Below are 56,294 nucleotides of genomic sequence, written 5' to 3'. Positions count from 1 at the left end.
GCATCCCAAAGTTCATATTCACCGGCGCAGTGTGGTGATAAACCCTGTCGCTTCCCCAATACTGATTAAGCAGCGAAACGTCTAGATACCAATTGGGCACCTTGCCACTACGGGCCGCAAGCTTCTCTTCGGCACGGGGCCCCATGGTGAAAGGACCAAGACCAGGAGGGCAGCTGAGCCCCTTCTGGCTGCAGCTGTAAGACAGATCGACCTTCCATTGATCCAGAAAAACCGGCACAGCCCCTAAGGAGGTGACCGTATCTAGCAGTAAAAGGCAATCGTGCTTATGGCAAAGATCGCCGACACCATCCATTGGCTGACAAACGCCAGTGGATGTTTCTGCATGCACTAGAGCCAGAATTGCTGGGCGATGCTCGATCAAAGCTGCTTCTAGCTCTGCAAGGGAAAAGGCTTCTCCCCAAGGTTTTTCAATCAACTGAACATTGGCTCGATATCGACCAGCCATATCGGCAAGGCGATTGCCGAAATAACCGTTTACCGCAACCAATACCGTGTCACCAGGTTCAACGGTATTGGTCAAGGTCGCCTCCATGGCAGCACTACCAGTACCGCTCATCGGCAGTGTGAATCGGTTGTCGGTCTGCCAGGTGTAGCGGAGCAACTCCTGAACCTCACCCATTAATTCCAGATAAAGGGGATCAAGGTGGCCAATCGGAGAGCGCGCAAGTGCCTGAAGCACCTTGGGATCGGCATTTGAGGGTCCAGGCCCAAACAGCAAGCGGGTAGGCGTGGCAATCGGTTCGAGAACCGTCTTATGAGATTGGTCAACCTGGGGAAGGGTTTGCGTCGTCGCCAAGGCCCTTGGTTAGTTCAATTGTTTAGAGCCTAAGCAGTCAACCTTCATCCCCGGGACTTTTTTTGAGGGATTGCAACGGCAAGCAAGCAGGTCAATCAATAACGACAGCAATGAAAAAATACTGATTTTTTTTTTTCGAATCTCTTGGCAGCAGAAGGGTAGTAAGTCAAAAACACTAGCTCGTTTGGTAAAGCCCCTTTGATGCCTGATCCGTCATTGGCTCAATACTGATCCCCATTGACTGAAAGCAGGCTTCAAAATCGTTGATGCAGATCGAGCGAAGGCTGAAAGAAGATTGTCTTAGCAACCAATCAACCCTGTGATGAGATCAGCCATTGAGGACGACTGGACGACTTGGACGAGTTGAGGGATATCGAAGCTAACCAATCAAAATCAGTGATCCAGCCATAAAGCTCTCCCAGGCTTAGATCAGCTCAAGCTGACAGAAACGGTTACGGAATCCACCCAGAAAGAAAACAAGGCTTCAGCAGAAGGTACCTGTTGCTACAAAAAGAAGGCCATGCGGCTGATTACGGTCGCTCTCTTATCGCCGACTCGGCCTCATCTTCGCCATGGGCAAATCACCCCAAGACGTCCTCCGCCAGATTAAGGACGAGGGCATTGAACTGATCGACCTCAAGTTCACTGATCTGCACGGCAAGTGGCAGCACCTCACCGTTTGTTCGGACTTGATTGATGAGGAAGCCTTCACTAATGGCTTGGCTTTCGATGGATCTTCCATTCGTGGATGGAAGGCCATCAACGAATCAGATATGGATATGGTTCCCGACGCCAGTACGGCCTGGATCGACCCCTTCTATCGCCACAAGACTCTTAGCTTGATCTGTTCCATTCGGGAACCTCGTAGCGGCGAGCCCTATGCCAGATGCCCCAGGGCGCTTGCCCAAAAAGCCCTCGGTTACTTAGCCGGCACCGGCCTAGCCGATACAGCCTTTTTCGGCCCTGAGCCAGAGTTTTTCATCTTTGACGACGTCCGCTACAACTCCGGTGAAGGTGGTTGCTTCTACAGCGTTGACACGATTGAGGCCCCTTGGAATAGCGGTCGCATCGAAGAAGGCGGCAACCTTGCCTACAAGATCCAACTGAAGGAGGGCTACTTTCCGGTCCCACCCAACGACACCGCTCAGGACATCCGTTCCGAAATGCTGCTGTTGATGGGGCAATTAGGAATCCCGATGGAGAAGCACCACCATGAAGTTGCTGGTGCTGGCCAACATGAATTGGGGATGAAGTTCGCTGAGCTGATTGAAGCTGCGGACAACGTGATGATTTACAAGTACATCGTTAGGAATGTTGCACGTAAGTACGGCAAAACGGCAACGTTTATGCCCAAGCCGGTTTTCAACGACAACGGCACCGGGATGCATGTTCACCAGAGCCTCTTTAAAGGAGGCCAGCCCCTCTTCTTTGGAGAAGGCACCTACGCCAACTTGTCACAGACGGCTCGCTGGTATATCGGTGGCATCCTTAAGCATGCTCCCTCCTTCCTAGCTTTTACCAACCCCACAACCAATAGCTACAAGCGTTTGGTGCCAGGTTTTGAAGCTCCTGTAAACCTTGTTTATTCCCAGGGCAACAGGTCTGCAGCTGTTCGCATTCCGCTCACTGGCCCAAACCCGAAAGCCAAGCGTCTTGAATTCCGCCCAGGCGATGCCTTGGCCAATCCTTATCTAGCTTTCAGCGCAATGATGATGGCGGGGGTTGACGGCATTAAAAACCAAATTGACCCTGGCGATGGTTTCGATGAGGATCTATTTGAACTACCAGCAGAACGCCTTGCCAGCATCCCCACAGTGCCAGCTTCACTTAATGGTGCGCTCGAAGCGTTAAATTCAGACAAGAACTACCTCATGGAAGGGGGAGTCTTCACTGAAGACTTCATTAATAACTGGATTGACATCAAATACGAAGAGGTGCAGCAATTGCGCCAAAGGCCCCATCCCCATGAGTTCACCATGTATTACGACGCATGAGGTTGGGTAAAAAGACCACCAGCTGTTTGAAATAAATAGGGAAAGTTATTCGTTTCAACTAATTTCAAGTCCCCGCAGCCAAGCGGGGACTTTTTCATGGCCTAGCATACAGGGAGTCGTGATTTGTTCCATGAAAAGTTTTCTCCGAGGCGTTTTGACAATGAAAAGAGATTAGAGGTTAATGGCTAAAAAGTATGAAACCAAACATGCATGAAATCAAATGTGAACATAAAAAGAGAAGGCGTGATTTAAAGCAATAGCATCTCAATAGGAAACCTTCTAGATGTAATGGCAAGTGCTCAGTAAAATAGACTTTTAGATGGATTTAATTTCATGAGTTTGCACTGATTAATGAAGGGCAATCCGGTAAGCTCTTATTCTTAAATTCAAGCGATTCTCATTATTAAGAATAAGAGTCATTTTAATCACTGGCAAAAGACGCTAGTGAATCCTCAGCTTAGTTCACAAGAGCGCTATTTCGCATTTGAGAAAGGATAGATCTTGCCGATTGGGTTGACGTTATTCAAATTGCTTTTAATTCTGATTTCTGTCTATGAATGGCGGCCTAATATCAAACGAACATAGTTGGATGATTATGACCAACGATCCATGATCTGTTTAACAACCACCTGCTCCATTCCCACTTGCAAAACCACCACAAGTGGCAGAGCCAACAACACCCCTGGTAAACCCAATAAGGCGCCCAAGCTCAGTTGAGCCATTAATGCCACGGTGGGAAGCAGGTTGACCGTACGCCGCAATAACAGCGGGGTGAGCAAAAACGCCTCAAGATTCTGCAAAATCAGCCGCAATACCAGCACTTGCAGCATTAGTAGGGGTGAAACAAGCAGGGCCATGGCCAATGGCAGCAGGGAGGCGGCCGTTGGCCCAATGGTGGGGACGAAGGTTAGTAAGCCACAGACCAATGCACTCAATAGGGCCAGAGGAACCTTGAGCAGTGCAAGCCCTGCCCAAGTGAGCACAAACACGCTGCTGGCTGAGATTGTCATCCCAGCCAGCCAGCCACCAAGAGCCAAACGGCATTGATCAAGCAATTCAGCCATCTCCTGTCGCGCAGGCCGAGGCGTTGCAGCAATCACCATTTGACGATGGGATAGAGGGTCTAGCGCTAGCAAGACAGCCAGCAGGCTCATCAACAACAACTGAATCAGGCTGTTGGCGGCCCCGCCTGCAACACCAAGCAATTGCGAGCCCAAGGGTTGGATCCGATCCCAGCTGAACTGTTCGGCAAAAGACTCTTCCAGATTCATCAGTCGCGGGTTGCTGACCAGCATCGATTTCAGCTTGGTCATCAGGGTGGGCACGAGGTTGCCCAACTCTTGAACCTGGGTGATCAACTCAGGCACCAGCAGCTGGAAAACCAAGGCACCACCAAGCAGCAGCACTACCAGCACCACTGCTAGCGAAAGGGGACGAGGCCAGGAGAGGTGGTCCTGAAGTTTCTCAATTAGGACATCAAGTGCTACTGCTAATACCACTGCTCCAAACAGCACCAACAACACCCAACGCAACTGCCAGGTGAGCAAAGCCAGCACCACCAGAGTGAGTGCGACAAGAAGGGTGCGGGCATTCATGGCGCCAATCGCTTTTTCTTCCAGGGATCAAGCAAATCGTGGATGACCACCTCGCGAATCAACACTTGCAGCACTACAGCGAGTGGCAGCGCCAACAGCAGGCCGAGAGGACCAAACACCACTGTGAATACAAACTGGGCTGTGAGAGTCAGCCCAGGCAACAATTTCACTTGGTGATGCATCACTGATGGAGTGATCACATAACTTTCCAGGTTCTGAATCACCACATACAGCCCAAGCACAGCGACTGCTTTCCAGGGTGCATCAAGTAGCGCTACCGACATCGGAAAGATCGTGCTCAAGGTAGGCCCCACATTTGGGATCACGTTGAGCATCCCAGCAAGCAAGGCATTCGCCATCACCAGCTTGATCCCAAGTAGTGAAAGGCCGACTGCTGCAAGCAGGGCCACGCAAAAGGAACTGATCAGTACACCCACCATCCAGCTGCTCAGCGCATCTCCGCATTGGCTCAGGATCGAGCGGGCTCGTCGCCTATAAAACGAAGGCAATAACGAGATGGCTACATCTCTGTATGCCGTCGGTTGCACCGCCACCATCAAGCTCATCGCCAACACAAACAGGAGTTGCACCAAGCCGCTGCCGAGGTTGCCTGCAAGGCCCAGAAGGCCTTGCAGGCCTTCCCTCACTCCTGAGGCCAAGCTTGCACCATCTGGTAATGCGTTTAACCCATTTGCAAACAGCTGTTCTTCCCAGCCACCCTTGCTGTTGTTAACTCCGTAGACCATTGCAGAGGTTTGGTTGATGGCGCCGATAGCCAGCTTCCAGAGTTCCTTAGCTGCTGAAGGTAGTTGTAAAAGCAATTGGTGGAATTGCTCTGTAAAGGGGGGCACCACAATGGCGGTCGCCATACTCACAACAAGCACAAGCGCGACTAAGCAGATCAGGAGGGCCATGCTGCGAGGCATGGGTTTCCTTGAGCGCAGCTCACCCACCAGAGTGCAGAGAGCCATGGCAAGAACAACGCCTGCAAAGAGGTGGATCAGCACCTCTCTAAGGCTCCAAAACAGCACACCCGCAGCCATCAGTGCAGCCAGAGCAAGCCATTGGGAGAATTTCACCCGTCTTCAGGCGGCAGCCTTTGCATTCTCGCCTTAGTTTTGGGAGTAGCCCAGACCGTTGCAAGCTGCATAGCGTTTGGCAAAACGCATGAAGCGTTCAAAATCCTCTTCTGATTTCCAGATATAGGTGACTTCAAGTGCGCTTGGTTGGCCATTCACAAAACGTGCATTCACCTCACGCGTGACGAGTTCGCCTTCTTCGTCGAGCATGAACATGCCGGTGATACCTGCCCACGTTTCCGGAGCCATGATTTCTGGCTGATCAAAGACAAAAAGAGCTCTGCCGGTACGGCCGTCACTACTGCGTGTGAGTTTGATGTCGGGAACGACAGGTTCATCAACACCACGTATGAACTGAATTGCCGCAGTTTTGTTCGCTTTAGCCATTGATCTCTACGACACGATATGGATCTTACGTTGAGCTCATAACCAGCTGTGGCTTGGGGCTTGATCTGACAAGCTCTCGTTCAATCAACATCTCAGCGGCTTTGGTTGTGTTCAGTCCGCAAAGATCCACGCTTTGTCTTTGAGGGGTCCTGCTTAGTTCGTAGTCATAGCAACGGTCGTAGTAATCCAACATGGCGCGACAGGCTTGGTCCCAGTTCTCAAGAGCGATTGCATCCAAGGCCTGTCGTGTGCGCTGTGGGCCTAAACGGCGGCTGATGCGTTGGGTTGCTTCCTGCAAAGACTCACGGCCATGCTGGCCATAGACATCAACCAGTTGAGCAACCCGTTCATCAAGTGAACGGTTGATCTCCAGCACTGGTGCCATTTGCATCTGATGGAAAAGTGCTCGGGGGATTCTGCAGCGACCCACCTGTGAACTTTCCGCTTCCAACCAGATTTCATCAGCAGAACTGTTTTGACAGCGCTGTAAATCTTCGGCAAGGAGATTTTCGTAATGTTCAGTGCTTGGTTGTGGGGGTAAGCCCAACCCACCAAAGCTGCTGCCCCGATGGTTCGCCAAACCTTCAAGATTGACTACCGCGACCCCCCGTTGTGCCATGGCAATGAGCAGATCAGTCTTGCCCGTGCCTGTTCGTCCACCGAGTAATCGCAAAGGCCAGGTTTGCTCAAATTGTTGCAGCACCCATCGCCGATAGCTCTTGTATCCACCCTCCAGAAGCACAGGCTTGAGATCCAGAAGACCCGCTAGCCAAGCAACACTCGCGGAGCGCATGCCTCCTCGCCAGCAGTAAATGCGTAGATCAGAGGCAGAGGCCTCTTCTGATTCAGTGGTTGGATCTCTGCTGAGTTTCGCCAGGGCTTCAGCAAGACCTGACAGCTTTGGACCTGTGAACTCAAGACCTAGCTTGATCGCTTGCTGACGACCTTTTTTTTTGTAAGTGATGCCGACCGCCGCCCGTTGCTCATCGCTGAAGAGAGCAAGGTTGATCGCACCTGGCCAATGCCCCTTATTGAATTCAGCTGGACTGCGAACGTCCACAACCGGACCATTGGCCTGACGGAATCTTTCGATCGAGTAAGGAGTATGGGTACCCATTCCTGACATAGTGGGCCAGCGGCGAGCCAGAAGAGCCGGTTTCGATCCATGATCTCCGGTCCCCCCCCCTCCACCAACCAGAGCGTTGAAGAACTACTGGAACGATTCACCAGTGGTTCAAAGCGTCAACGGCTCAGCTTGGTTAAAACGATTGAAGAACGGGCAGAAGAGCTGGCTGCATTAGCTCAAGCAGCTCTTGCCTCTTTTGACCCAGAGGGAGACGACTGGGCTGCAGGATGGATTCTGCAGGTTTTTCAGCGTCATCAGCCGCAGGTTTTGCCCAGCCTGTTGAGTAGTGAGTCGAGTGGCTGGTTCTCGACCCCATCAGCTGTGGGTATCGACTATGAGCCTTTGCAGCGTGACCTACTAGCCGAAAACTTTGAGGAGGCTGATCGCTTCACCAGTGCAACGCTGCGCAAGCTCGCAGGACCTGGAGCCGAGCAGCGCGGTTACGTGTACTTCAGTGAGGTGCATGCGATCAATGGCCTCGACCTGGTCACAATCGATCGTCTCTGGACTGCATATTCACAAGGAAGGTTTGGGTTTACGACCCAAGCGCGCTTGCTGAACGCTCTCGATGGCAGATATCACAGTCTCTGGACTCGTATTGGTTGGAAACATGAGGGAACATGGACACGTTATCCAGGCTCCTTTACCTGGTCTCTCTCTGCCCCTGAGGGGCATATGCCGTTAATTAATCAGCTACGGGGTGTGCGCTTAATGGATGCGGTGTTGCATCATCCATCACTTGCAGCCCGCCGTTAGAGCAGATTTCAGTTTGAGTCACCGGCCTAGAGCACGCGAACGGTTATGGTCAAAACAGGTCTGAATGGTCCTGATGCCTTCCTGGTCACGGGCAGCTTCTAGGCTTCTATTCAGCGTTAGCCCCCAGGGGGTTGCCCCGCTGTTTCGTTGGGCTGATTTCATTCTTCCTTCAACCCTGCAGCTCACTCCTTTGCTGGAGATCCTGCTTGAACCTGTTGCTTGTCAGGACACCAGCTATCGCCTACAGCTGGGATTGCAGGAGGCCTTGGTGAATGCAGTGCAACATGGCAATTGCGGAGATCCATGCAAATCTCTGCGAGTTCGTCGAATCTTTACGCCTAACTGGATGATTTGGCAGATCCAGGATGAAGGGATCGGTGTACCGCTCAATGCTCGAGTTGGTTGCCTTCCAGCTCAACTCGAAGCCAATAGTGGACGTGGAATGTTTCTGATTCATCAGTGTTTTGATGATGTGCGCTGGAGCCAGCGCGGCAATCGCTTACAGCTAGCGTGTCGACGTCCTAAAGCACTTAACACTGCTGACAGCGTACAAACTTGAATGTTATCAATCATATGAACTAATAATTAGAAGCGAAGCTGAGATGTATTCACCATCTAATTAACAATCAAGCAAGAACGTGTATCCATTCATTGTTTCAATTGACAACGTAAGTAGTGTCGACATGATTCTCACTTTTTAATTAGCATTTCAGCGCTTGAACAGCTTCATTCATCGATAGACCACTTCTACTTGAAGCAGGCCTTGCCTCCAGCCAATCGGTATTTGCTGTAATGCTCTAGCCGACTGAAAGCTTTTCTTCATAGAGACCAAGCATGGACTTAGTGGACTTCTTGAAAGTAAGCTTGACGTCGACAAGTGATCTGTCAATATTTTCAAACAGAGAACTATTTTTTCTATCCAAGCCTTGCTTTTGTTAATCCTCATCGTCAAAAAGTAAAGCAATCATCTCTTCTATGATCATTTCCATAGAGTTGTATGAATTCAAAAAGAGTCTAAGTAAAATTTTGGTCATTCAGCATGAAATAGCGCCTTCATGATTTAATCCGCCAAGGTTTTTTACAATGATGCCCTCTATATCATGAGCAAATTGATCCAACGTTGTTTCATCTTATTTTCTGCTCTTTATAAGCGATAAAGTCATAACGCCTGCTGTTTTGTCAAGGTGCTCACTTCTCACTAACACATGCATTTTGTTGATGTTGAGAGCTAACTGATCGGACCACCTTTGTGACTTGATCAGCATTGACTGTTTTGATTACACCAGTATCAATACAAGCGACCTGAAATAGGGACGGGTCAGGGCCTCTAGCTCCAGAGACAATATGAATCACTTCTCCCATCCACCAACTCTCAGGCGCATGCCGTTGATTGTCTTGAACAATCACCACATCTCCACAAGTAACAGCAAGGAAGATTGATTCCTCTGGCAAAAAGCCTGGACCTACTTCTGTGGCCCTCGCTAGCGACGCCAACCTGCACTATGCTAGTACGCCTGTCCTAGCATAGTTGTAGCGCTTTGCCTGGTTGAGTGATTGTGGGTTGCTTCGATCGCTGCAGGCCCAGCCAGCGGCATGAATGGGAAGTTCTGATGCAGGTTTGCGTGAGCATTAGGGCGATTGCTGCAAAGGCCATTCCTGTTGCAACAACCGTCTTAATCCCTGCCGCAACCAGGAGCTTTCAGTTCGCGCCTTAGCCAGCGCAGGCTTTGATCGGTAAGGGCCTCAACATCAGAGCGTTCTCCACCTTGAAGCAGCTGGACTAAGGCTCCAGCAAGAAGCTCTGCAGCTCTGCGGTCGGCATCTCCTTTTTGTTGATGCCAGTTGTGATCATTGAGGCTTAACCGAGCATGAAGCTCCATGGCCTGGCGTTGGACCTCAATTGGCCACTCAGCTTGTTTGATTCCCATCTTTATCAGCGGATCACTTGGTCTATTTTGCTTGTGATAGCAAAAGCCATCTGAATGGTGATACGGCCACGTCAGGTTCGACTCCGTTGGCTGCATGGGCTGTCAAGGCTGATGCTTTTGGGGCAGCGCCAGGACAGACTGAAAAGATCTCCCAAGATGCTTGCAGCAAGACGGAGCAAACAGAGGAGGCAGCTCGCGCTTCAGATACTGGAAATACCTTCAGCGCAATGGTTGCGGCCTAAGTCGTCTGGCGAGTGGATTTGGCGGGCCCTGCGTTGGGGTGGACCTGGAGTTGCCCTTGGCTGGTGGCTCAGCCAGAGCGGGTAATTGCGTTTGAATTCAGATCAAACGGCTGTTAGTAGATCCTGCTCGACTATTACAAGTGACTTAGAGATATCTGGAATGGCATGCTCCAGAGGAGGCAGTGGCATCTCGCTAGGGTTTGACGTCTGTTGACCGCGCATCCAAGCATTACGAAGAGATTGCCGTCGTTGATCTTCTGCAAGGACCAGTCGGTCTGCAGCGGCTGATGGGCTTTCACCGTGAAGTAATGCCGTTCGCAGGCAAATTCCAAACCCTTGAGCCTCGACTTGCACTTTGCCTTCCATTAAGACAATTTGGAAGGTCCAGCCCTGTAACCACCGCAGTTGAAAGGGATTACTCATGTTGTCCCTTCAGGAAAAAATACACCGGATTTTGCATCTAACAAGAGCACCCTATTTGTGAGACTCGATTGAACTACCGAGTGTCAGGAAACCCGCTTAAGCGTTGTTTTGGAGCGGTTTGAAAGCAGTCCAAACTCGTGTCATGAAGTGAGACTCGGCAGCAATGCCCTCAAAACCGCTTGCTTGGAAACGTGCCTCAATGTTGTCGGAGATGTAATCGCGGTAGTACGGCTCATGAAATATCCGCCGGAAGTTCTCCATGGCAGGGATGAACTTGGGCGAGTCTTCCATTTGTACAGAATCTGCTAGGACCAAAACTCCGCCTGGTTCGAGCACGCGCCAGCATTCGTCAAGAACATTTTGCCGGGCCGAGCTCGGTAATTCGTGAAACAGGAAAACGCAGGTGATGCCTTGCACACTTTGATCAGCAAACGGCAGCTGTTCAGCATTACCGCGCACCAGTTGCGCGAGTTCTCCATTGCGGCTATTGAGCGAGCGGCTGGCCTCACGTAAATAAGCTGCTGATAGATCCAACCCCAGCAGTTCAACTTTGGGTAGGGCGCTGCGAATCTGTTGCAGGGTTCGACCGGTTCCAGTTGCGACATCCAACACCCGAAGACTGGCGGAGCTGCGGCTTTGGAAGCGTTTCAGCCCGCGCTTGAGAGGCGCTAAAACCCTGCGCCGCATGGAGTCTGCAGTGCCGTTAAAGAGAATCTCTACCTGCAGGTCATAAAGTTCTGCAGAGTGGTCGCTTAGATAGCCATCGGTTTGATGATGAAAGTTTTGCAGGTAGTAATCGGGATAGATCTCTGAATCGACATCGTTTGGCAGATCATGAATATTGCGTGCCTTGCGCCGCTGCCATGTCGAGGGAAGATCTAACCAGACCAAGGGGTAACGGCTCGCCCATTCCAACCACGGAGCTTCAAAGAGCTGCGTTTTTGGATAAATGCCTTGTTCAGCTTCATGCCAGTCAAGTTGCTCGAGAGCTGACATTGAGCTGCGCAGCTCCATCAGCAATTCTCGCGGAATCGGTTCAATGCTTGGCATCGCATCAGGTGCCAGCAATTCCATCAGCTTTGTGCTCAATTCCTTATGGGCCAGGCCCGCAAGAGTCTTGCTCTGCTGCAGGGTTTGATAAGCGAACTTGGTGAGGCTTGGCTGCGCCATGAACCTGATTTGGGTGTGCTCTATGTCAGCGGATCAGCCTTGCAATTGCTGAGATCTCAGATTATAAGCCTTGCCTATTCAATTAAGGATCTATGACAATGCATATGAAATGCTTCGCGAAGCTTTCGCTTGTGATTGCTTTGAGCCTAATTTCTTGTTGATTAATCCAACAGATCAGGATCAAGTTACGAAGAATGACCAATGGCTAAAGGCCTAATCATAAGGATATTTCGTATTAATCATTGGAAGCATCTATTGATTTGTTGCTAATCAATTGGCCTTTGTGATTGATGCTATTAGAAAGAAGATTGGCGATCTAAATGCATCTTAAAGGCACAGGCCTTGATATTAAAGAATAATGCAAATGAAAGGCCATATCAACAATGTCTTTGATGCTTTGCAATGAATGCCTTTGCAAACTTATACAGAGAGTATTCAGTTGATATTAGAAGCAATGAAGAGAGGAATCATCTCACGAAAGGTTCTTTGGCCAGATCAGTTTAAATTGCTACTCGTCCACAATTTTATAGCCAGGGACGCTCATCTGTAGTTTGATTATTCAGCACTCCATCAGCTTGCTGAGGGTCCTTACTTTCTAAAGCCTGAGCTTGTTTTTTGAGGTTGTCCACTGTGATAGAGAATCCAGCTTCTTTGGCAAGCACCACAAACCAATGAGTGTCAACACGTTGTGCTTCAAGCTTCTGCTGAAGCACCGGATCTGATGCAACTTTGGAAAGCAACGCTTTCAGATCCTCCTCTGGCATGTCGATCAAAGAATGAAGAAGAAAATTATTTTACTATAAATGGGAAATAATCTCGAAGAGAATCATATAAGTCATTCATGTTTACAGAGAATTTTGCTATCGATAGCCTGTTTGGCTGGCCGATGTGCTTAGAAATAGTGCAAACCTGGTTTGTTTAGCTTCCTGCAAAGCCCTGTAGTTGAGCTTCTGTGGAGTTCATCCCTTTTTCAATGCTGAATGCTGTCCTGAAATAGGTCGCCTTGAATGAAAGAACACCATTGGGGCTGATTTCCTATTCTTGTGGTTGCAGGAGAAACGTTTGCAGTTAGGCGCTTGTGGATCTTGTCCTTAACCATTCTCGCGCACTGAGAAATTGGCTGAGGTGATGCATCCAACCAATCCTCAGCTATGAAGGTGGCATATGGAGACGAAACAGGCGACATGAATTGGAAGCAGTACAGACGTACTAGCGCGCCAGTATCGCCTTGTCAACTCCATTCATCACTTTGCTTTCAAGCCAGATCTGAATGGCTACACAAGCCCATCAGTGCAGAAGCCGCCCTTGCTGATTTCATGAGAGAGGCCATCTCTTGCAGAGGTGCATCCCACGGGCCCCATGGATCAAGCTGGCAAGTCAGATCGGCAGTTGACTGGCTAACACCTTTGGGGATCAAAACCTACTTGAGCAGCTAAGCCGAAATAGAAATCATCGAAGGGAACCTTTTAGCTGCCTTGCACAACGATGAATACAGCGGCATAGGCTGAAACTGCCATTGCTATCTATGCCTTCTTCCTGCTCAACTTAATGATCTCAACCCGAACTAATCACCGCGATTTCAGATAACATTAGTTTCTCTTCATTGAGGATCGGTAAAGTGCACTCTGCAGCGATAACGAGTGTTGCCAAGCCCGGCTTCGATTGTGGTGTACTTCTCCCCACTGACCGTTGCATCTGCATGTATTTGCAGCCAGGCTCGCTCGATGGCGTTGTTCTGACTCCAATTGATTCAGCGGTAATACTGCCGGCCCAACTCAATGGGGCAACGAGCATAATGATTGGAAAACAGTTGCCAACAGTGGAGCCTTCATAGTGAGATGAAAGGTCGCAAAATCAGTCTTTTGATTGAGGACATTATTCCTTTTCTTAACTCGCTAACACGAATTCTAAGTCGTATCAATAACCTTGCGAATAGATCATCCAAGCCTTAATCTTTGCATCATTCAATTGGCCCTTTAATGTTGCCGCCGGCATCTGAACGCCGCCGCGAGACCCCATATCGGCGCCAAAGCGAAGGACTGCAAAACAGCACAATCACAGCAAGGCAGTGATGGCGAACAGCAAAAATCAACTGTGTAAAGGTGAAATGCTCCCAGAGCAAGAGAAACTCTGTTCGTAAATCCCAGAGAGACAGACCCAAAAGAAGAACGGGCAACCAACGATCGCCAGATAGGCCACGGGAGCGGGCCCTTTCAGCCATTTGAAATCGTATCTCCTCCCTCAATCGGAGGCTGGGAGGAAGACAACGGCGGTTGTGGAGCAGCAGCAGGGGCTGGTAAAGGCCCTGCCGGAGGACCACTGCCTTGCCAGAGGCTCAACAATGAAGGGGCTAGAGCAATACTCGACCAGCTACCAACCACCACTCCAAGAGCAAGTGCAACCGCAAACCAGTAGAGCGTTGCACCGCCAAAGAGGATCAGAGCGAGCAGAGGCAGCAGGGTCGTACCGCTGGTGTAGAGGGTCCTTGTGAGGGTCGCGGATACGGCACGATCAACCTGTTCCGTCAGTGGCAGTGAGTTGTCTTCACGACTGCGCTCACGAATCCGGTCAAAGACCACCACAGTGTCATTGACCGAGTAGCCGGCAATGGTGAGCAGCGCTACAGCGAAGAGGCTATCCACCTCAAGCGTTATCAACAGGCCCAGCCAAGCGAATATCCCACAAACAATGATCACGTCATGGGCAAGGGCCACAAGGGCCAGAAGGGCATATCGACGGTCGTAACGGAGGCTGATGTAGATAGCGATTCCCGTGAACGCCACCAAAAGAGAAATCAAGCTGCTGCGCAGCAATTGGCCTCCCAGACTTGGGCCAATGGTGTCGACCGATTGACCACCACTCTGAAACGGACCCGCTACAGGATCCATTGCCTTGATGACAGCTTGCCCCTGAGCAGCAGAGAGGAAGGGCAACCTCAAGACCAGAGACTGACCCCCATCAAGAAGCTGAACCCTGGCTCGTGAGAGGTTTGGAGCAACCTTGTCTTTGTCAGCGGGTAACTGAAGAGCCCCCAAAACCTCTTCAACACTTGTGGTTTTCAGCGACTGACAGCTCTTGCTACAGCTGCGCTCCAGCTGGATTTGAGTTCCACCAGTGAAGTCAAGTCCTGGACGAAGGGGAGCACCAATCGAAGGGTTCAGCCAACAGAGGATCAATCCCACCAAACTCAAAACCACAAACAGGCCTGAGATTCCCCAAACGCGTCGTCGTTGACGACAAAGTTCAAATCTCAGTGGGCGTTGACGAGTTCCTGAAGATGATGAAACAGCCATGGATCAGGCGAGAGAAGAAGGCAACTGTTTGGCAGGCAAAAAGTTGGTAGGGCGCCTCAAAGCCTGATAGCCCATCAAAAAACGCAGCAGAGTGCGAGTGCAGCTCAATGCCGTAAACAAACTGAGCACAACACCGATGCCGAGGGTGGCGGCAAAACCTTTAACCAAACCCGTACCCAGAAAAAAGAGCGCTGCGCAACTAATCAGAGTGGTGAGATGGCCGTCAACGATCGACGACAAAGCCTGGGAAAATCCAGTCTCGATCGAGCGAATCAAGGTGTTTCCACGCCGCAATTCATCTTTGACACGCTCAAAGATCAGCACATTGGCATCCACTGCCATGCCAATACTGAGGATGAAACCCGCAATCCCAGGCAGGGTAAGGATGACAGGAATCAGAGCATACATAGCGAGATTGAACAGGGCATAAAGACTCAATGCCAACACCGCCACCAAGCCCGCAAGGCGATAAGCAACCACCATGAAAACAGCCACCAAGGCGAGACCAGAGAGCGCTGCGATCAAGCTGCGGCGAATGTTTTCAGCACCAAGGGTGGGACCAATGGTTCGAACCTCGAGAATTTCTACTGGTAATGGCAACGAACCACCTCGCAACTGAACTTCCAGGTCGCGGGCATCTTCAGCATTGAAATTACCGCTGATCGTGGCCGCACCACCAGTAATGCCAGCGGCTCTGAACTGTTCCCCGACGCTGGCTTCACTGATCGACCTTCCATCAAGAACGATGCCAAGTAGACGACCTGTGCCAGCAATTGATTGTGTTAGCTCGGCGAATTGATCTCCGCCTTCTCGGTTGAAGCTAAGTGTCACCTCCCAGCTGTCAGGAACGTTCTGCTGTTGCTGACGCCCAGCTGTGACCAGATCCTTCCCGGTTAAGGACGTGGGCTCGAAGAGTTCAGCGATCTTGATGCTGACTTTCTCATTCAACTGTTCCAGCTGCTCGACCTCACTGCCAACACTGCCTTGCAAACCAAAGGCCTGCTGCGCTTCAACAAGTTGCTGTTTGTCGAGTTCATCATCAGAGGGAGACTCTCCAGATATCGCACGCTCCTGCTTGGACTTGAGAATGCTCTCTACCTGTCGTTTTAGGCGCTGAAGGCCGCGAACCTCCTGTTCTGTGCCAGGTCTTTGAGCTCGAAACTCAAGTAAGGCCGTCTCGCCAAGCACCTTGGCAGCCCTGGTGGGATCCTGTTCTCCTGGAAGCTGCAACACCAGTTGATCGTCACCAATGGTCTGCAGGGTGGATTCGGCAACACCCAAGCCATTGACGCGACGATCCAAAACAGCTTTGACCGCCTCTAGCTGCTCCGATTTCACGCGAGTTATCTCACCAGCGGGCTGCACTTCAAGAGTGAGCTGACTGCCACCACGAAGATCAAGGCCCAACTCAAGCGGAAAGCTTGCAGTGACAGAACCTGCCGCAATGGCAAGAGCAAGAATGAGCGCAAACCAGCCTTGTTGACGTGCCATCAATCAAAGCCCCTTAAGAACAATCTGCTGAGCCGCTTCAACAATCTGATGAGGCTGAATGATCGTGAAATTCTCCAATTTGCCGTTATAGGGAGTGGGAATGTCCTGACTGGAGAGGCGAATTGGGCGAGCATCGAGTTCGTCAAAACACTGCTCAGTAATCAGCGCAATCAACTCAGCACCAATCCCACCAGTTTTCATACACTCTTCAACCACAATCACCCGATGGGTTTTACGGATGGAGCGAACAATGGTCTCCATATCGAAGGGCTTGAGACTAATCAAATCGATCAATTCCGCATCGATGCCGTCTGCCTCCAACTGTTCAACAGCCTTGAGACAGTGATGACGCATACGGGAATAGGTGAGGATCGTGACGTCTTTACCCTCACGAACCAGATCTGCTTGATCTAGGGCACAGACATAATCACCGTCTGGGAGCTCCTCAATCAGGTTGTAGAGCAGCACATGCTCGAAAAAGAGAACTGGATTGTTGTCTCGGATCGCGGCTTTCATCAAGCCCTTGGCATTGGTTGGCGTGCTGCAAGCAACGATCTTGATCCCAGGCACAGCGTGAAAATAGGCCTCAAGTCGCTGACTATGTTCAGCACCGAGTTGGCGTCCCACACCACCAGGCCCACGCACCACGGTGGGAATTGTGAAATTTCCGCCACTGGTGTAACGAAGCATTCCCATGTTGTTGGAGATCTGGTTGAAAGCAAGCAGCAGAAAACCCATGTTCATGCCCTCCACAATCGGGCGTAGGCCAGTCATGGCGGCGCCAACGGCCATACCCGTAAAACTGTTCTCGGCAATCGGTGTATCCAACACTCGCAACTCGCCATATTTCTCGTAGAGATCCTTGGTGACCTTGTAGGAGCCGCCGTATTGGCCGACGTCCTCTCCCATCACACAAACATGCGAATCTCTGGCCATCTCTTCATCGATGGCATCTCGAAGAGCATTAAAGAGAAGCGTCCCTGACACGTTTTCGTTGCAATCCCGGCCATGCCGGTGGAAGAGGCCAAGCTATCTCAGCCTGAGCAGCATTAGCCTCCTGCGGCAAATGCTGAAAGCAGCAAAACGGACAGCAACAGACCAGGAGAGAGCAACAGCACCAACTGACCAAGATCGTGAGGCGTCATCTGTAGAAGTCCTGAATCGGCAATCAGGCTGTCAACCCACAAAAGCTAGGCAGCATCTGGCTCCTTGCCAGCAAACAAACTGCGAATAAACACAAGGGTTAGTCCAAAACCAATGAAGGCAAAGCTGAATGTGGCTAGAAAACACATGCCGATGATCAGGGTTTTAAACCCCGAAGCAATGCTTTGGGCAATCGCAGAGCTGTAATTAGGCGAATGAAGAGCGAAATAAGTCACTGTCTTCTGGCTCAAAATCAGGCAAAGCCAGGCAAAAAGTCCACTGGTGATCGCCCCAGACAGAAAACTGAGCGGGCCCTTGCGTGGTGTCACAGGCGTCTCTGCCAATGTGTTGGATGACTCTGCATCTGCCTTCTCGAAAGAGCTGTTTTTGGAATCGCTCATGCTTCCAGTTTGATGCCTTCACAGCGGAACGCGCAGCACCAACTGCTTAAACCAGCTGCGGCGAAGGCAGGCTGTTGGAGCTGAAGTGCAGCCTGAGCTGAAGCAACGTCAGCAAAAAGGGCAAAACAGCTTGGACCAGATCCACTCATCGATACTGCAAGAGAACCAGGCAAATCAGTGAGCAACTTCAATGTGGTTTGCACAGCCGAAACTTCGGGTGCAACAACCTCCTGAAGGTCGTTGCGCAGAGGTGGCGGATCATCAGCCCGCAAAGGATTCAGCCAAGAAGATTCTCTGAGCTGCTGACGACGTTGCTCAAAATCAGATTCCTTTGAAAGATAACGACTACTGAAAAGCTCTTTACAGCGTCCATAAGCCCAGGGGGTTGAAACGCTCACTGATGGATCCTTCACCAACACCACGGCCATTGATGCTTTCATCGCTTGTAGCGATTCCAACCTTTCCCCACGGCCGAAACACAATTGGCTTCCACCTGCCAGGCAAAAGGGCATGTCGGAGCCAAGCTCAGCCGCAAAACCTTCAAGTTGACCCTGAGAAAAATTGAGATTCCATAGACCGTTTAACCCCACCAGTGTTGCTGCACCATCACTTGAGCCGCCCGCAAGACCAGCTCCAATTGGGATGCGTTTTTGCAATTCAATCGCGGCACCAAGGTCAGAGAACCCTGAGCGCTCGCGTAATAAATGCGCAGCTCGCACGATCAAATTGTCGCCAGCAGTGCTGAGGCTGGAATCATCGCAGCGAAGGCTGATGCTGCCATCAGCCGTATTGCGGAAATGAAGTTGATCAGCGAGTTCGATGCTCTGCATCACCATCGCTAGCTCATGAAAACCATCAGACCTGAGGCCAAGCACCTCAAGATGGAGATTGATCTTGGCTGGCGCCGAGACGCTAACCAGATGCCCTGAAGCAGCAGAAGGGTTAGATATGCTCATGGCTCAGGGTCTACTAGATCCGCCCGATTCAAACCCCTGGCCAATTCCACCCAAGTAGCAGGGGACAGTTCTTGGGGGCGTTGCTGAAGGCTGATGCCAAGATCATCAGCAAGAGCATTCAGTTCAGCAGCAGGAACAATCTTGGCAAGAGTGTTGCGCAGCATCTTGCGCCTGGCCAAAAAAGCCTGACGCAGCAAAGACTCAACACGTTTGGCGAGCAGTGGCTCTAGGCGCTGTTCAGGCGCAAGAGGTTCAATCAAGATGACCTCAGAATGAACTTTCGGCGGCGGTTTAAAAGAGCGCGGCGGCACTGGGCAAACAGTTGTGCAATGAGCGAGCAACTGCAGGCGCACGCTTAGAGCACTAAAACAGCTCTGCCCGGGCAAGGCACGAATCCGTTGAGCGACTTCCTTTTGCAAAAGAAGCACAAGGCGTTGATAGGGATGATCAACAGGTCGATCCAAGCGACCGAGAAGACGCTCAAGCAGAGGCCCGGTGATGTTATAGGGAATATTGGCCACCACTTTGTTCGCAGCACGGCCATCAGCAAGAGTCAATGGAACAGACAACACATCACCTTCTTTCAAGCTGAAGCGGGCTTGATCCGCAAATCGCTGCCTCAACCCAGAGACAAGATCGCGATCAAGTTCAACAGTATGAACAGCAGAGGCAGAAGAGGCCAACAACCTTTCAGTGAGTGCTCCACGACCAGGACCTACCTCCAGCAGGCGATCATCTGGTTGAACATCAGCTGCATCGAGAATCTGAGTCAACACAGCGGCATCAATCAGCCAGTGTTGAGCAAAGCGCTTGCGAGCGTGATGTCCGGAAAAGGCCATCACTCAACTTTGCACCAATCGGTATAGAGGGCGGCGCAATTGATTGAAGATCAAAAAAAGCTGCAGACAGAACTCGGAGTCAAACTCGCTGTTCCAGTCAAAAGCGGCGGTAGATCCCTGATTGTTCCAAGTCTGCGCACCGCATGGCTACGTGATTGGGATCAAAACAACCCAGCTCAAACAATTGGCTTCATCTATAGCGATAACACCGTTTCCTACTCATCCCACCAAGACGATCAAAATGGCGTGCTTTTGGAAGCCGGGCTCGATTACACCGCTCACAACATTGGCTCCACATCATTCAAGGTCTATGCACGTGGTGGCTTTGAAATCTGGGATTCATCCAACCGAAACAGCGATTGGAGAACTTCTGGTGGTTTTACCTTCCAAGTCTGATTCAAGCCAAAAAATCAACACAACCCTGTTGATCCATTGAGTTGCTTTAATTAGCAGCATCAATGTCAAGGTTGTCAATTCGAATCCAATCGAGTGTGTTTCGATATTGACGGTCACATCTAATAGCGACTTCAAAGAAATCTGTATTTTTATTGGTTTTTTGCAATCTATGCAGGCACAATGAAAAAGAGACATTATTAAAGTTCTATCATCATCAACCCGATACACAGAGTGTAAAAACCATGAAACTTTGCTTGTCCCTTTTGATTCGACCTCAGCCGAACATAATCATATGTATTCACTGATATAAAATTAAACAATTCCATAAGCCAGCATTGCATCAGCAACTTTCGTAAATCCTGCAATATTGGCTCCTGTAATGTAATCAGTGTAGTCTTCGTATTTATGACTATGCTGAACACATTTGGAGTGAATTTCCAACATAATTGACTTTAAGCGTTGATCGACCTCTTCACGACTCCAAGATAGACGCAATGCATTCTGACTCTGCTCAAGGCCAGAGACTGCGACACCCCCAGCATTTGCAGCCTTGGCAGGAGCAAGGATTACTTTTGCATGACGAAATTCATGAATGCCGTCAAGATTGGTTGGCATGTTCGCACCTTCAACAACTGCTTTAACACCATTGTTGATCAGTTCCTGTGAATCTGCTCGGTTAATCTCATTTTGAGTAGCACAAGGGAAGGCAATATCACAGGGAACATTCCATGGACGCTTTCCTAGGTAAAAATCAACGCCTTTGTAGTGGTTAGCAAATTCATGGATTCGCCCACGGCGAACAGTCTTTAGCTCTTTGACAAACGCAAGCATCTCGAGATTAATGCCGTTTGGGACGTGTACAAAACCATCTGAGTCAGAAAGAGTAACAACTTTCGCTCCTAGTTCAATGGCCTTTTCAACTGCGTAGAGGGCTACGTTCCCAGAACCGGAGATGGAACATATTTTGTCAACGAGAGAGTCCTCTATATGATTGAGCATATTTTCACAGAAATAAGCACATCCGTAACCCGTCGCTTCAGTACGAACAAGACTTCCACCGAATGACAGCCCCTTGCCAGTCAAGATTCCACTAAACCGATTTTCAAGGCGTTTGTACTGACCGAACATATAACTAATTTCACGAGAACCGACTCCGATATCACCAGCAGGTACATCTGTGTCTTCACCAATATGTCTATGAAGTTCAATCATCAGAGATTGACAAAATCGCATTATCTCCCGGTCACTTTTACCTTTAGGATTAAAGTTAGATCCACCCTTCCCTCCACCCATCGGCAGACCAGTAAGACTGTTTTTAAAGGTCTGTTCAAAACCTAAAAATTTCAGTACACTCAAGGTGACATTGGGATGGAAACGTATTCCACCTTTATAAGGGCCAATGGAATTATTAAACTGTACACGCCATGCTCGATTTGTGCGGATATTGCCTGAATCATCTTCCCAGCAGACTCGGAAGATGACGACGCGGTCAGGTTCCGTCATCCGCTCCAGAATCTGTGCATCTTTGTAAACACGGTTGGAAAGAATAAAAGGAATTAGAGTTTCAACAACTTCATGGACGGCTTGATGAAACTCAGGCTCTCCAGGATTTCTCTTCATCAGACCTTTCATGAAATGATCTATCTCATGGCTAGTAGCATCAGACATCAGCTGTCCTTTCTTAAGAAGTCATTTAGTATGATTTCATGGCAAGCGCCTAAAGTGACTTTAATACAGAATATTATCCAGATCAGCTTAAAAGTATGACCAAGGCATTCTCAGGAATCATGAAAAACTTGGCAATAAACAGACAACAGCCTGATCCAGTTTTATGATGCATTTTATCCGCATAGCAAACAGTTGAGGAAGTTAAGGAACTGTCAGCAATCTGTCTTCAAGAGATGAAGAATACAGTTGCTTTAATCAGCAGCATCAATGTCAAGGTAGTCAATTCGAATCCAATCGAGTGTGTTTTGACTCGGCGGTAAGGGCACCAATGCCAACACCAACTCCAAGCTGTGTTCAGCGAAGTAAGGATGAGTTGCCATCCAACATCCAATCGCACGCTTCAATCGCAGCTGCTTTCCCTTGTTAAAGGCACTCAATCCCCAATGATCTAATCCACGACAACGACGAGACTTCACTTCCACAACCAACAGTCGTTGCTGCTTCTCAAGCACAAGATCTAACTCGCCATAACGACATGACCAACGTTGACTCACCAACTGCCATCCGCGTTTTCGTAGCAGGCGTAACACCCGCTCTTCGCCCCAACACCCCTTCCGGGTTGACTCCATCATTGGCTGTTGCATTCACATGAGAATTCCACCCATGCATCGATGCTGTACCAACCCACAACGCTGTACGTATGAATTCAACACCAGAAGTTCTAGAGAATGATGCCCCAATTATTGCTTATTAAAGTAATAGGTAGATTCATTACTTTAGAACTAATCTCAATAAGATAGGCTAAGGCCAGTAATTTTTCATTGCTGATAAGGTCTGGATTGTGCTGCATTCAAAATCTATTTAATACAGTCTTTAATTCAGCGGGTGATAGCCTTATTTGAGAGAATGGCAGTTTTGAGCCTATTTGAAAAAGAGCATTCATCAGTGAATGCCTTGAACGATCTATCTTGGAAGAGTTTCTGCATTTTGGGATTGCTAAATGGAAGCGATTGAGGAAGTTTGCTGGCAGTAGTGCAGAGTGAGATTCTAATACAAAGAAGCATGAATGACCATCAATACTAAATCTGTGAACAAGATGAGTTGAGCAACAATATTATTACGCTTGTTGTTATTACAAGTTTTGGCTGATAAAGAAATGGTTTGCAGATGACCCAATTGATCATGCTTAGATGATTGAGCTAAGCTTGCTTAAGCATATGAACTAGGATGCTTCTTATGGCAGTAGAATATAAAAATATATAGCTAGAAAATCGATGGGACAGACAAATCAAATCCAGGGATCTAGTCCTCGATATGTACTTCTCATCTTGATTGCTCTAATCTGGGGATCTCAGTTCTTACTTAATGATCTTGCTCTAGAGGTCTTTACTCCTCAAGCAGTTTCATGGCTTAGAGCGACGATTGGCTTCCTAACCCTTAGTGGATTCTTATTTATCTTGCCTGAGGCTCATGACAATAAGGTTTCAAAGATCAGTTATTGGCGTCATATCATTATGATTGGCTTCTTTGAAGCAACTCTTCCTTTCTTCCTTGTTGCCTGGGGTCAGCAACATGTCAACAGTGCTATTGCGGCGATCCTGATGTCACTCGTGGCAATCTTTACCTTAATCTTAGTTGTTATTTTTGTTCGAAGTGAGCCAGTTACGAGAGGAAAGTTTATTGGTATTGCCCTCGGTTTTGCAGGTGTTGTTGTGTTGTTATGGCCTCAGGTTAGCCAGTCTCAACAAGGCAACAGCCTACTTGGAAGTGCAGCAATCTTAACAGCTGCATTCAGCTTTTCGATTAGTCTTGTATTGATTAGAACTCTGCCAGAGATGGGTACTCCGATAAAAATAGCAAGAGATATACTTCTTTGTGGTGCCGTCGAGTTAGGCGCTCTACTACTTTTGCTGGGCCAACCTTTAACGCACCACCCTTTGGAGAGTAATGCGGTGATAGCAATGGTTGCTCAGGGTGCTTTTGCTGGAGGTCTGGTTTATGTGTTGTATGTTCGTCTTGTTGGTCTTGCTGGAGCTGCATTTGCCGGCTTCGTTAACTATCTAGTTCCTTTAGTAGGAGTTTTCCTAGGAGTTGTCTTCCTGCAGAACAAGCTTTCAGCAAGTGCCTATGTTTCTCTGGTGATTCTAGCGCTTGCAGTCTTTGCGAGTGAGTGGAAGCCAGCTCGTAAATTAGTAGGTAGGCAATAATCTCAATGGTAAATCCTTAAACAGTCTTCTATTTTTCATGTTGATTATAGAATTTATTGTTTTGCAATTAACATGACAAATTATCTACTTAGAAGATTCATTGCTAAATGTTGATAGATCTCGTAGAAGCGTTCATGGGGATGCGGATGCGTAGCTCAGCAAACTTCTTTCTCATGAGCCATCATTCCTCTACCTATAGACCTATGGTTTAACTATTTAACCCCTATCCCAATGTTCGCCCAACTACTTGGCTTTGCTGCTGCTGTCCTTCTCCTTCTATTGCCACTGCAACCAAGCTGGGCAATCATGAATCATTCCCAACAGGTGTTGGTCAATGCAGATTTCTCGAACCAGGATCTGCGAGGCGACACATTTAATCTTGCCAACCTGCGCGAAGCCAATCTATCTGGGAGTGATCTAGAAGGATCCACCCTTTTTGGAGCCAAGCTTCACGATGCCAACCTCAGCAACACCAACTTGCGAGACTCCACACTTGATTCCGCCATATTTGATGGAACTGATCTCACCAATGCAGTCCTTGAGGACGCCTTCGCCTTCAACACCCGCTTCAAAAACGTGACCATTACAGGTGCTGACTTCACCAATGTGCCCCTGCGAGGCGATGCGCTCACAACGCTGTGTGAGGTGGCGGAGGGAACCAACCCGATCACAGGTCGCAACACTGCAGACAGCCTGGGCTGCAGCTAAATACTCCACGCCAACCACTCCGATGAGTTTCGATCCCCGCAGTCTTGATCGTCTACGTGAACTGGGTCGCCAGTTACCCCGGCCCTTGCCAACACCAGATGCTTCAAGTACAGCAGAGCCTCGGGCAAGCAAACGTCGCCATCGCATCGAAACCGAAGACAATCCCCAGGCCCTCTTCCAGGAATTGATGCAGGTGAGCCCTGATGGCACAGTTCCTCCCCACTTGATGGCCCGCCTTAAGGATGCCGAGGCAAAGCGACAGATCCAGGTGCAGCCTGAAGGACTTCGCCAACAACAAGGCGAAATGAACCCCCTCGACAGATCCTCTCCCGCCAGAAAAGGTAAAACGACCGTTGCCAAGACACCCCCGCTGACGCCTGGCAGCACAGAGGAAAGTCTCTATGTTGCTTTCGGGCAGTTGCTTCTCGAACACGAAGACGAGATTTGATCGTCTTAGAACTGAATCCGGCTTGATCAAGCCACGTGATGAAAGTGCTTAGCCTGGATAGCTTTTTTTAAGACAATGATCGATGTAAAGGGCATCTGCAAAGAGGGCTTAGGTAAAAGTTTCATTAACGAGAGAAAGCAACATTCACCGATAGAATCCTTCATTTGAAGGGTTGAGCTAGAGCAGAAAAGGGTTTAGATCTGATTTGTCAATTCAAGAACCTTTGGTTGGAGACTTTCCTTTAACTCTGATCATTTGAACCCTTGCCGATGAAGTACACCACTGGTTGGATTGTTTTGGTTTCCACTGGATTGCTTCGTGTAGCTCTTGCTGCAGTTTTAGCGGTAACAGCAATTCCATCAATGCGGATGTCCTTATCAAACCCCGTAAAAAAAACAACTTGAACTCACCACAGGCCAAAGAGAGTTTTTCGGCAGTTTGATCAAGAAGTGGAATCAAGACTAATTCTAGTTTCTTTAAGTCTTTCAGCTGCTTCCATCGTCAAAGCAATAACACTTGCCTGTGGAGATGCCAATCTGCAAATGCTGTTATTTCTTGCCGTTGGTGCTAATGCTAGGCAAGCAGATCATGCAATAGATCGATTTGAAAGCCTATTCTGCAACCACCATTTCACAACATGATGGTGAGGTTTAAGTTCTTCAATTTACCATCTTAGCCTATAAGGTTGATAGAAGGCTGGAAGATTAGGTTTGAAAAACTAATGACGAATAGTTTGTGTAATAAAGCAACAATTACTTGTGCAGAGATGTCAAGGATGTTTCGGCCTCAGCCCTTTCTAAGGCTCTTCATTTATATATAATCCTTTCAGTCTCTTCTGGTAAAGTCGTTACGAATAGCTCGGATCCTTTTTATATACTCATTCTCGCTCAATCAATCGCTTCACCCTCAAAGTAGACTTATCTGTGAGCTCAAAATGGTTTTCCCACGTGATTGTAAATTTGAGATGGTCTTCATCTCGCAACTTTTGCATTTGATGACTGCCCTTCTTTCTAGATGAGCTATTGGACTTTTTAGCGTATTTTATGCCGTGCTATCGCTGGCATAGATAGTGATCAGACCTATTTTTAACTGTTCAATCTCTGAACAGATCGGGTAAGCTGACAATTTTTTAGTTGATTCCTACGTTAGAATAAATGTCAGCGTAGTTCTGGATCAATCTGGAGCTTTGCATGTGTTTTGAATCCTTGCTTAATAGCGGGGCACGCTTGAGTCGACATTGATGCTCCAAGCGTCGATTCCGCCTTCTAGATTCCAGACCTGATAACCAATATCCTGCTCTAAAAGCCAGGTCCCGAAGTTCCAACTGCGTATGCCAGCATGGCAAATCACGACGACAGGACGGTCGTTTGGTAATACTTTAGGGAGAGTTTCCATCCAATCAGAAGATCTACTCAGCGGCAAATGCAGCACATCGGCTGGGAATGGGGCTAACTCAAGCTCCTGGTCTTCTCTTACATCCACACAGATTGGTAGAGAGGATGAGTCGCTCAACCAGCGATGCAGATCCTTTGCGGAAATAGGGGTTGGAGTGGGCTGATTCATCGTTAAATGATTGGCTTTCGATGTGAGTTTCATTCATCTCGATCCACTTGGATCGCCATTTGTACGGATGATCCTGTATTGCAGTTTGATGTAACGCAATGACTATTAATCTGCCGTACCAAGGTTTGCCCCAGAGACCATGGCCAACCCTTAGAGGTGATCACATGAGTGTCTCACGGTCAAGTCAATGAAGATCATATTCATTACAGTACTGTGCCTCTTAACAGCCTGTAGGTTGTTCATTGTTCTGCTGAACAGTACTCCTTCCACTCCTTCCACCGCGATTGCTGCTTTCGGATCATGGCAATAGCAGACAAACGATCTAGTGGGTGCTGCATCTAAGCCTTTAGCTGGCTCTGATGACCAAACGTGTTGGGTGATCTAAACCAGTAGAAGCGCCTAGTCTTGAACTCGCGCATGTTCATTGCAGACAGCTGTTAATCCATCAGGATTGCTTTAATGAATGCCATTTTGGTAAGGAATCTACACCAATTGGGCCAGTACAACATCATTCGTTGATAATTGGCAGAGAACCAATCAGAACAATGCCTCAACCACATGTATGGAAGTCAGTAGATTTCATCGGCAGGCTTTGTTTATCAGCTGTTTTTGTTGTCGCAGTCCCGTCAAAGATTACCAAGTTCTCATCAGTAGTTGAAACAATTTCAGGGCAAGGGATCCCAGCACCACTAGCACCCTTCTTGTTGTTGGCAGCAATTGCCTGCCTGGTTGTTGGCTCAGTACTTCTTCTATTTGGCAAGAATCAAAAACCTGGAGCATCACTATTACTCATTTTCCTTGTGCCTACAACAATCATCTTCCACGCATTCCCCTTACAGCCTAAAGCACTATTTATGAATCTTGGATTGATTGGTGGCCTTACTCTAGCCTTGACTAGACCAAAATTCATCGAATGAGAAGGTTGGTCATAAATAGTAAACAATAGCTTTTTTCTATTGTTTATATATTATTCATGGCTATGACATTTTTCTGGCATGCTAACATCAAGGCTTATATAACTTTGTTGAATAGCAACTATCCAATAACTTTAAAGATAATATCAACCTGCCTTGTTGACAACGCTAGCCTTCCATGACTTGAAAAATCTAATTTTCATTTAATGGTGTCTTGTTCAGCTTCTTGATCAACTCGATGCCAACATATTTGATAACTATAAATATGAATCTTTCTAGATTAATCTAGTTTCTATCTGAATGAGGTGTTGGAATCTGTTTTCTTCATTTAAAAGGCTTATTCTAACGCTACGACTACATGCTTAACCCATATGCCACTCCATTCATTGTTGACCCACTCCTTATTTTGGCATGAAGATCTTCAATTTTAACCACTCTTTTAGGCATTTAGAAAATGCTTCGCGGTTTTGATCGCTCCTTTGTTATTGACTTGATATCATGATAAATACTAATGCTATTGGTTTAGTTTTCCAGATCAGTCAAATCAACCTAAGATAAAGGACCTGAATTAGAATCTAGGTAGTCTGCCTGACCACTCTCCAAATAAGGCTTAAGCGTGTTATTGAAGTCATCTTCGCTACAAGTCAGCATGATGAATCCGTTGCTTATTTCCCAATCCCAGTGTTGTTCTTTTTCTTGCTTGGCAAACTCTAAATTTCTTACTGTTACAGGCAATGAGGATGTGATTAGTCTGATGCTCTCATTTTCCTGAGCTTCAATCACGTGATTACACTCTTCTTCTAGAAAAGCATCCCATTGCTTTGCAATCTCTTCCAATTCCTTATTATTAGAGTTTTCAGAAAGCCACTGCTTATTGAAACCACTAGCGCCTATACCTCCTTTGCTATCCTCAAGAATAGACCTCAAGAGGTAGTCTTTATTTCGGTCAAAAAATTCTATTTTCTGGCCGTTCGACAAAAGCAATAGTTGTGCTGGAGGGGGTGATTTATAGGCTCTGCCAACAGAAGGAAGGTCAAGTCTACTTATCCTTCCCTGCACATCTTCCCAACAGTGATTTAGCCAACTATTAACCCAGAAAACCTTATATGAGATCAATTGTTGTTGACTAAGACTGAAGTGTTCGTCTAGGTAGTCCTCTTGTTTGTTGCCGTTAGCGGTCATAAGGTCGATTTTGACTTGTCAATAGATTAGAGCGCCTGTACCTCGACCTGTAAAAGGTGAAGCCTAGGGATGATAGCCTAGCAATTCAAGCTATCACTTAGGCCTATCACTATCACCTTTTATAGAAATGTAAGATAAAAAGTTGCTATTACTGTCATGAACATCAGCCCTATCGAATGGTTGTCCCAAGCTTATTAACTTGTTAGCTGCATCCGTAGCAGAGAACAACATCTTTGAGCTTAATCTCTATCACTCCTAGACCCTTCGCTCTACCCTCTCCTTGAGCCGCAGCTATAAGGGAAATGAACAGGTCGAAACATTGTTCTCAGGCATTCAACTTTTAAAGGTTAGTTGATTGCCCGGTTCATCTTTAACTGCTACTGCAAGGCCAAACAACCCCAGCCTATCTCGCTGCAGTTGTTCTCTTAGTCGTTTTAATCATCCGCCCAGCGTTGTCTTATTTAAATAAAACGACGTCGTGGAGTAGCAACAGGTCCGATATCAAAGCTAGTGGGCCTCACCCACCATGGCTCTCTGACGTTGCCTTGAGCATTGACAGGTCCAACGACAAAGCCAATTCGGATGCCCCCTGCGATGGCTCCAAGTTGATCAAGGCTTAGTTCTTGATCGTGGCGTTCAATGGTCATTGATTTACTCTGGTTGAGAAGGTTGTTTGCCTTCGATGTAGTTAGCTTCTCGTTGATTACTCGCTTAGGAGGTGATCTGGCTCAAACGCAAGTGTGAGCTTGCTCATAGAGCTTTGACTTCATTAACTGCCCCCTGGTGTGAGGAATGTGATTAATTTTGCTGTCTTTTTCTTTCCTTCTTAGCCAGTTGCTTCTTTCGCCATTTCCTCCAGGGAGGCACTGTGTGATCACAAGCGACCCACCACATTAAAAAAACAGGCAAAAACCAGCCACTGCTGCCTCCGGCGAGCATCACCCAGATCCCAAGTGCAAATAAAGGCCAGGCCAACCATTGTGACCACTCCCTTGCATAGAGCGCCTGGAGGACTTCAAGCAAAATTCTCTTCTGGGGATCTGTTGAACAGTGCATCTAAGCGGGCATCATGGAGATGAATCTTGCTGCAGTTGTTCTTGAGAAACTGTGCCTTTAGAATTATCGCCGTTGGCAAGGTACGCAAAGGCTGGATTCAAGACGGACTAGCTATGTATCAAAAGCGCCTACCAGGACTCATGATCACAGAGGTTCGTGATGCATCTCTGCCGCGAGAAGCAGAAGCGATCCTGGCCGCACTGAATAGCAACGAAGTGCTGGTCCCTCTCAGCGAGGAAGGCGAAGCGCTGACTTCAGTGTCCTTTGCTAACCGCCTTGAAAAATATGGCTCTCAACGTCTTGCCTTTGTGATTGGTGGCGCTGATGGCCTATCAGCAGAGCTGAAAAACTCAACCCAATGGCAGCTCAGCTTGTCTGCGATGACGCTTCCCCATGAACTTGCTCGCCTGTTGCTAGTGGAGCAGCTCTACCGAGCCCAGACCATCCTGCAAGGAGGTAAATACCACAGGGGCTAATGATTCAGAAGATCTGAATTGCGATCACTGATAAAACAGCTGCATTTGATTAATGCGATAACGCTTGAGCACACTGAAAAGGAAATTAGGTTAAGGCAATGATGATGCTCAAATGTCAGCCTGCTTCAGCAACATATGCCACAACACTTTCTCCAGAATGAAATTCAACCATCCTCCTAGTCTTTATCAGTTCCCAGCCTACGCATCTGTTACTTCTTGGCTAATCAATTAATATGAGAACCTTGAAATAGGATGCTGGTCAAGTTCATATCACTAATATTTACTTTGAGATGACTAAGCTTACAGTTGCCTTTAAACTGCTTATTGTCCACCAACCGATCAATTGAGGTCTTTTTGATATGCCTGACGAAGAAATTTTACGCAAGAAAGCTTTATCACAACTCAGGAAGAAAAGGATATTGAAGAGGCAGGTTCAGACCTATTTCACTGTGAACCTTGCTCTGATTGTGATTTGGTTGCTAACTGGCATGGGCTACTTCTGGCCCATTTGGCCTGTTTTTGGATGGGGCATTTCTCTTGCTGTTCAGTCTTGGAAGCTTGCTCATCCAGAGAGAGACTTCAGCACAGAAGAGATCGAGGCAGAGATGCGTCGCAGTTGATTGAAATCAACAATATTTCATACGCCTATCATTGCAAAAGACCTCAGTTTGCCGATTGTCAAGAGCCTTGGCTGAGGTATAATAAATCACTGTTCTGAGGAATATCATGGCCTTACCATTTCCTTACGTCTACCCTTATTCTGGTCAATTAATGATATTGAAGATATTCCATTGAAGAGAGGAGGCTAAACTAGGACTTTAGTCTCCTCTCTTCACCCTTTTATTAAATGATCATGCAAAAAACTATTGCTTGGACCGTTAGCAATTATTGCGATTTCGAGCGTTTCATCAACGTCCTTAAATGCACATGAAAATGCTAAATATAGCAAGGATCTTGGCATTAAGATTGAAACACTTGTGCAAAGCACTAAGCAATGGGATGGAAATTTTCTCCCGCATTATCCAACCAGCAATGCTGAGATCACAGTTCTGCGTATCACGATTCCAGCCGGAGTTAACCTGCCATTGCATACCCACCCAGTCATCAGTGCAGGAGTAATCCTTCAAGGCACGCTTCAGCTAACTCTTCAAGATGGAACGACACGCCTTTTCAATCAGGGAGCTGCGCTGATTGAGACAGTGAATACAGTTCATACCGGAAAAAGTCTTGGTCCAAAAGATACTGTTGTTCTCGTCTTTTGTGCAGGTAGCAAGCACCTTCCGACGACTGTTCAGGTGAAAACGCAAGCCCTTTGAGAAAGGTTCCTTAGGCAGCGCTTAAAACGTAAAAGTTGGCAGGTGCAACAGAGCAGCTCGATCAAGCACAAGCAATCTTGTAAAGAGGTTGCTACCGCCTGGGGCACGCCCCTATCAAGCCAAATCAGAAAACCGCCCCGAGTGGAACAGGTGTACTATCAGGGTGATGTCGATGTTGCGATGGAGTTCAGCGAGCCTCTTCTTCATTTGCGCTCCGAGCGGAAGCAGCAGATCCTGCCATTAGCGAGTGAGCACGTGGCGGCAGGCTTCCCCTCCCCTGCTGAGGACTATATCGAGATCGGCATCGACCTCAACGAACAGTTGATTCGTCATCCAGCTAGCACCTTCTTCCTGCGTGTTAGCGGTCACTCAATGACAGGTGTTGGCATCCACAATGGCGACCTCTTAGTTGTCGACCGCAGCCTAGATGCACGCCCCGGTCACATCGTGGTGGCGATTCTTGATGGTGCCTTCACTCTCAAACAACTTGTCCGCCACCGTGGCGTACTGCGTCTAGAGGCCGCCCATTCCAATTACCCACCGCTGGATCTGGCTCGCTTCGGTGACGTGCAAATCTGGGGTGTGGCAGTGCATTCCATTCATAGCCTCAATCCTGCGCAGCAAACATCCCACTCAACACAACGCCTAGATGAATAGGCTCAAAATAGGCGAGACGATGAATCAGGCTGCCCGGTATAGCAATAGTGTTGTTGCTCATCTTTAAAGATATTACCTTTAAATCGTATATAGAGATAGGCAAGTTTGGTGCATCAAATGGCTGACTTTTGTTCACCCAGATCGCGCAAGGCAAGGATGCGATCAGACCAATAACAATGAGAGGAGCCTTTGAAATCCCATAACGTGTCGGTCAACTGACCAAGCCATTGACGCCTTTCTTGTTGTTCATTTGCCTCTTGATCGGAAACCCAAGCAGAAACAGAGGTGTGGGAATAATCCAGGGGCTTCTCCTCCGGCCCCCTTGCCCAGCCAAGATCTTGCAGATACTCGTGAACACATTCATCTACAAATACAAACCAATCATGCAAGTGTTTAATACCATTGGCTTTAATAGCTTTTTGCTGAAGCTCTGATGCTCCTTCTGGAGACTCAATATGGCCATGCACAGCTAAGATTTCTTCTCTGATATTGAGCCATTCGCAATCACCCTGTGATTGAAGCCCATAGTAACGTTGACGGAACTGATCATCTTCCTTGCAAAGCCATTCGATCCAGACTTCTTCCATCAACTCTTTGATTTCTTGCTTGTCTCCTCTCGATAGCCATTCAGAGAAGCTTTCCTTATTGATTCTCTGCATAATATCTTTTTGATGCCTGCTTAGAGTTGGTGCCATTGCAAATCCTTTTGTCTTGTTGGTTTTACAAAAGACTCGACCGACGCGGTTGCTCATAACATGGAATCAACCTATGTGGCCAGGTCCAGCTAAGACGTCATAGACGACTTATTTGTAGACATTGTTAGGGATTCAGCTACGTCTAGCCGGCCATTGAGTCAGCATCCTCTATTGCAAAGGTCTCTAGGCCACAACGACAGGCTTGACGGTGGAAATCTTGAGGCAGACAAGCAAGACCAATGCAGCCAAACAGCCAATCAAAGTGATGATTGGTCGCCAGTCTGCATTGACATTCTCCTCGCCACATCGACGACAACCATTGCGACTGGCTGTCACAGCAAAGCACGATCTCGCTATCAGGTAGGAGCTAGTGCGTCTGTACTAGTATGAGGCATTCTTTCGCTCGCCTTCCTCCAGTGCCATGTCTCGGGTCACGGCCCTGATCGACGGCAACAATTTCTATGCCTCCTGTGAGCAAAGCCTTGACGCCTCGCTAATCGGTCGTCCTCTGGTCGTGCTCTCCAACAACGATGGCTGCATTGTTGCTCGCAGCTCCGAAGCGCGTGCTCTCGGTATCAGCATGGGCACGCCCTATTTCAAGGTCCGTCACAAATTGGACCGACTTGGCGTTGTCGTGCGCAGCTCCAACTACGCCCTCTACGGCGATATGAGCCAACGACTGATGAGCTTGCTGGAAGCCCATTGTGAGGAGCTGGAGATCTACTCCATTGATGAAGCCTTTGCTTATATCAATGGTCCCTCTGATGACAACCTAAAGCCCTGGGCCCGTCATCTACGGGCCCAGGTGCATCGCAACCTGGGCCTACCTATAGCAATCGGACTTGGCGCCAGTAAAGGTCAGGCCAAACTCGCCAACCACCTAGCCAAGGCCATACCAGCTCACGCTGGAGTGTTCAACCTACTCACCGCTAGTGATCCAGATACATGGCTCGAGAGCGTCGCTATCGAAAATGTATGGGGCATCGGTCGCAAGTTAGCCCACTGGTGCCGACTTAGAGGCGTAACCAATGCCCGGCAATTGCGCGATATGCCACGTAGCAAACTTCATGCCCGCTGTGGCGTTGTAGGCATACGCCTACAACGAGAATTACAAGGTCATGCCTGCCTTCCTCTAGCCCTAGCCCCAACATCAAAACAGGAAACCTGCGTTAGCCGCAGTTTTAGCCGACCAATCGCCAATCCAGAAGAATTACGCCAGGCAATCGCAACCTACGTGGTGCGCGCCAGTGAAAAACTGCGACGACAACAGCAACGGGCCGGGACCCTCACCGTATTCACACGTACCAGCCCATTTGCGCCAGCGTTTTACAGCCAAGCCGCTACCATCCAACTGGATCTGCCAAGCAACGACACTGCAATCTTGCTAGCAGCAGCCCTGCCACTAGTAGAGCGAATCTACCGGCCCCATTGCCGCTTAAACAAAGCCGGGGTGCTGATGCAAAACCTACAGAGTGCAGACCATCTGCAACAACACCTGCTGGTAGCAGTTCATGCCGATGAGCAGTATCGCCGCGATCGACTAATGAACACCATCGACCGACTCAATCACCGTTACGGCAGCGGAACCGTGGGTTGGGCAGTTTGTGGCATGCAGCCAGGATGGAGCATGCGTCGTCATCAACTCAGCCGCGCGGCCACAACTCGCCTTAATGACGTGCCGTTGGTGCTGGCCTGAAACTTAGAATTGAATGTCAACAGATCTCATTAGTTAGGGGATTGGGCTGGATTTGATTTGCTGGGTTCCATCCACATCTCCAATCCATAAAGAATGCGCCATGCAGAGAAGAAAGAAGTGAGAATAAATAGAAAAGTGACTATGAAAAAAGTCTTGGTCATTAGGCGAATAACTGAGGGCCTGGCTGATGGCCTAGAAGGCAACAAGTGCGTGGATTCATGAGCCAGGCAAGTAGAACAAATTATTGATGACCCTCCCGTTAGCTGAATACTCTTGGCAAATGCTTCAGTAATCTCAACAGATTTACCGCAAAGTCTGCAAAGGTGACTGAACGCCATTAAAATAATCTCAAGGCAGAATAACTGGTCTGCAGATATATAATGAAGAAGAGAGGTTTTGTTATTTGATCATTAGGGAGTGCATGCATTTTAAAATTGCTGTAGAAGCTGCACCTCCTCTTCGCGACGATTCAACAGCAATACCATGCGCTGACCATGGCAAGCGAGGCCGGTCTGATGACGCAGCAGTTCAGTACTAGCCAAGGCGACCCCACAAGTTTCAACCAAAAGCACCGGCAAAGTTTCAGCATGACCTTGCATGCCCTGCAAATCAAGCGCCTGAAGCACTGCACGTTTTGATTTATCCATTCCCAGCCGCTCAACAAGCTGAGGCCAGAGATGATTCACCGGCGTGCAACCAGCAAAGGCAATAGGGAAGTCACTCATCGGAGGCTAATCGCAGCAACCTTCGGATTAAAACAACGCTCATGAGGAAAGTTGTTGAACAGCTCCTGCAATCATCGCCGGGGTTACCGGAATCGTCTCGATTGCATCAGCGTTATCAAGATAAGCGTCGAAGGAAGAGTAGTGATCCACATGAGGATTCGCCCCGTCCTTAGCACAGGCTTCTGTCCAGTCGCCATCTTCAGGTTTTACCACGACATAAGCCTGGAGAGACTCCTCTAAATCACCTCCGTCACCAATTCCCTCACCGTGCCAAATCGTTTCGTAGAAGCTCATGCCATTAAATTTAAGAAGAGATCATCAGTTTAAAGAGCCATGGTGCAGTTAAAGGGCCTCAGCACACTTCCGTAGAGACAACCATCTGCTTAGAATGACAAGTGAATTTCATCTTTAAGCTCCACAACTTGATGCCTTATCTGACAGCCCTACAAAGGATTCGCTGAGCTGCGCAGCTGTTGCTAATGGACTTAAACGTAGATGGTAAAACCTTGCTGAGCGGTGCATTCAAAAGCTAGAAAAGATGAGCGAGAAGATGCAAGCAGGAATCGTGATGGTCAATCACGACAACAAGTTCCTTGATATCGCCGATTGGCTTGTGAAGCGCATCAACAGACTGATGACCTAAGCCGGAATGACATCCTGGCCTGAGAAGCCACCACAACGCTGCTGATCTAAGTGACCAATGTGCTTGCGTTCGCTGTAATAAAGCTCCTGGAAACGCAACGCATCGCTGTTGAGCTCCTCAAACATTGCTTCGATACGCATTTCCATATCGACCGATTCAGTAGGTTGCTGTCGCTCTTCTTCAATCAAAGCAGCAATACAACGCTCAAGAGTTTCAAGACGCTGACCACCCCAGGCCTCAAGAAGATGACGACAACGCTTGAGGGATTTTTGGCGTTCTAGAGCCGCTGCTGTGCCCCGGAGCTGAAGCAGTGGCTTAGCCATAGCAGCCAAATGAACCTCGCCAGGCTCTAATAACGGGGTAAGACGAGCGACTAGAGCACTGTTCTCCAGGAGCAACTGATCGGTAAGCAGCCGTGGCAACTCAATATCCTCCAAATCATGACCAGAGTCAGTTCCTCGACTGATCGCCTCTAAACGTCCTGCACCAAGATTGGTTTCCTCCAAATCAGTGATCGCCGCCCAAAGCAAACGGTGATGTTGTAAGGCAAAATCCTCCAGCTCTCGCTGTCGTAACTCCCTGCGAATGGCAGCCCGATGATTTGAGCAATGGAGATATAACCTCAGGATTTCCGCCTCGCTGCGCTCCCGTTGACTGGCCTCGCCAGGTTGCTCATGGCGACTTGAGCGGCCATGCCAGCGCTGCCCTTTCACTTGCTGGCGCAGATCTTCCTCCAACTGCAAGGCCAACCGGCCCTGCCCACCGCTCAAGCGTTCGGCAACCTGTTGCAGGTAGTGGGTCCGTACGGCCGACTGGGGCAACTTGCCGAGCAATGCAACCAGGCCACTCACTGCCTGCTGGAACTGATCCGCTTGACTTAAATCACGGCCCTCCAAAACCTGTTGAATCTGCCAATCAAGCCAAAGAGGTGACTGATCTAATAGAGCCCTGTAATCGCCAGCACCATGATCTTTGAGAAATTCATCGGGGTCTTTGCCAGAAGGCAAATGAAGCACTCGTAATTCCAACTGGCCCTGCAAAGCCAGTTGCTCAACTTCGCCAATGGCCCGGTTCGCAGCACGAACACCGGCTCCATCAGCATCAAAATTAAGCACGATCCGCTTCCCTTCGCTGCAACGGCAGATCTGGGTGATCTGCTGACTACTCAAAGCAGTGCCTAAGGAGGCCACTGAATTGGTGACACCTGCAGCATGCAATGCAATGACATCGAAATATCCCTCGACTACCACAGCCCGGTCATCCTTACGGATGGCATTCGCCGCCCGATCCAGTCCAAACAAATGCTTGCCTTTCTCGAACACGTCTGTCTCAGGAGAGTTGAGGTACTTCGGCTCTGAGCCATCAAGACTGCGTCCGCCGAAACCAATCACCCGTCCCTGGCGATCGTGGATCGGCACCATCACACGATGACGAAAGCGATCGTAAAAACCTCCCCCACCCTTGCGCGCCACAACAAGCCCGGCGGCTTCCAGTAATTCAGCAGACAAACCTTCCACCTGCTGGAGGTGCTTGAGTAAACCATCCCATTGCTCAGGGGCATAGCCCAGTTCGAAGGATTCCAGAGTGACTTCACTAAGGCCCCGCTTCTCAGTGAGGTAATTCAGCGCATTTGCGCCAACTGGCGTACGTAGCTGGCCACGAAACCAACCGGCCGCCAATGCAAGCGCACGATGAAGCTTGTCTCGACGAGAGAGCTGCTGACGTAATCGTTCCTGCTGGGGCCCCTCGACCGTTTCAACAGGAAGTTGATACTTGCGAGCAAGCTCCAGCACCACATCACCAAAACTCTGGCGCTGAAACTCCATCAGGAACTTGATCGAGTTTCCACCAGCTCCACAAGAGAAGCAGTAATAAAACTGCTTCGCTGGCGAGACCGTCATCGATGGTTTGCTGTCGTCATGGAACGGACAGATCCCTACGAATTCACGGCCCTTTTTCTTTAGAACCACATGTTCGCCAACGACATCAACAATGTCGGCACGCTCCTTGACGGCCTCGATCGTGCGCGGGTGAAGACGGGGGACGGGCATGACCTTATTTTGCTGGTTGCGCCGCGAGAGGTCGAGAAGAGAACATGATCAGCAAAAGCAATCCATACGACAAGCAAGGCCGAAATCAATAAGAACTCAAAACCTCTCCAAAATCGTCCTCTCTGAATTGGCAGCGCAAACGGCGTAATCAGCCTTGCCGCAAAACGACAAAACTTTGATCGACATCAATCGAGTTGCAGCACATCACGTGTATTAGAGCGTCGAATTGCTTCCTGCTGCTGATAAGACGCCAAACAGCCATCACGAATCACCAATAGGCAATTCACATAATCAGCACCATCAATGAGAGCTGCGCGAATGGCTTTTGCTGCGGGAGTGCGATTACTTTCGCTGGATGATTCTTCATAACTAAAAGTGCCTGCAGCCGCAAGGCCATAGGCCCCTGCCCCTCTTGCACCGGTTGCACCTCCTACAATCCCAGCCAAGGGAGCCAAAGATCCGCCGGATCCTTTCTGCTTAGCTGTGCTGGTCGCACGCCCCTCTACTGTTCGCGCACCGACAACCTCTCCAGTGGAGGAATCCACCACCCGTAGGTCGATGGAAACATAAGCCTTGGATTCCGAAACGGTCTTCGAGCCACCAAAACCCATAAAGCGCATCCCACTTCCAGATTGCTTTGTTTCAACCCCATCCTCGTAGCCACTCACACGCCCCATAATCAAATAGCGGGCGCCACGCATTTGACGGCTACGTGCGGCGTCTCTGTCGTTTCGCACAATCCCCAACTCGGCAAGCTCTTGCTCAGAGAGGACCGCCTTGAGATTCTGCCGTTCCACGACTGTTAGTCCACCAGCAAGGGCTAGTTCATTGGAAAGAGCATCCGCGAGCTGACGGCTCACACGCGGGCTCCACCAAGACAACCTTCCTACCTGGTTTTTAAAGTCGGGTACAGAAACCGTTGGGCCAGCCCAGGCGGCTACTGGAACAAACACAAAGGAAGCCACCACAGCAGCAACTCCAAAGGAGGAGAGTTTCACGGCTTTTGAATCCATTAGAGATTTCTACAGTCGGGCAATTTAAAAAGAATTAGGAGAGTGGGCTGCTTCTCGTAAAGCAACGCGACTTGCTATCACCAATTTGGAACGTCATGGCGATCTCAATCCTATTGCTGGTCTTTCCTTGCGGCAAAGGCTTTCAGGGATGGCCTCTTCTCTTGTGTTGTTGACTATGCCATTGCCTCAGTTCTGCGGATGCGATGAATGATGTCAATGCAGGGCAACAACCAACTGCAGACAAACAGCCAATGGCGTGGGTTCAAATCACTCCTGCTCGCCGCTCTGGCCTTCAGCTTGATGACCGTTTGCGTCAAACACCTTGGTGGTCGTTTACCGGTCGCAGAAATTTTGTTCGCAAGATCTCTGATCAGCTTGGCAATTACTCGGTTCATGCTCACTCGGGTTGGGGTTTCCCCCTGGGGACACCGTAAAAGGTTGCTGTTATTGCGCGGGCTGCTGGGCACAGCGGCATTGTTCTGTGTATTTGACGCCTTGGCGTCCTTACCCCTTGCTACCGCAACCGTTCTGCAATACACCTATCCAACATTTATTGCGTTAGCGGCATGGATGTTTTTAAGAGAAAGAATCCATCGTCGTATTGGCATAGCAGTACTTCTCGGTTGGTTGGGGATCACTCTTGTTTTAAAACCAGAATGGCTTGGCACAAGCTTCACCGGTTACTCCCCTTTATCTGTCTCTATTGCACTTTTAGGTGCTCTGTTTACAGCTCTGGCCTACGTCTGCGTACGTGAGCTTTCAAAGCAGGAACATCAACTCGTGATCGTTTTCTACTTTCCATTGACATCAGTACCAATAGCCCTGCTCTTCCTCGGGAATCATGGAGTCTTGCCACTTGGAATCGATTGGCTCTGGATACTGGGTATTGGCCTATTTACCCAACTTGGTCAAATCTGGATTACCGAGGGATTAACTCTTCTGCCAGCAGCCACAGCAGGCTCAATTGGCTATTCCCAAGTTTTGTTCGCAACTCTCTGGGGTGTACTGCTGTTTGCTGAACACGTTGATGGCTGGTTCGTGATTGGAGCTCTGATGGTATTAGGAGCAACACTCATCAGCTTCAGAAGCAGACAAGAGAATATCCAAAACCAACCAACATGAGAAAAAGATTGCGACCTCAATCTTGTTGATTGAGCTGTAAACGATAGAATGGAAATTCTTTTAAGAAATCCTTGAAATGGCACCCTAGGGATACATGATGAGAATGAGCCCTTGACCCCTCTCAAAAACATTGCAATCTTATCGTATTGCTAGGGAGTCTTTCAACTCTCTTCCTGACCGTTAAATAGGATCAGAACGTAATGTTATCGCCCTAGATTTATATCCTGTCTGGATAGGAACCCTACCTTTCTTTTGTCTGTTAGTTACTCTCGGAATCTCAATTCCCGCACTAAAGACTCCACCACTAACATCCTTCAATTCGTCAGTTGAGAGTTCCTCGTTGCTTCGTCAGTCATTAGGTGTTTATGCTAGATATTTTAATGATAGACTCTATGAGGAAGTAATGAAGTTACCTGTATCTAAAAGAGATAGAATCTTTACTGGTCTGTTAGTTGTTTTGATTGTGACTCAAATCTCTACTGCAGAATAGGAGCACAGGATAAATTGACATCTAATGCTGATAGAGGTCTATATTAGATAAGGTGAGTGGGGAGGAGAGAAATGGGGAACCTGACTTGAAAAGGCTATTTGAAAAAAAACAATTCGGTTCTCCTCTCGGTCTGTGAACCATGCTCAATAGATGAGGTTGTCTAGCTTAGTCATAGGTATAGGCCATACGGTATCCGGGTTCTAGTTATTCTTTGAGTAGATCGTTTGGGTTTCTCTTCTGAAGATGGTTATCAATAGACAGACAAATGCAACCCACCCTTTTTGAAAATGCTCTAGAAACTATTCCAACGAACTTTCTACAGTCAGTGAATCACCAGGTAGCTGTTAATTAAAGTCCCCCATTACCCTCAAGACCCAATGCTCACGTAGATGACTGACATCTCGCTTTTCAACATGCACTCGGCCCATGTCTTCTGAATTCCCCGTCTCAAGATCTAGGCGGCTGGTAATAGCCGTTTGCAACAACTCAATCTGTAGTACCAGGGCTTCCGGCTGACATCCACTAGCAGGGCTACTGATGACTATTGCAGGAATTGAGTTTTAGACCGGTCACGCAAAGCAAAACAAGCTCCAGAAGTTCTGAGCAGGACCTCGAACGATCAAGCAGAGGCTGGACAGATCAGGCAGCATGGATGACATCAAGAGCAACCTCATGATCGGCTGGCTGCAAGGGCAAAAAGTAGAAGCCTGGCAGCAAGGGACTCGGCAAGGAGTCGTTTTGGCATGTGCTGGTGTTGGTTACGAGGTTCAGATTGCACCGCGCCATCTCAGCGAAATGGAGCACGGGCAAAACACATTCATCCTCTGGATCCATCAGGTGCAGCGTGATGATGGATCCAGCTTGTTTGGCTTCCCGGAACGACGAGAACGGGACATGTTTCGTACCTTGATTGGTGTTAGCGGAGTGGGGCCCCAGATGGCCCTCGCTCTTCTAGAGGAATGTCAGCCCGGAGAACTTGTAGAGGCGATTGTGCAGGGAGACCTACGCAAGCTTTGTCAGGCTCAAGGTGTAGGCAAGCGCACAGCCGAACGTCTTGCGGTGGAATTGCGCACAAAGTTGGCTGAATTTAGTTGTCGTGATCCTGGAATGTCCCTGGTTGACAACGGTGTGATCGATTCGCATCAGCTCAAGGATTCAAGTCTGCATGAGCTACAGATCACCCTCGGGGGCCTTGGTTACGAAGATCTTGAAATACGCCGTGCCATAAGGGCTGTGGCCAGCGGTGCTGCAATAGGAGCCAGGGACATGCCTGAGTCTGTTCCCGCCATCGACGATACTGACGCCTGGCTGAGAGCAAGCCTGCGCTGGCTTAGTCAGGAAGCTGCCTAAACAATGGTCCTTAAAGAGTTAGATTGTTTTTTTGGTCTCTTAGGGCAAAACGCCAAGCATGTCGCTCGATACAACAGAAAAGCAACAGCTGATCAACGCCAACCAAACCCATGGCACCGATACGGGGTCTGTGGAGGTGCAAGTGGCAATGCTTAGCGAGCGGATTACCAAGCTCAGCTCGCACCTGCAGGAGAACAAGCACGACTTCTCATCCCGTCAGGGTCTGCTCAAGATGATTGGTCGTCGCAAGCGCCTGCTCAGTTATGTACGCGGAAAAAGTGAACAGCGCTACAACGGCCTGATCACCAAACTAGGCATCCGCGGTTAAATCCTTTTTGGCGATTTCCCTCTAATTCTTAAGCAGATGGCCGAACGAAGCAAAGCTATGCCTTTCGGGCCTGACAAGAGCGGAACGGCCAACAAAAGCCTGCCCCAAAAGGGATCCAAATCGCCACAGATCAAGAAAGCAAAAGCGACCTCCAGCAGTCAGCAGGCCATTCCAAAGCCGGTGGCCAACCGCATGCTGCGGCGCGTGATCTTTGCCTCGGGTCTGCCTACTGCTGCAGGGATGGGTGTTTTTGTCGCTAGTTATCTGATTGTGAGCCGCGGCATTGCTGATATCTCACCATTCATCACGCTGATCAGTTCAGGAGCCTGCTTCCTCGTTGGCTTGATAGGACTAAGTTATGGGGTACTATCTGCCAGCTGGGAAGATGCTCCAGGCAGCCTGCTTGGACTGGAACACATTGGTCGCAACATAGGAAGAATGCGCGATTCAAGCAAAGCTAATCAACCAGGCTCAAAATCAGAGATCAAGCCAAAGGAATCCGGACAAACATCAGACAAATAGTCGGTCGCTGCATCGAGCTTTGAATGCCTGCTGTTGAAGGGAACTGAGTGCAGCAGAAGCGTCACGAACGCAGAACTGATGACCTAGGCATACGTAACGCACCTGGGGACCCTGGCGAACCGCTGCCACCACGGGTACCCGCACGCCAAATTCATCCTTGGCTGGGCGATGCTGATGGAGACATTCCCGAAGCTTGTGCTGCACAGTGATGTCACAGGCTTCATCAGGCATCAACTCCACCAACAGCAGTCGTAGGTCATCGATGGCGCGGCAATCATCAATGATCAATTGGATACGGTCGTCGCGACGATCAACAGAGGCCCAGATGAGCAGTCGCGCTTCCAACATGAGGTGATCTGATAGACGGGCATAGCTCTTGGGGAACACCACAGCTTCGCAACCACCGGTGAGATCCTCAATCTTGAGAACTGCCATGCGATCGCCCTTGCGGGTTGTGACTTGGCGCATCTCTGTCAGCATCGTGATCACACTGACCTTCGCCTTGTCAGGCTGATCCTCAAGGCTGGCAAGACCAATGGGCGCCAGCAATTGAGCTGGAGCAGTGAGCTGCTTGAGAGGGTGATCAGAAAGGTAGAAACCAACCAACTCTTTTTCAAGTCTCAGCTTTTCAGTCGGTGGGTAGTCGGGAACCGGTGCTGCCTTGGGTGCAGTGCTCAGCTCATCAGACGTTTGCTCGTCTGCAGCTCCAGCCACAAGATCAAATAGGTTGCCCTGACCACTTAGTCGATCACGGGCACGAGAAGCAGCCCAGTTGATCAGAAGCTCCAAGTCGGCAATTAACTGGGCCCGGTTCGATTCAGGGTCTATGGCATCTAGGGCTCCGCAATGAATAAGAGATTCCAACCCGCGACGATTCAGAATATTGGAGGGCAGACGATCACAGAGATCGGCAAGGGAGACAAAGGGGCCATCACCATCGCGATTGGCAATTAGCTGCCTGATTGCACCATCGCCAAGATTTCTCACAGCAGAAAGACCAAACAAGATGCGATCACCAGCAGGGGTGAAATCAATCCCTGAAGCATTCACATCTGGCGGCATCACTTCAATCCCCATTGCATTGCAATTCGAGATATAGCGCTGCACCTTGTCACTAGCGCCAGCATTGACTGTCAGTAATGACGCCATATAGGCAACTGGATAATGTGCCTTTAAATAGGCAGTTTGATAAGTAACAGCGCCATAAGCCGTTGAGTGACTCTTGTTGAAGCAATATTCGGCGAACAAAACCATTTGGTCGAAAAGCTCATCGGCGATCTTCTTATCAACACCACTTCGACTTGCACCTTCAACAAAAATACTGCGATGTTTCTGCATCTCTGAAACCTTTTTCTTGCCCATTGCACGCCGCAGCAAGTCAGCTTCGCCGAGAGAATAGCCAGCAAGATCCTGAGCAATCTTCATGATTTGCTCCTGATAAACCATGATCCCGTAAGTCTCCTTAAGGATTGGTTCAAGGGCAGCATGAGCAAAATCAATTGCCTCTCGACCATGTTTCCGATTGATGAATTTTGGAATCAATCCGGCATCCAAAGGACCTGGTCTGTACAAAGCTAAAATTGAGGAGATATCTTCAAGAGATGAGGGGCGAAGGTCACGCACAATCTGTCTCATCCCACTAGATTCAAGTTGAAAGATACCCTCAAGATCTCCTCTTGCAAGTAAGGCAAAAGTTTCAGGATCCTCTGGGGGCAATTGATCAGGATCAATTCTCTCTCCATTGCTGACTTCAACAAGCTCAAGTGTTTTGTCAATCATGGTGAGATTCTTGAGCCCAAGAAAATCCATCTTCAATAACCCCATCGACTCCACATCCTCCATGAAGTATTGAGTAATTACTTGTCCATCGTTATTACGCTGAAGCGGTACAAGATCATCTAGGGGCTCAGCAGCAATGACGACTCCAGCGGCATGAACGCCAAAGGTTTTATTTGTACCTTCAATGCGCATCGCCATATCGACCCATTTTGTAACTACTGGATCGTTCTGATACTTCTCACGGAATTCAGCATTTGGCGAATCGCTGCCGATCATCGTAGCTAGCTTTGCAGGTTTTCCCCTTACTACGGGAATAAGCTTGGCAAGTCGATCGGCATCTCCATAGGGAATATCAAGCACCCGGGCTACATCCTTCAAGACGGCCTTGGAGGTCATTCGGTTAAAAGTGATAATTTGAGCAACCTTGTCTTCGCCGTAACGACGCGTGACATAGTCGATCACCTCACCACGACGTTCAATACAGAAATCAGTATCAATATCAGGCATCGACTTACGCTCAGGATTAAGGAATCGCTCAAATAACAATCCGTTTTGAACAGGATCAATGTTGGTAATACCAAGGGCATATGCCACGAGTGAGCCAGCGGCTGACCCCCTCCCTGGTCCTACTGGAATGCCCTGTTCACGTGCAAAGCGGATGTAATCCCATACCACCAGGAAATAGGTGGGGAAGCCCATCTGTTCCATCACACCCAGCTCATAGGTGAGCCTTTCGCCGTAATGGTCATCAATTGGATCTGCCGTTGCCAGTTTCAACCTTTGCCGTAGTCCCTGCTCTGAGACCTCGTGTAGATAACTCACGGCGCTATGTCCTTCAGGAATCGGGAAACGAGGCATCTGATAACTACCGAGGATTGAGTATTCCTCAACCTTTTCGGCAACGGCTGCGGTGTTGGCAATAGCCTCTTGCAGCACATCAGGCTCGAGATGATCGGCGAACAGCCGTCCCATCTCCTGTTCAGACTTGATGTATTCAGTACCTGTGTAGCGCAGACGCTTCTCATCACTGATCAACTTGCCTGTCAGCACACAAAGCAGGGCGTCATGGGCCTCCACATCGTTCTTGCTGAGGTAATGGGCGTCATTGGTCGCAATCAGCTCAATCCCTAGCTCTTTGGCGATGCTCACAATCTCCACATTGACGATTCGGTCTTCCGGCGAGCCGTGATCCTGAACTTCGAGATAGAAGTCTTTGCCAAAGACCTCCTGGTACCAACGGGCCACATCCCTTGCTACATCAATGCGACCGCGCAAGATGGCTTGAGGAATCTCCCCACCAAGACAAGCGGTGGCAACAATTAACCCCTCGCTATAGGCCTTGAGCAGTTCTTTATCAATGCATGGCCTTGCAAAGATGCCTCGGCCGCGCATCCCGCGCAGATGGCTAATGCTGGTGAGTTTCACAAGATTGCGATAGCCAACAGCGTTCTTAGCAAGCACCACCAGGTGATAACGACGCTCCTTCTTCGGTTGTGGATCCTCAATGGACCCGTTGATCACATACATCTCATTGCCGATGATCGGCTTGATCTCAGCGTTCTTGCAAAGCTTCAGCAGTTCAATGGCGCCATACATCACACCGTGGTCCGTGAGTGCCAGAGCGGGCATGCCTAGCTCCTTGGCTCGCTTCACCATCTGGGGGAGCTGTGTTGCTCCGTCCAGAAGGCTGTAGTCGCTGTGGTTGTGAAGAGGAACGAATGCCATGCCCCCAGCCTAGGAGGAGGCGCAAGATGCAGGGTTGTTCATGTAGCCAAACGCTGCATCTAGCGCAAGAGATCGTTTAGGGAATGAAGTTTCCCTGCGGTTGATTTGCCATCACGTTTGCTGCTTGCTCATAGTGAAAAGCCACTTGTAGGAGGCGTGACTCCTCCAGCACATTGGCAATCAACTGCACTCCGATGGGAAGGCCATCGTCATCGAATCCACAGGGAAGACTGATGGCAGGCAAGCCAGCCAGGTTGGCTGGGATCGTCAGCAGGTCAGCCAGGTACATGGCAAGTGGATCATCAGCGTGGGCACCGACTTGGAATGCAGTGGTAGGTGATGTGGGTGTCAGCAGTACATCGACTGTTTGGAAGGCAGCATCAAAATCTTGACGGATCAATGTGCGGACCTGCTGGGCTTTTTTGTAGTAAGCATCCATGTAACCAGCCGACAGGGCATAGGTGCCGATCAGGATGCGTCGCTGCACCTCGCTACCAAAACCCTCTGCGCGACTTCGGGCTGTCATCGCGGCTAGAGCATCAGTTCCTTCAGCTCGGTAGCCGTACTTCACGCCGTCGTAACGCGCCAAGTTGGCTGAAGCCTCCGACGGGGCAATCACGTAATAGGTGGCGATGCCATCGCTAAAGCGTGGGCAACTCACTTCAACCAGTTCCGCTCCCAAGGATTGCAGTTTCTCTGCAGCTGCCAAAACTGTTCTCTTCACTTGCGCATCCAAGCCGTTCTGATCAAAGCACTCTCGAATCAAGCCGATGCGTACACCAGACATTGGTTGCGAAAGGGCAGAGCAATAATCGGGAACAGCAACATTGAGACAAGTTGAGTCACGAGGATCAGATCCTGCGATCACTTGCAAAAGCTCAGCAGCATCGGCCACGTTGGTTGTGAACGGTCCAACTTGATCAAGAGAACTGGCAAAAGCCACCAAACCCCAACGACTGACGCGGCCATAGGTGGGTTTAAGGCCTACGACCCCACAAAATGAGGCAGGCTGACGGATTGAGCCCCCAGTATCCGAACCCAAGGCAGCCATGCATTCACCTGCCGCAACAGCTGCTGCACTGCCACCAGAACTGCCACCCGGCACCCGGCTGATATCCCAGGGATTGGATGTAGCCCCAAACGCAGATGTCTCGGTCGAGCTACCCATGGCGAACTCATCGAGATTTGTTTTCCCGAGAAGCACAGCCCCGGCCTGCCAGAGGCGCTCAGTCACGGTGGATTCATAGGGCGGCACAAAGGTTTCCAGCATTCGACTGGAACAGGTGGTGCGTATTCCTTTCGTGCAGAGGTTGTCCTTAATTGCCAAAGGCACACCGGCCAGAGGTGGCAGAGACTCACCCGCAGCCAAGGCCTCATCGATGCGATCGGCATCGGCACGAGCTCGCTCTGATGTGACATCCAGAAAAGCGTGCAGAGTGGTATCAACCGCTGCGATACGAGCAAGTTGGTGATCTGTGAGTTCCCTGGCGGAAACCTCGCCGAGCTTTAGTTGCTGACGCCATTCAGCGATCGCCATCGGCTTGCGGTGCTGTGCTGTGCAGCAGCGACGCTATCAGTCGTCTGACCAGCCTTCGACTGCGATCGTCAGCGGCTCAACGCGACGACACCGCACGAGGGTGTGATTCACAGACGCAGGTCCCTCAAAAGAGAGATCCGCAACAAAGGTAGATAGCTTGACCTCAAGACTCTTTCGGGTCAAAAAAGGGCCGAACCAATAGGTGACATTTGGTTCACGGGTTTCAACCCTGGCCCACCAAGCCAAACCAAAGACATTGACGAGGCTACGCAGCGGCCTAATCAATGAGCCCATGATTGAGGTTGGCGGATGTGCATTATTTTGCCTCGTCATGTTCGAATTGGTGTTCCGCTGTCGGCTGCCAAGGAACTTTTGGATCAACCCTGAACACTCTCTTCATCAGGTGACTGATCCTCACGAACGTCAAAATTGCAATGCTGACTGGTCAGCAAATCCTCATCCTCAATCGAAGTTCTTTCTGCCTGCAAATCCCCTATTTGGCGATCCATCGGTGGCTCATCATCTTTGGAACAAAGTTGCTGGTTAGCCAAGCTGGACGGCAAAGCCTCACCAAACCGCTCAATCTCATCCGGCTGATGGATTGGGGACTGATTGGTTTTGGCAATGGGTTCTGACTCCACGGAAATGGAGTCGCAAGAGATCACCGGCAAAGGGCATTGAGGCCGCACGATCCTGGGTGATGGAGTTTGGCCATGAACCCCCTTCATCCAGCCACGACGAGCAACCTCGTATAAACACATCGCAGTAGCAACAGAGGCATTCAGACTGGGAGTAACCCCTCGTAATGGAACGCGTACAAGCTGATCACAATGGCGACGAGTTAGGAGAGAGATCCCCTGCTTCTCTGATCCCGTCACGATCACTAAAGGTCCGTCTAGATCGACATCTGGAAGGGTGATGTCCCCTTCCTCCGCCAGGCCAATAACTCGATATCCCGCTTGCTTCAGTGCTTCTAGAGAGCGATTGAGATTCACGACACGCGCTACTGGTAGATGCTCCAAAGCGCCTGCTGCAACCTTGGCCACCGAACCAGTGAGACCAGCACTTCGTCGTTGTGGGAGAACAACCCCATGGGCGCCAAGAGCCTCTGCAGAACGAATAATGGCGCCGAGATTGTGGGGATCCGTTAGGCCATCGAGGGCAAGCAAAAGGGGCGATTCCCCAAGACCCGCACATCCCTCGACCAGACTTTGCAAATCAAGGGTCTCCGCTGCAGCAGTCTGCAGAACAATTCCTTGATGCACAGCACCACCTGTGAGTTGACCGAGACGAGCCCAGGTGACCTCTTCAACAAGTACTCCTGAGGCTTTGGCCTCACGAAGCAATTGCAAAAACCTTGGTGCGCTTCGTAAATCTGATGTGCACCAGATGCGATGAATCGGACGCCCAGCTTCCAGAGCAGCTTGGCTGGCATGACGTCCCCAAAGCAGATCATCGGCAGCAGCCTGTCCGAATGCTTCCGCTTCTGGAACGCGATCCAAAGTAGATGGATCTAATCTTTTTGAAGACAACAGCCTGTCTGCAGGACGTGAACGTTCTCCCAAGTAGGAACGTCGCCCTAGCCGTTCATCGTTACGACGTCGTGATGGTCTCTCATCACGAAATCGACGAGCCTCTTTTCTGTCAGTTTCATTTGCACGCCCTTGCTCAGAGCGAGGACGATCCCGGCTAAAACGACCCTGCTCAGATCGAGGACGGTCCCGGTTGAAACGCCCCTGCCCAGAGCTCTCACCATTGAATACTTTTGAAGGGCTATCACCAGCTTCTCCATCAGGCCTGGAGCGATACACCCCTCGCGGTCCAGAGGAACGACCACCCGATGGGCGGCTGCCGGAAGAGCGGCTTCCGTAAGCAGAACGACCAGAATCCCCCTCGCCATCCCGTCGGATACCACCAGGACGACCTCCTCTAGGACGACCTCCTCTAGGACGACCACCGCGAGGGGGGTTTCCTGAACGGCGATCAAAGCGGGAGCTCATAAGAAGTGAAGAAGCTATAGCAAGTCTTGTTCGGTCTCCTCCAGTTGATCCAAGAGCTGAGCAAGTCGCGCCGGATTCTGCAAAAAGAGCCAGCCAACCATTGTCTCAAATCCTGTGGCCTTGCCGTAGGTCGCTGCATCTCCACGGCGTGGTCCTCGTCCGGATTTGTTACGACCTCGCCGTACCAAATCCTTCTCAAGATCTGAAAGATGCGTATCTAAGCGAAGCAGAGCTTCTGCCTGAGCAGCGGCCTTAACCTCGTCAACAACAGCTCGATGTAGATCTTCAGATCTGCCAGGTTGGTAACAATGACGCAGACGCTGATGCAATTCCCAAACAGCATCACCAAGCCAAGCCAACTGCAACGGTCCCAGTTCATTAGCACCGCCAATCGCTGACTGACTCCGAATCCAATTGTTCAAGCTTTCAACTGATTTAAAGCCGTACGCAGATCAACTGCCAGGTGGAGAAAATCCTCAAGCCGCACAAGCTTCACGGTTTGGACCACCCTTGCATTGCCTACAAGGGCAAATGACCGTTTGGCATCGGTGCACTTCTTGGCAGTTTGAACCAAAGCCCCTAGGCCAGAAGAGTCAAGAAAGTCAATCTTGTTCAGGTCAATAACCAAAGGAGCAGGATTGGCCAGGAGCACATCCTCGACGTAGGTGATGAACTGCTTCTCGGAATAAGCGTCTAGCTGGCCAGTGAACTGGAACACCAGACAACCCTGCCGCCGTTCAAAACCCCCTCTTAGAGAAACGGTCAGTCGCTGCAATTCGGTGATGGGACCAGTCCCCCGGGACGCAATGGCACGAAGTGTAGTGATACTGAGTGATCCGCACCACGCTTCAGCGACGATCTGCCATCAGCTCAACAAAGTGAGCGAAGTGGTGGTCTGCATCATGAGGACCAGGACTCGCCTCCGGGTGGTATTGCACACCAAAAACAGGTCGATCCCGATGCGCTATTGCGGCAACAGTGCGGTCATTGAGATTGAGATGGGTCACAACCACGCTGACCTCTGACAGAGACGAGGCGTCAAGTGCGAATCCATGGTTTTGACTGGTGATCTCCACCTGACCCGTTGTGCCGCAGGGATGGTTGAGCCCGCGATGGCCATAGGCCAATTTGAAAGTACGGCCACCCATGGCAAGCCCAATAATCTGATGACCTAGGCAAATACCAAACAGGGGGATATCAACCTTATTGAGAAGATCTTTAACCAGGGCAATACCACCATTCACGGCAGCAGGGTCACCAGGTCCATTAGATAGAAATACGCCCTCGGGTTGTGAACTCAACACGGTGGCTAAATCGGAACTGGCCGGCAGGACGGTGACCTCACAACCGTGAGCGACCAAACGGTCGAGTATGGCCCGCTTGATACCGAAATCAATCGCGACAACGCGATAGGGCGAATCAATGTGTCGCTTCAACCTTTGATCAAAGCCCACAGCACAAGTCGATCTCCAGCTGTATGGATCTTTTGTTGAGACCTGATCTGCAAGGTTTAATCCCTCCATCGATGGAGCCTGCTGCAACAGTTCCATAAGCTGCTTAGGGGTGGAACCATCGCTGCTTATGACGCCATTCATGGCTCCGACCTCGCGCAGATGTCTCACAAGCGCCCTGGTGTCAACACCTGAGATACCAACAACTCTTTGCCCCTCAAGCCAAGTCTGCAGCGACTGTTGGCAACGCCAACTGCTCGGCGTTGGGGAGAGTTGACGGGCGATGACACCCCTTGCATGAGGCCGGGATGATTCTTGATCATCAAGATTTACGCCTGTGTTACCCAACTCTGGATAGGTGAATGTGACCAACTGACCGGAGTAACTGGGATCCGTAAGTACTTCCTGGTAACCCGTCATGCCGGTGTTGAAAACCACCTCGCCCATCGCGGCACCGCGATGACCAAAGGCCTCCCCCTCAAGCACCGTGCCATCAGCAAGCACCAAGAGCGCTGAATTTCGCGATGAAGCAATCATCAGCAGCAGGATCCCGAAGTCATCGCAGTCTCATTCTCCAATTTGATGATCAAGTGCCATGCGGAGCCCTTCTAGCCGCTGCCAGGGGAGGCCCTCCTGCAGGCAAGTCTTTGCAGCAGAAACACCTGCTCGTAAATCATCTTGTAGGCCAGCAGCCCAGAGCACTAGGGCTGTATTCAATGCCACCACATCCCTTTGAGGGGCGGTGCCGCCTCCCTGAAGTACAGCGGAAAGAATCGCTTGATTTGTTGCCAAATCACCCCCCTGGAGAGCCTGCAAAGGAGCTCTAGTAAGCCCGAGTTCTGCCGAATCGATCGATGCTTGTCGCACATGACCATCCTCAAGCAAACGCATTGCATTGACTCCCTCCAACGACGCTTCATCAAGGCCACCGGCGCCATGGACAACAACGGCCCGCTGCAAACCAAGCCGTTGCAATGCTTCCGCCATTGGATTGAGCAGTTCAGCCTTAGCGACCCCGAGAACTTGGGCATTCGGTTGTAAAGGATTCACCAGTGGACCCAGAAGATTGAACACGGTGCGCACTCCAAGGCTGCGCCGCAACGGGGCCAAGTTGACCAAAGCGGGGTGCCAGGCCGGGGCAAATAAAAATGTGACGCCTACCTCAGCCAGGGCCTCCACCACAGAGACAAGAGGAGCTTTGAGCTGCAGACCCAGGCCCTCGAGAACATCTGCTGAACCGACTTTGCCACTTGCACTGCGATTGCCATGCTTAGCCACATTCGCCCCGCAGGCGGCAGCAGTAAACGCCACTGCGGTTGAGATGTTGAAGGTATCTGCACCGTCGCCACCTGTTCCACAGGTGTCGACCATAAGGATGTCTGGCAATGGGCAAGGCAAGGGACACGCACCTCGCAACACCAGGGCCATGCCTGACAACTCACTTCCGGTTACCCCCTTGGCTCGCAAAGCTGCTAGAAACGCACCGGTCTGCACAGGGGTTAGTTGTTCCGCCAACCAAGCCTCCATCAAGGCAGTTGCTTCCACCTCGGGCAGGTTTTGTCCCTCGAGCAACATCTCGAGGATTTGCGACCAAGAGGGAGAGGCAATAGCTGGAGTAGGCATCGGAGCAGAAAAAAACCCGGGTGCGAAGCACTCCGGGCCTGGTGATGGGGACAACACCACTATCCCCTAAATCTTTGCTGATGGCGAGAATCTCTACAAGAGAACAGCAAGAAAGAACTCTGATCCATCCAAACGGCGCTATTTAAGCTGTATAGGAACGACTTTCTGAGCGCTGGAACTAGCGCCAAGGCCAAAGGTCTCAGTTATTTAGCGCTGCGTCATGCCATCCCAAAAACTTGAGGATCTTGAGACATTCACACTAAAAATCTTGCACCCTTTAAGAACAATGACCCGAATCAACAATCAGGGCATAGAGACCAGATCGACATCCGGAGGTCATTCGTTAGTGAGCAGCAACGCTGCTTAATCGCAAGCATTCACCTGGATTGGATGGTTCTAATGCTGATTAGCTAAGGATCTGTGATCGCAACGTTTCAAGAATCCCTCTAGGCTCGCTCATCAAACTGGCTGCATAGGTTGAACCATGTAGCGATACCTGCATGGCAGCATTTCGCCTCGATCTCATTGGTCGTTATCTAAAGCCCCATCGCCGCACTGTGCTGATGGGTGCAATGGCCCTCGTGGTGGTGAACATTGTCAGCGTCATCATCCCCCTAGAGGTGAGGCGCATCATTGATGATCTCCAAGAAGGCTTTGCCATCACAGACGTGATGCGTCAGGCCAGCTGGATAGTGATTCTCGCCAGCATCATGGGCATCGTGCGTTTGGTGTCTAGGCAACTGGTGTTCGGTGTCGGTCGCCAAGTGGAGGTGGACCTGCGCCAGCGCATCTTTGACCACATGCTTAGGCAGGAACCCGGCTGGGTGCAGGAGACCGGTAGTGGTGAAGTCATCAGCCGTGCAACCAGCGATGTTGAAAACATTCGTCGTCTACTTGGATTCGCGATTCTTAGCCTTACCAACACTGTGTTGGCTTACTGCTTCACTCTTCCAGCGATGCTGGCCATCGACCCAGGGTTAACCCTGGCCGCGATCTCTCTCTATCCAGTAATGCTGGGCACTGTGCGCCTGTTTGGGGGGCGAATGATGCGCCAACAAAAACGCCAGCAGGAAGCTCTATCAAGTCTCAGCGAACTGATCCAAGAGGATCTCTCAGGCATAAGTGCAATCAAGATCTATGGCCAGGAGCAACCTGAACAGGATGCCTTTGCTGAGCGAAACAACACCTACAAAGACAGTGCTATTCGCCTGGCACGAACTCGCAGCACCCTCTTCCCCTTGCTGGGAGGAATCTCCTCGGTTTCACTGCTCCTACTTTTGGCACTTGGCAGCGGTCAACTGGAACAAGGCACCCTCAGCATCGGCGGATTGGTGGCCTTGATCCTTTTTGTGGAGCGCTTAGTTTTTCCTACTGCACTACTTGGTTTCACCCTCAACACTTTCCAGACCGGTCAGGTGAGCTTGGAGCGTGTGGAAGAGCTTCTGCAGCGTATACCGATGATTCGCAACCCAACCACACCATTAATCCTGGATACGCCGCTCAAAGGGCGAATCGAAGCACGTGAACTGCGGATTCGTTACGACAAAAGCAAGACCGACTCGCTGTCGGGACTGAGCTTTGTCATCAATCCAGGTGAACTCGTCGCCGTGGTGGGGCCAGTGGGATGTGGGAAAACGACCCTGGCAAGAGCTCTCGGAAGGATGGTGGAAGTTCCAAGGGGGCAACTTTTCATTGACAATCATGATGTCAATGATTTGCTGCTCGAGGATCTGCGCAGCAATGTTGCACTAGTTCCGCAAGAGGGATATCTCTTCACCAGCAGCCTCGCCGATAATCTTCGTTACGGCGATCCTCAGGCCTCCATGGAGCGAGTTGAAACATCTGCGAGGCAGGCCCGACTGATGGATGATGTCAGGGGCTTCCCGGATGGATTGGAAACGCTTGTAGGAGAAAGAGGCATCACTCTCAGCGGCGGGCAGCGTCAACGAACTGCTCTTGGCAGAGCACTTCTAGTGGAGGCTCCTGTTGTGGTTCTTGATGACGCTCTAGCAAGTGTTGATAACAAAACAGCTGCGTCGATCCTGAGCTCGATTCGTGTCCAACAGAATCAGACAATCCTGATGATTAGCCATCAGCTTTCTGCGGCCGCCGCCTGCGATCGGATTCTTGTTATCGAACAAGGACGGCTAGTCCAACAGGGCCATCACACTGACTTACTTGCTGTCCAGGGACCATACCGCCGGCTATGGGAACGGGAGCAGGCCAGTGATCAAATGGAAGCCGTTGCCTAAGCAAATCAAAGATATTATCAACGATATGGGTTGATAACAATGGAAGGACAATTCGTGCTTTGTTAATATAAATCGAATAACGTTCTAACGCACAGTGCTCTAAGACTAAGATTGGTAGTGCGACTAGCTTCTTTTAGACTATAGAGCTATACAAATCTATTTTTTAGATAGTCAGTATGATAAAACCAATTTAATTTAATATGATTAACTTCAATTGACTTGCCTTCCATTTGTATATGAAATTTTCAGTAAATCTGTATTTCTGTAAACTATATATTTTATGGTAGCCTATTATGAAGCTACTCATTATCAGACGAGAATCATGGGATCCATCACAGTTTTAAAGTTCAGCTCAGAGGATTGTGGCACTTGTCACCGTATGAGTCATTACGATGAGTCAGTCAGCAAAGAGCTTGGATATTCCTTTGTTAATGTCATGCTTCAGGATACAGATGTTTATCGCCGTTACCGGCGATTGCTTCTTGCCCAATACCCAAATAAAGTAGGTATGGGTTGGCCTACTTACCTGATCGTTAGTGATCCAGAAGGCGAATTTACAATCCATGGTGAACTTAAAGGAGGAATGCCAAAGGGAGATTTTCGCAACAGACTGTCCTCAATTGAAATCATCTAATATCTCTACTCTCTTTAATATATGATCTTTATCTTGTTAGTTACTTGGATATATATTTGCCTTACATGATAATTAGAACTTTTGTTTAATTTTTTAGCTTATCACTAATACACTCACATCTTAGTTAGCCTAATTCTTCGCAGGTACTTTTCTTTTTGTATGTTGTGGCTATGTCATTTATCTTTCTACCTCTGTACTAAAATTTCTCTATGATGCATTTCTGTTCTTCCGTTGATAACCTTTATTATTTACTCTATTATATGATTTTATGAGCTCTAAATCCTGTAGTTCGTGTGGTGGCTCAATGTTTAGAGCCGACCGTTCGCTTGCCGGTCGGTTGGTTTGCATGAACTGTGGAACTCCATTAGGGACACATAGTAGAAGTAGGCGAAGTTATTTATCAAACAGGACTCCATTAAGTTCTACA

General features: G+C 49.5%; 58 protein-coding genes (1 of these 58 running past the window's edge). 21 read left to right on the top strand and 37 right to left on the bottom strand.

All coding sequences use genetic code 11. From position 1 onward, the window contains the following. On the bottom strand, positions 1 to 817 hold the 5' portion of the coding sequence (locus tag PMIT1303_RS03540) for an alanine--glyoxylate aminotransferase family protein (RefSeq protein ID WP_063397543.1). 368 nt of this gene lie to the left of the window's left edge; only the first 817 of its 1,185 coding nucleotides appear in the window; the start codon lies at positions 815 to 817; the stop codon falls past the left edge of the window. A gap of 572 nt (positions 818 to 1,389) precedes the next feature. Between PMIT1303_RS03540 and glnA the strand changes: the two genes are divergently transcribed. Next, positions 1,390 to 2,811: a type I glutamate--ammonia ligase gene (gene glnA / locus PMIT1303_RS03535; protein ID WP_063397542.1), complete on the top strand. Its 1,422-nt coding sequence runs from the start codon at positions 1,390 to 1,392 to the stop codon at positions 2,809 to 2,811. Positions 2,812 to 3,404: 593 nt separating this feature from the next. Here glnA and PMIT1303_RS03530 read toward each other — a convergent pair. The 4 genes from PMIT1303_RS03530 to mnmH are packed head-to-tail and all read right to left on the bottom strand — an operon-like array spanning position 3,405 to position 6,998. Further along, positions 3,405 to 4,406, bottom strand: coding sequence for an AI-2E family transporter (locus PMIT1303_RS03530; protein ID WP_063397541.1), 1,002 nt, complete (start codon positions 4,404 to 4,406; stop codon positions 3,405 to 3,407). Continuing rightward, entirely contained in the window at positions 4,403 to 5,485 is a 1,083-nt protein-coding gene (locus PMIT1303_RS03525) for an AI-2E family transporter (protein WP_063397540.1), read from the bottom strand. The genes PMIT1303_RS03530 and PMIT1303_RS03525 overlap by 4 nt, the downstream gene beginning before the upstream one ends. Positions 5,486 to 5,518: 33 nt before the next feature. Next, the gene (gene psb28, locus PMIT1303_RS03520) at positions 5,519 to 5,872 is read right to left on the bottom strand and encodes a photosystem II reaction center protein Psb28 (protein ID WP_011826271.1); all 354 of its coding nucleotides are present in this window, start codon (positions 5,870 to 5,872) and stop codon (positions 5,519 to 5,521) included. Between the two features lie 25 nt (positions 5,873 to 5,897). Then, entirely contained in the window at positions 5,898 to 6,998 is a 1,101-nt protein-coding gene (gene mnmH, locus PMIT1303_RS03515; protein WP_063397539.1) for a tRNA 2-selenouridine(34) synthase MnmH, read from the bottom strand. A gap of 39 nt (positions 6,999 to 7,037) precedes the next feature. Between mnmH and PMIT1303_RS03510 the strand changes: the two genes are divergently transcribed. Then, positions 7,038 to 7,754 carry a GUN4 domain-containing protein gene (locus tag PMIT1303_RS03510; RefSeq protein WP_063397538.1) on the top strand — a complete coding sequence of 239 codons (717 nt, stop codon included), beginning with the start codon at positions 7,038 to 7,040 and terminating at the stop codon, positions 7,752 to 7,754. Between the two features lie 64 nt (positions 7,755 to 7,818). Beyond that, positions 7,819 to 8,313, top strand: coding sequence for an ATP-binding protein (locus PMIT1303_RS03505; protein WP_063397537.1), 495 nt, complete (start codon positions 7,819 to 7,821; stop codon positions 8,311 to 8,313). Between the two features lie 629 nt (positions 8,314 to 8,942). Here the strand turns inward: PMIT1303_RS03505 and PMIT1303_RS03500 are convergent. Continuing rightward, entirely contained in the window at positions 8,943 to 9,248 is a 306-nt protein-coding gene (locus PMIT1303_RS03500; protein WP_063397536.1) for a DUF3104 domain-containing protein, read from the bottom strand. A gap of 179 nt (positions 9,249 to 9,427) precedes the next feature. Then, the gene (locus tag PMIT1303_RS03495) at positions 9,428 to 9,682 is read right to left on the bottom strand and encodes a DUF6439 family protein (RefSeq protein WP_063397535.1); all 255 of its coding nucleotides are present in this window, start codon (positions 9,680 to 9,682) and stop codon (positions 9,428 to 9,430) included. A 54-nt stretch (positions 9,683 to 9,736) separates the two neighbouring features. Here PMIT1303_RS03495 and PMIT1303_RS03490 point away from each other — a divergent pair, with 54 nt between their 5' ends. Further along, positions 9,737 to 10,009, top strand: coding sequence for a hypothetical protein (locus PMIT1303_RS03490; RefSeq protein WP_074159195.1), 273 nt, complete (start codon positions 9,737 to 9,739; stop codon positions 10,007 to 10,009). A gap of 17 nt (positions 10,010 to 10,026) precedes the next feature. Here PMIT1303_RS03490 and PMIT1303_RS03485 read toward each other — a convergent pair whose 3' ends face one another. From PMIT1303_RS03485 to rsmA, 10 genes are all read right to left on the bottom strand, one after another. Beyond that, positions 10,027 to 10,347, bottom strand: coding sequence for a hypothetical protein (locus PMIT1303_RS03485; RefSeq protein WP_063397533.1), 321 nt, complete (start codon positions 10,345 to 10,347; stop codon positions 10,027 to 10,029). A 96-nt stretch (positions 10,348 to 10,443) separates the two neighbouring features. Continuing rightward, positions 10,444 to 11,517, bottom strand: a complete 1,074-nt coding sequence (locus PMIT1303_RS03480; RefSeq protein WP_063397532.1) for a class I SAM-dependent methyltransferase — start codon at positions 11,515 to 11,517, stop codon at positions 10,444 to 10,446. A gap of 524 nt (positions 11,518 to 12,041) precedes the next feature. Next, complete coding sequence (locus PMIT1303_RS03475; protein WP_063397531.1) at positions 12,042 to 12,281, bottom strand: Nif11-like leader peptide family natural product precursor; 240 nt, start codon at positions 12,279 to 12,281, stop codon at positions 12,042 to 12,044. A gap of 1,196 nt (positions 12,282 to 13,477) precedes the next feature. Continuing rightward, positions 13,478 to 13,738, bottom strand: coding sequence for a hypothetical protein (locus PMIT1303_RS03465; RefSeq protein ID WP_011129994.1), 261 nt, complete (start codon positions 13,736 to 13,738; stop codon positions 13,478 to 13,480). Beyond that, positions 13,731 to 14,810 carry a protein translocase subunit SecF gene (gene secF / locus PMIT1303_RS03460; protein WP_063397529.1) on the bottom strand — a complete coding sequence of 360 codons (1,080 nt, stop codon included), beginning with the start codon at positions 14,808 to 14,810 and terminating at the stop codon, positions 13,731 to 13,733. Before secF ends, PMIT1303_RS03465 begins: the two co-directional genes overlap by 8 nt. 3 nt (positions 14,811 to 14,813) lie before the next feature. After that, positions 14,814 to 16,301, bottom strand: coding sequence for a protein translocase subunit SecD (gene secD, locus PMIT1303_RS03455; protein WP_063397560.1), 1,488 nt, complete (start codon positions 16,299 to 16,301; stop codon positions 14,814 to 14,816). A 3-nt stretch (positions 16,302 to 16,304) separates the two neighbouring features. Continuing rightward, on the bottom strand, positions 16,305 to 17,288 hold the full coding sequence (locus PMIT1303_RS03450; RefSeq protein ID WP_063397528.1) for a pyruvate dehydrogenase complex E1 component subunit beta: 984 nt from the start codon (positions 17,286 to 17,288) through the stop codon (positions 16,305 to 16,307). Positions 17,289 to 17,491: 203 nt separating this feature from the next. Continuing rightward, positions 17,492 to 17,845 (bottom strand): DUF3082 domain-containing protein, encoded by a 354-nt coding sequence (locus PMIT1303_RS03445; protein WP_063397527.1) that lies wholly within the window; start codon positions 17,843 to 17,845, stop codon positions 17,492 to 17,494. Then, positions 17,842 to 18,801: a 4-(cytidine 5'-diphospho)-2-C-methyl-D-erythritol kinase gene (gene ispE / locus PMIT1303_RS03440; protein ID WP_063397526.1), complete on the bottom strand. Its 960-nt coding sequence runs from the start codon at positions 18,799 to 18,801 to the stop codon at positions 17,842 to 17,844. Before ispE ends, PMIT1303_RS03445 begins: the two co-directional genes overlap by 4 nt. Then, positions 18,798 to 19,640 carry a 16S rRNA (adenine(1518)-N(6)/adenine(1519)-N(6))-dimethyltransferase RsmA gene (gene rsmA / locus PMIT1303_RS03435; RefSeq protein ID WP_063397525.1) on the bottom strand — a complete coding sequence of 281 codons (843 nt, stop codon included), beginning with the start codon at positions 19,638 to 19,640 and terminating at the stop codon, positions 18,798 to 18,800. Before rsmA ends, ispE begins: the two co-directional genes overlap by 4 nt. A gap of 39 nt (positions 19,641 to 19,679) precedes the next feature. On the opposite strand from rsmA, the gene PMIT1303_RS03430 reads away from it, so the two are divergent. After that, the gene (locus PMIT1303_RS03430) at positions 19,680 to 20,036 is read left to right on the top strand and encodes an autotransporter outer membrane beta-barrel domain-containing protein (RefSeq protein ID WP_063397524.1); all 357 of its coding nucleotides are present in this window, start codon (positions 19,680 to 19,682) and stop codon (positions 20,034 to 20,036) included. A 312-nt stretch (positions 20,037 to 20,348) separates the two neighbouring features. Here PMIT1303_RS03430 and gdhA read toward each other — a convergent pair whose 3' ends face one another. Together gdhA and PMIT1303_RS03420 are read right to left on the bottom strand one after the other, a co-directional pair. Continuing rightward, entirely contained in the window at positions 20,349 to 21,704 is a 1,356-nt protein-coding gene (gene gdhA, locus PMIT1303_RS03425) for an NADP-specific glutamate dehydrogenase (protein ID WP_063397523.1), read from the bottom strand. 251 nt (positions 21,705 to 21,955) lie between these two features. After that, positions 21,956 to 22,336: a YraN family protein gene (locus PMIT1303_RS03420; RefSeq protein ID WP_063397559.1), complete on the bottom strand. Its 381-nt coding sequence runs from the start codon at positions 22,334 to 22,336 to the stop codon at positions 21,956 to 21,958. Positions 22,337 to 22,978: 642 nt separating this feature from the next. Here PMIT1303_RS03420 and PMIT1303_RS03415 point away from each other — a divergent pair. The 4 genes from PMIT1303_RS03415 to PMIT1303_RS13255 all read left to right on the top strand — a co-directional run bounded on the left by PMIT1303_RS03415 (position 22,979) and on the right by PMIT1303_RS13255 (position 25,471). Continuing rightward, positions 22,979 to 23,911, top strand: coding sequence for a DMT family transporter (locus PMIT1303_RS03415; RefSeq protein ID WP_063397522.1), 933 nt, complete (start codon positions 22,979 to 22,981; stop codon positions 23,909 to 23,911). Between the two features lie 231 nt (positions 23,912 to 24,142). Then, complete coding sequence (locus tag PMIT1303_RS03410) at positions 24,143 to 24,619, top strand: pentapeptide repeat-containing protein (protein ID WP_063397521.1); 477 nt, start codon at positions 24,143 to 24,145, stop codon at positions 24,617 to 24,619. Between the two features lie 22 nt (positions 24,620 to 24,641). Next, positions 24,642 to 25,067 carry a hypothetical protein gene (locus tag PMIT1303_RS03405; RefSeq protein WP_063397520.1) on the top strand — a complete coding sequence of 142 codons (426 nt, stop codon included), beginning with the start codon at positions 24,642 to 24,644 and terminating at the stop codon, positions 25,065 to 25,067. A 263-nt stretch (positions 25,068 to 25,330) separates the two neighbouring features. Further along, a complete protein-coding gene (locus PMIT1303_RS13255) occupies positions 25,331 to 25,471 on the top strand; it encodes a hypothetical protein (protein ID WP_156486891.1) in 141 nt (46 codons plus the stop codon). A gap of 805 nt (positions 25,472 to 26,276) precedes the next feature. Here the strand turns inward: PMIT1303_RS13255 and PMIT1303_RS03395 are convergent. Next, positions 26,277 to 26,630, bottom strand: coding sequence for a rhodanese-like domain-containing protein (locus PMIT1303_RS03395; protein ID WP_063397558.1), 354 nt, complete (start codon positions 26,628 to 26,630; stop codon positions 26,277 to 26,279). 545 nt (positions 26,631 to 27,175) lie between these two features. Between PMIT1303_RS03395 and PMIT1303_RS03390 the strand changes: the two genes are divergently transcribed. Further along, complete coding sequence (locus tag PMIT1303_RS03390; RefSeq protein WP_063397518.1) at positions 27,176 to 27,547, top strand: DoxX family protein; 372 nt, start codon at positions 27,176 to 27,178, stop codon at positions 27,545 to 27,547. A 546-nt stretch (positions 27,548 to 28,093) separates the two neighbouring features. On the opposite strand, the gene PMIT1303_RS03385 is transcribed toward PMIT1303_RS03390, so the two are convergent. From PMIT1303_RS03385 to PMIT1303_RS03375, 3 genes are all read right to left on the bottom strand, one after another. Continuing rightward, positions 28,094 to 28,726, bottom strand: a complete 633-nt coding sequence (locus PMIT1303_RS03385; protein ID WP_063397517.1) for a hypothetical protein — start codon at positions 28,724 to 28,726, stop codon at positions 28,094 to 28,096. Positions 28,727 to 29,187: 461 nt separating this feature from the next. Beyond that, the gene (locus PMIT1303_RS03380; RefSeq protein WP_063397516.1) at positions 29,188 to 29,373 is read right to left on the bottom strand and encodes a hypothetical protein; all 186 of its coding nucleotides are present in this window, start codon (positions 29,371 to 29,373) and stop codon (positions 29,188 to 29,190) included. 151 nt (positions 29,374 to 29,524) lie between these two features. Beyond that, a complete protein-coding gene (locus PMIT1303_RS03375) occupies positions 29,525 to 29,782 on the bottom strand; it encodes a hypothetical protein (protein WP_063397515.1) in 258 nt (85 codons plus the stop codon). A 26-nt stretch (positions 29,783 to 29,808) separates the two neighbouring features. Here PMIT1303_RS03375 and PMIT1303_RS03370 point away from each other — a divergent pair, with 26 nt between their 5' ends. The 4 genes from PMIT1303_RS03370 (at position 29,809) to PMIT1303_RS03355 (ending at position 32,231) form a co-directional block, all read left to right on the top strand. After that, complete coding sequence (locus PMIT1303_RS03370; protein ID WP_197459761.1) at positions 29,809 to 30,258, top strand: 23S rRNA (pseudouridine(1915)-N(3))-methyltransferase RlmH; 450 nt, start codon at positions 29,809 to 29,811, stop codon at positions 30,256 to 30,258. Positions 30,259 to 30,617: 359 nt separating this feature from the next. Continuing rightward, positions 30,618 to 30,878 carry a 2TM domain-containing protein gene (locus PMIT1303_RS03365; protein WP_063397514.1) on the top strand — a complete coding sequence of 87 codons (261 nt, stop codon included), beginning with the start codon at positions 30,618 to 30,620 and terminating at the stop codon, positions 30,876 to 30,878. Between the two features lie 357 nt (positions 30,879 to 31,235). After that, a complete protein-coding gene (locus PMIT1303_RS03360) occupies positions 31,236 to 31,574 on the top strand; it encodes a cupin domain-containing protein (protein ID WP_231901279.1) in 339 nt (112 codons plus the stop codon). A gap of 180 nt (positions 31,575 to 31,754) precedes the next feature. Continuing rightward, on the top strand, positions 31,755 to 32,231 hold the full coding sequence (locus PMIT1303_RS03355; RefSeq protein ID WP_011826233.1) for a LexA family transcriptional regulator: 477 nt from the start codon (positions 31,755 to 31,757) through the stop codon (positions 32,229 to 32,231). Between the two features lie 113 nt (positions 32,232 to 32,344). Here PMIT1303_RS03355 and PMIT1303_RS03350 read toward each other — a convergent pair whose 3' ends face one another. Beyond that, positions 32,345 to 32,983, bottom strand: coding sequence for a hypothetical protein (locus PMIT1303_RS03350; RefSeq protein ID WP_063397512.1), 639 nt, complete (start codon positions 32,981 to 32,983; stop codon positions 32,345 to 32,347). 126 nt (positions 32,984 to 33,109) lie between these two features. Beyond that, a complete protein-coding gene (locus PMIT1303_RS13250) occupies positions 33,110 to 33,262 on the bottom strand; it encodes a hypothetical protein (RefSeq protein ID WP_156486890.1) in 153 nt (50 codons plus the stop codon). An 85-nt stretch (positions 33,263 to 33,347) separates the two neighbouring features. Between PMIT1303_RS13250 and PMIT1303_RS03345 the strand changes: the two genes are divergently transcribed. Beyond that, positions 33,348 to 34,622, top strand: coding sequence for a Y-family DNA polymerase (locus PMIT1303_RS03345; protein WP_063397511.1), 1,275 nt, complete (start codon positions 33,348 to 33,350; stop codon positions 34,620 to 34,622). A gap of 428 nt (positions 34,623 to 35,050) precedes the next feature. On the opposite strand, the gene PMIT1303_RS03340 is transcribed toward PMIT1303_RS03345, so the two are convergent. The 4 genes from PMIT1303_RS03340 to PMIT1303_RS03325 all read right to left on the bottom strand — a co-directional run bounded on the left by PMIT1303_RS03340 (position 35,051) and on the right by PMIT1303_RS03325 (position 39,039). Next, the gene (locus PMIT1303_RS03340; RefSeq protein WP_063397510.1) at positions 35,051 to 35,347 is read right to left on the bottom strand and encodes a hypothetical protein; all 297 of its coding nucleotides are present in this window, start codon (positions 35,345 to 35,347) and stop codon (positions 35,051 to 35,053) included. A 39-nt stretch (positions 35,348 to 35,386) separates the two neighbouring features. Beyond that, positions 35,387 to 35,641, bottom strand: a complete 255-nt coding sequence (locus PMIT1303_RS03335; protein ID WP_063397509.1) for a hypothetical protein — start codon at positions 35,639 to 35,641, stop codon at positions 35,387 to 35,389. Between the two features lie 345 nt (positions 35,642 to 35,986). After that, the gene (dnaG, locus tag PMIT1303_RS03330; RefSeq protein ID WP_063397508.1) at positions 35,987 to 38,041 is read right to left on the bottom strand and encodes a DNA primase; all 2,055 of its coding nucleotides are present in this window, start codon (positions 38,039 to 38,041) and stop codon (positions 35,987 to 35,989) included. 185 nt (positions 38,042 to 38,226) lie between these two features. Beyond that, positions 38,227 to 39,039: a CsgG/HfaB family protein gene (locus PMIT1303_RS03325; RefSeq protein WP_231901277.1), complete on the bottom strand. Its 813-nt coding sequence runs from the start codon at positions 39,037 to 39,039 to the stop codon at positions 38,227 to 38,229. A 222-nt stretch (positions 39,040 to 39,261) separates the two neighbouring features. On the opposite strand from PMIT1303_RS03325, the gene PMIT1303_RS03320 reads away from it, so the two are divergent. From PMIT1303_RS03320 to PMIT1303_RS03305, 4 genes are all read left to right on the top strand, one after another. Beyond that, on the top strand, positions 39,262 to 40,176 hold the full coding sequence (locus tag PMIT1303_RS03320; RefSeq protein WP_063397506.1) for a DMT family transporter: 915 nt from the start codon (positions 39,262 to 39,264) through the stop codon (positions 40,174 to 40,176). 1,162 nt (positions 40,177 to 41,338) lie between these two features. Then, entirely contained in the window at positions 41,339 to 42,016 is a 678-nt protein-coding gene (ruvA, locus tag PMIT1303_RS03315; protein ID WP_063397557.1) for a Holliday junction branch migration protein RuvA, read from the top strand. A 58-nt stretch (positions 42,017 to 42,074) separates the two neighbouring features. Further along, entirely contained in the window at positions 42,075 to 42,344 is a 270-nt protein-coding gene (gene rpsO / locus PMIT1303_RS03310) for a 30S ribosomal protein S15 (RefSeq protein WP_011130024.1), read from the top strand. 36 nt (positions 42,345 to 42,380) lie between these two features. Further along, positions 42,381 to 42,866, top strand: coding sequence for a PAM68 family protein (locus PMIT1303_RS03305; RefSeq protein WP_063397505.1), 486 nt, complete (start codon positions 42,381 to 42,383; stop codon positions 42,864 to 42,866). On the opposite strand, the gene PMIT1303_RS03300 is transcribed toward PMIT1303_RS03305, so the two are convergent. The 8 genes from PMIT1303_RS03300 to trpD all read right to left on the bottom strand — a co-directional run bounded on the left by PMIT1303_RS03300 (position 42,855) and on the right by trpD (position 52,981). Further along, positions 42,855 to 46,370: a DNA polymerase III subunit alpha gene (locus tag PMIT1303_RS03300; protein WP_063397504.1), complete on the bottom strand. Its 3,516-nt coding sequence runs from the start codon at positions 46,368 to 46,370 to the stop codon at positions 42,855 to 42,857. The genes PMIT1303_RS03305 and PMIT1303_RS03300 overlap by 12 nt on opposite strands. Before the next feature lie 76 nt (positions 46,371 to 46,446). Further along, positions 46,447 to 47,907: an Asp-tRNA(Asn)/Glu-tRNA(Gln) amidotransferase subunit GatA gene (gene gatA, locus PMIT1303_RS03295; RefSeq protein ID WP_063397503.1), complete on the bottom strand. Its 1,461-nt coding sequence runs from the start codon at positions 47,905 to 47,907 to the stop codon at positions 46,447 to 46,449. Between the two features lie 36 nt (positions 47,908 to 47,943). Next, the gene (locus tag PMIT1303_RS03290) at positions 47,944 to 48,201 is read right to left on the bottom strand and encodes a DUF1816 domain-containing protein (RefSeq protein ID WP_063396006.1); all 258 of its coding nucleotides are present in this window, start codon (positions 48,199 to 48,201) and stop codon (positions 47,944 to 47,946) included. A gap of 83 nt (positions 48,202 to 48,284) precedes the next feature. Next, positions 48,285 to 49,907 carry a 23S rRNA (guanosine(2251)-2'-O)-methyltransferase RlmB gene (rlmB, locus tag PMIT1303_RS03285; protein ID WP_063397502.1) on the bottom strand — a complete coding sequence of 541 codons (1,623 nt, stop codon included), beginning with the start codon at positions 49,905 to 49,907 and terminating at the stop codon, positions 48,285 to 48,287. Positions 49,908 to 49,921: 14 nt separating this feature from the next. Further along, complete coding sequence (locus PMIT1303_RS03280) at positions 49,922 to 50,329, bottom strand: Mini-ribonuclease 3 (RefSeq protein ID WP_063397501.1); 408 nt, start codon at positions 50,327 to 50,329, stop codon at positions 49,922 to 49,924. Continuing rightward, positions 50,326 to 50,682 carry an STAS domain-containing protein gene (locus PMIT1303_RS03275; RefSeq protein WP_082818472.1) on the bottom strand — a complete coding sequence of 119 codons (357 nt, stop codon included), beginning with the start codon at positions 50,680 to 50,682 and terminating at the stop codon, positions 50,326 to 50,328. The genes PMIT1303_RS03280 and PMIT1303_RS03275 overlap by 4 nt, the downstream gene beginning before the upstream one ends. A 73-nt stretch (positions 50,683 to 50,755) precedes the next feature. Next, positions 50,756 to 51,895, bottom strand: a complete 1,140-nt coding sequence (carA, locus tag PMIT1303_RS03270; RefSeq protein ID WP_063397500.1) for a glutamine-hydrolyzing carbamoyl-phosphate synthase small subunit — start codon at positions 51,893 to 51,895, stop codon at positions 50,756 to 50,758. A 30-nt stretch (positions 51,896 to 51,925) separates the two neighbouring features. Further along, positions 51,926 to 52,981, bottom strand: coding sequence for an anthranilate phosphoribosyltransferase (gene trpD / locus PMIT1303_RS03265; protein WP_063397499.1), 1,056 nt, complete (start codon positions 52,979 to 52,981; stop codon positions 51,926 to 51,928). Positions 52,982 to 53,481: 500 nt separating this feature from the next. Here trpD and PMIT1303_RS03260 point away from each other — a divergent pair, with 500 nt between their 5' ends. Together PMIT1303_RS03260 and PMIT1303_RS03255 are read left to right on the top strand one after the other, a co-directional pair. Next, the gene (locus tag PMIT1303_RS03260) at positions 53,482 to 55,233 is read left to right on the top strand and encodes an ABC transporter ATP-binding protein (RefSeq protein ID WP_063397498.1); all 1,752 of its coding nucleotides are present in this window, start codon (positions 53,482 to 53,484) and stop codon (positions 55,231 to 55,233) included. Positions 55,234 to 55,555: 322 nt separating this feature from the next. After that, on the top strand, positions 55,556 to 55,867 hold the full coding sequence (locus PMIT1303_RS03255) for a thioredoxin family protein (RefSeq protein WP_197459760.1): 312 nt from the start codon (positions 55,556 to 55,558) through the stop codon (positions 55,865 to 55,867). The last annotated feature ends 427 nt before the right edge of the window (positions 55,868 to 56,294 follow it).

Origin of the sequence: Prochlorococcus sp. MIT 1303, assembly GCF_001631965.1 — a bacterium.
Classification (GTDB): Bacteria; Cyanobacteriota; Cyanobacteriia; order PCC-6307; family Cyanobiaceae; genus Prochlorococcus; species Prochlorococcus marinus_D.
Note: the sequence above shows the minus strand (reverse complement) of the source record. Positions and strands in the feature narration are given on the sequence as shown.

Bases quoted from the DNA above. Each gene is read 5' to 3' on its own strand.
- PMIT1303_RS03385 (WP_063397517.1), bottom strand. From the start codon at position 28,726: ATGACCGCTAACGGCAACAAACAAGAGGACTACCTAGACGAACACTTC.
- secF (WP_063397529.1), bottom strand. From the start codon at position 14,810: ATGGCTGTTTCATCATCTTCAGGAACTCGTCAACGCCCACTGAGATTT.
- gatA (WP_063397503.1), bottom strand. From the start codon at position 47,907: ATGGCGATCGCTGAATGGCGTCAGCAACTAAAGCTCGGCGAGGTTTCC.
- PMIT1303_RS03505 (WP_063397537.1), top strand. From the start codon at position 7,819: ATGGTCCTGATGCCTTCCTGGTCACGGGCAGCTTCTAGGCTTCTATTC.
- PMIT1303_RS03405 (WP_063397520.1), top strand. From the start codon at position 24,642: ATGAGTTTCGATCCCCGCAGTCTTGATCGTCTACGTGAACTGGGTCGC.
- PMIT1303_RS03420 (WP_063397559.1), bottom strand. From the start codon at position 22,336: ATGATGGAGTCAACCCGGAAGGGGTGTTGGGGCGAAGAGCGGGTGTTA.
- PMIT1303_RS03320 (WP_063397506.1), top strand. From the start codon at position 39,262: ATGATGTCAATGCAGGGCAACAACCAACTGCAGACAAACAGCCAATGG.
- PMIT1303_RS03415 (WP_063397522.1), top strand. From the start codon at position 22,979: ATGGGACAGACAAATCAAATCCAGGGATCTAGTCCTCGATATGTACTT.
- PMIT1303_RS03395 (WP_063397558.1), bottom strand. From the start codon at position 26,630: ATGAATCAGCCCACTCCAACCCCTATTTCCGCAAAGGATCTGCATCGC.
- rlmB (WP_063397502.1), bottom strand. From the start codon at position 49,907: ATGAGCTCCCGCTTTGATCGCCGTTCAGGAAACCCCCCTCGCGGTGGT.
- PMIT1303_RS03390 (WP_063397518.1), top strand. From the start codon at position 27,176: ATGCCTCAACCACATGTATGGAAGTCAGTAGATTTCATCGGCAGGCTT.
- mnmH (WP_063397539.1), bottom strand. From the start codon at position 6,998: ATGTCAGGAATGGGTACCCATACTCCTTACTCGATCGAAAGATTCCGT.
- PMIT1303_RS03375 (WP_063397515.1), bottom strand. From the start codon at position 29,782: ATGCACTGTTCAACAGATCCCCAGAAGAGAATTTTGCTTGAAGTCCTC.
- dnaG (WP_063397508.1), bottom strand. From the start codon at position 38,041: ATGCCCGTCCCCCGTCTTCACCCGCGCACGATCGAGGCCGTCAAGGAG.
- ruvA (WP_063397557.1), top strand. From the start codon at position 41,339: ATGATCGGCTGGCTGCAAGGGCAAAAAGTAGAAGCCTGGCAGCAAGGG.
- PMIT1303_RS03495 (WP_063397535.1), bottom strand. From the start codon at position 9,682: ATGGGAATCAAACAAGCTGAGTGGCCAATTGAGGTCCAACGCCAGGCC.
- PMIT1303_RS03475 (WP_063397531.1), bottom strand. From the start codon at position 12,281: ATGCCAGAGGAGGATCTGAAAGCGTTGCTTTCCAAAGTTGCATCAGAT.
- secD (WP_063397560.1), bottom strand. From the start codon at position 16,301: ATGGCACGTCAACAAGGCTGGTTTGCGCTCATTCTTGCTCTTGCCATT.
- PMIT1303_RS03340 (WP_063397510.1), bottom strand. From the start codon at position 35,347: ATGAGTGACTTCCCTATTGCCTTTGCTGGTTGCACGCCGGTGAATCAT.
- ispE (WP_063397526.1), bottom strand. From the start codon at position 18,801: ATGAGCATATCTAACCCTTCTGCTGCTTCAGGGCATCTGGTTAGCGTC.
- PMIT1303_RS03410 (WP_063397521.1), top strand. From the start codon at position 24,143: ATGTTCGCCCAACTACTTGGCTTTGCTGCTGCTGTCCTTCTCCTTCTA.
- PMIT1303_RS03290 (WP_063396006.1), bottom strand. From the start codon at position 48,201: ATGGGCTCATTGATTAGGCCGCTGCGTAGCCTCGTCAATGTCTTTGGT.
- gdhA (WP_063397523.1), bottom strand. From the start codon at position 21,704: ATGTCTGATGCTACTAGCCATGAGATAGATCATTTCATGAAAGGTCTG.
- PMIT1303_RS03345 (WP_063397511.1), top strand. From the start codon at position 33,348: ATGTCTCGGGTCACGGCCCTGATCGACGGCAACAATTTCTATGCCTCC.
- rpsO (WP_011130024.1), top strand. From the start codon at position 42,075: ATGTCGCTCGATACAACAGAAAAGCAACAGCTGATCAACGCCAACCAA.
- PMIT1303_RS03530 (WP_063397541.1), bottom strand. From the start codon at position 4,406: ATGAATGCCCGCACCCTTCTTGTCGCACTCACTCTGGTGGTGCTGGCT.
- PMIT1303_RS03445 (WP_063397527.1), bottom strand. From the start codon at position 17,845: ATGAGCGATTCCAAAAACAGCTCTTTCGAGAAGGCAGATGCAGAGTCA.
- glnA (WP_063397542.1), top strand. From the start codon at position 1,390: ATGGGCAAATCACCCCAAGACGTCCTCCGCCAGATTAAGGACGAGGGC.
- PMIT1303_RS03260 (WP_063397498.1), top strand. From the start codon at position 53,482: ATGGCAGCATTTCGCCTCGATCTCATTGGTCGTTATCTAAAGCCCCAT.
- carA (WP_063397500.1), bottom strand. From the start codon at position 51,895: ATGATTGCTTCATCGCGAAATTCAGCGCTCTTGGTGCTTGCTGATGGC.
- PMIT1303_RS03380 (WP_063397516.1), bottom strand. From the start codon at position 29,373: ATGACCATTGAACGCCACGATCAAGAACTAAGCCTTGATCAACTTGGA.
- PMIT1303_RS03510 (WP_063397538.1), top strand. From the start codon at position 7,038: ATGATCTCCGGTCCCCCCCCCTCCACCAACCAGAGCGTTGAAGAACTA.
- PMIT1303_RS03480 (WP_063397532.1), bottom strand. From the start codon at position 11,517: ATGGCGCAGCCAAGCCTCACCAAGTTCGCTTATCAAACCCTGCAGCAG.
- PMIT1303_RS03365 (WP_063397514.1), top strand. From the start codon at position 30,618: ATGCCTGACGAAGAAATTTTACGCAAGAAAGCTTTATCACAACTCAGG.
- PMIT1303_RS03335 (WP_063397509.1), bottom strand. From the start codon at position 35,641: ATGAGCTTCTACGAAACGATTTGGCACGGTGAGGGAATTGGTGACGGA.
- PMIT1303_RS03465 (WP_011129994.1), bottom strand. From the start codon at position 13,738: ATGGCTGAAAGGGCCCGCTCCCGTGGCCTATCTGGCGATCGTTGGTTG.
- PMIT1303_RS03300 (WP_063397504.1), bottom strand. From the start codon at position 46,370: ATGGCATTCGTTCCTCTTCACAACCACAGCGACTACAGCCTTCTGGAC.
- PMIT1303_RS03255 (WP_197459760.1), top strand. From the start codon at position 55,556: ATGGGATCCATCACAGTTTTAAAGTTCAGCTCAGAGGATTGTGGCACT.
- rsmA (WP_063397525.1), bottom strand. From the start codon at position 19,640: ATGGCCTTTTCCGGACATCACGCTCGCAAGCGCTTTGCTCAACACTGG.
- PMIT1303_RS03485 (WP_063397533.1), bottom strand. From the start codon at position 10,347: ATGAGTAATCCCTTTCAACTGCGGTGGTTACAGGGCTGGACCTTCCAA.
- PMIT1303_RS03490 (WP_074159195.1), top strand. From the start codon at position 9,737: ATGGTGATACGGCCACGTCAGGTTCGACTCCGTTGGCTGCATGGGCTG.
- PMIT1303_RS03350 (WP_063397512.1), bottom strand. From the start codon at position 32,983: ATGAGCAACCGCGTCGGTCGAGTCTTTTGTAAAACCAACAAGACAAAA.
- psb28 (WP_011826271.1), bottom strand. From the start codon at position 5,872: ATGGCTAAAGCGAACAAAACTGCGGCAATTCAGTTCATACGTGGTGTT.
- trpD (WP_063397499.1), bottom strand. From the start codon at position 52,981: ATGCCTACTCCAGCTATTGCCTCTCCCTCTTGGTCGCAAATCCTCGAG.
- PMIT1303_RS03355 (WP_011826233.1), top strand. From the start codon at position 31,755: ATGGAGTTCAGCGAGCCTCTTCTTCATTTGCGCTCCGAGCGGAAGCAG.
- PMIT1303_RS03305 (WP_063397505.1), top strand. From the start codon at position 42,381: ATGGCCGAACGAAGCAAAGCTATGCCTTTCGGGCCTGACAAGAGCGGA.